This window comes from Myxococcus sp. CA033, from assembly GCF_013336625.1.
Lineage (GTDB): Bacteria > Myxococcota > Myxococcia > Myxococcales > Myxococcaceae > Myxococcus > Myxococcus llanfairpwllgwyngyllgogerychwyrndrobwllllantysiliogogogochensis.
Genome location: NZ_JABUMU010000010.1, coordinates 170628 through 227841, shown reverse-complemented (window position 1 = coordinate 227841; position 57214 = coordinate 170628). Strand labels below are relative to the sequence as shown.

The following is a 57214-nucleotide window of genomic DNA, read 5'->3' as shown; positions in this document are numbered from 1 at the left end:
GTGGGCGAGGACAACGTGGAGATGGGGCTGGTGCACCGGGACGTCTCTCCGGACAACGTCCTCATCTCGTACGAAGGTGAAATCAAGGTCATCGACTTCGGCATCGCCAAGGCCACCAGCGCGGTGGAGGCGAAGACGTCGCCGGGCACGCTCAAGGGCAAGTACCCGTACTTCTCCCCAGAGCAGGCGCAGGGCCGGCAGGATTTGGACGCCCGCACGGACGTGTACGCGGCGGGCGTGGTCCTCTACGAGATGGTGTGCGGCAAGCGTCCCTATGAGGGCGAGTTCGTCACCGTCCTGCCACGCATCCTCACGGGCGACTGTCTGCCTCCGTCGGCGAACAACCCGTCGGTGAGCCCGGACCTCGAGACGGTCATCTCTCACGCGATGGCCATGGAGCGCGAGTCGCGCTACCAGACGGCGAAGGAGCTGAGCGAGGCGCTGGTGGAGCTGCTCTACCGCGACAACCCGCGTTTCACGCCCGCGCTGCTGTCGCAGCTCATGGCCTACCTCTTCGCCGAGGAGCTGATCGCGGAGGGCCGCAAGGCGGAGGTGTCCACCGCCTTCAAGGAGCAGATTTCGCAGTGGCAGTTGGGCACGGTGGAGCCCTCCGCGGGCCGCGCCCGGCCGCTGTCCTCCGGCAGTGGCCAGGTCGGCAGCAGTCCGCGCGCCTCCAGTCCGGGCCTGCGCTCCAAGCCGGGCAGTGACAGCGGTGCGAAGCCCCCGAGCGACGGCGCTCGTCGGCCCGCCGGCAGCAGTCCGGGGATGCGCAAGGTGACGAGCGCGGGAAGCATCCGCCGCGCGACGAACACCGGAATGCCCCGAGTGGAGAGCACGGGCGCTGGCCGCAGGCCCGTGACGAGCGAGCGCCCCGGACCTCCCGTGCCGGAGTTGCCGGAGGAGCCGGACACGGACTCGAGTGACATCATCAAGACGATGATGCCCACCGTCGTGCCCGCCGCGCTGGCCACGTTGGCCGCTCCGTTGGACACGCCCGTGGAGACGCCCGCCGTCACCGGCCAGTCCATGACGACGCAGCCCGCGGGAGTCTCCAGCGTGGCCCGGACGTACACGGGCACGGGCTACCGCACCTCGGTGGACGAAGCGCGCGAGGCGCTGGCGCGGGAAGAAGCCGAGCGCGTCGCGAAGCAGCAGAAGGCCGTGAAGCAGATGACGCTCTACGTCTTCGGCTCGGCCATCGTCATGCTGTTCATCGCGCTCTTCTACCACTTCGTCATCAAGTCGGACGCGCCCGACACCTCGGCGTCGAACAGCGCCACGCTGTGGGTCACCTCCAAGCCCGCGGGCGCCAAGGTGAAGCTCAACGGCCGCGACGTCGTCGGCAAGACACCTCTCATGGTGGAGGGTGTCCTCGTGGGCGAGGCCAACACCCTGGTGCTCACGCTGCCGGGACATCTCGCCTGGACGCGGCGCTTCACGCCGACGTCGATGATGATGGAGCCGATGAACGCGGAGCTTCAGCTCCTCGCTACGCCTCCGCCCACGGATGCGCCGCCTGTCGTGGCCGCGCCCGTGGAGGCAAAGCCCGTGGACCCGAAGCCCGTGGGCGAGGCCCAGCCCGTCGTGGCGACGGCCCCGGACGACGGCGGCATTCCGGTGAAGGTCGACCCGGTGGTGGTGGCGGCGACGGCGACGGGCACGACGACCGACGACGATGAGGATCCACAGCCGCTGGTGGACCCCAAGGAGCCAAGCGCGGCGCTGCGAGAGTTGCATGAGGTGGACTACCCCACGCGGCTGCTGGTGCTGCGGCCCATGTACAACGCGGCGCCCATCCCCGAGTACGCGACGGCCACCATCGACCTGAATCCGGGCACCTCGTATTCAGTGTGGACGCAGGGCACCGCTTCACTGGCCGAGGGCCGGGGGACCGCTTCCGGGACGCTGGTCTACTTCGCCGAGGGCGACGGTCCCGTGGATGGCAGCTTCGGTCTGCTGAGCGCTTCCACGCGCACCATCAAGAACGCTCGGAAGCTGCATGTGTTCGCGGTGGACGACAACGGGCCGGAGGACAACACCGGCAGCATCCGCGTCGTCATCCGCCAGTCCGCCTACGTGCCGCCGCGCTCGCTCGCCTTCGAGGCGAAGGAGCACGCGGTGCAGCTCAAGCCCGAGCACCAGGTCGTGCTGCGCGGACTCAACCCGCGCTCTACCTACCTGTTCACCGTGCGGGACGACTTCGCGGAGCTGCGCTCGGGCGCCAACGGTCGCGTGCGACAGGTGCTGTGCATCGAGCGCGGCACTTCGCCGTCCTCCGTCCGCACCTCGCACCGGATGCTCGAGACGGGCAAGCGCTACCAGGTCACCGACACCGAGGACCTGCGCTGCTTCTTCCCTGACTCGAAGCGGAGTGACAACCAGGGCGCGCTCGAAGTGGACATCGTGGATGCGACCACGCTGTCGCGGAAGGAACGGGCCGCGGTGCTTCGCGGTTCGCGACGTTCGGAGCGCTGACGCACGGTACGGCGCGGCGCGGGCGACGCTCATCCCCCCGCGCATGAACCTCTTCGCCACGTAGAGTTGGCCTGCTACGGCGCGCACGAGTGCGTTGCAGCACATCGCGCCCCGTCCAGTGCACGCGAGATGCAGTCACTCACATGCCGCACCTCGGCTGTCCCGTACAGGTGCGCGAGCCCCAATCACCCGCATGCCGCGCCTCGACCGCTCCGCTCGGGTGCGCAAGTCCCAGTCACTCACATGCCGCGCATCCGCTGCCTAACGCAGGTGCGCAAGCGCCAGTCATTCGCATGCGGCGCATCCACCGCCCCGCACAGGTGCGCACGCGGCCACCTCTCGCAGTGCCACGCACGGCGCCCCGCTCCGGGACGAAAGTCCCAGTGTCTCGCATGGCGCACTGTGCGTCTTTGCTCTCTAAGAGTAGACGGACAACCAGGCCTTCTGCAGTCCGCTCGTCCTCCGAGCCTACGCGGGAGCCATGCCTGGAGGGCACGACCTCGCGCGCTTCGGGGTGCCTAATTTCGAGGTGTCGACCTCTTCATCGGAGGCTTCGCGATGGCGTCAGCACAAGTCGCCAACAAGCCAGGCCCCGAGAAGCAGGGAGCCGTGCGGGAAGTCGCCGCCCGGCGAACGAGGGGGCAACGGGATGACAGCTTCCCGCCGTAAGGGCTAGCGGGGGCCGCGACGTACGCCGGCCCGGCTCGACAAGACGGGAAAGGCACGTGGGCGCGGAGCCGAGGAGGGCACCGGGCCCACGAGTCTATCCAGCGTCCTCACGCGCACGCATCAGCACCGCGAGCTCGGCATCCCCCGCGAAGGGACTGCGCTCCAGCGCCGCGATGACCGCCTTGCGGTCCGCCTCACCCTTGTTCTGGCTGAGCTTGAACTTGCCCTCCAGCCGCGTCACGCGCAGCTCGAACGCCACGATTCCACCCACCAGCCGGTTCACGTACTCCTCCGACTGCTCCAGAGTCCATGGCCGCTCGTTGCCAGACTCGTAGCGCGCCGCCGTCTCGCGGAGGATGCGCAGCACCTCGTCACCCGCGTCGATGACCTTGGGCCGTCCATACGCATGCACCGTGGCGTAGTTCCACGTCGGCACCTGGGGCGTCGTCGCATACCAGGTGGGCGACACGTAGGCGTGCGGGCCCTGGAAGATGACGAGCGCGTCCCGCTCGGCGGTGAAGGCGCGCCACTGCGGATTGGGCAACGCCATGTGCGCGAGCAGCCGAAGCGCTCCCGCTTCATCCCGTTCCGTGAGGAAGGGCAGGTGCGTGGCGAAAGGCGCTCCGTCCTCTCCCACCGTCACCAACGTGGCGAAGGAGTGTCGCGTCATCAACTCCAGGAGGCGCTGTGCGTCCCGTTCCTCGAAGTGGCGAGGGATGTACATGCCCTCTGCGTCCCTCGGGGAGACGGCGCGCGTCAACGGGTGCTTAAGAACTCCTCAAGGTTTGCCCCCTACCTTGAAGGCTGGGCGCAGGGCCGGCCACGCGCCCCGAAGTGTCTCTCGGGGAGTACACATCCATGAAGCTCAAGGCAGGTTTGCTGGCGACGGCGCTGTTTGGCGTGGGCTGTGGCGCGGAGAAGGACCCAGGCATCACCGAGCAGCAATCCCAGCTCGCCGTGGCATCGGCCGTGGGAGAGGCGCAGTCCGCGGACGTCCCCCTCGGGTCCCGCTTCCTGGAGGGACTCCCGCTGGAGGTCCGCCGCTGGGAGCACGAGGGCTATCAGTGCGACTCGGAGCCGGAGACGGCGAAGGTGGAGGTCTGCGGCCAGAGCTTCCCCTCGGAGCTGCACCTCTCCTGGACGGACTGCCAGGCTCGGACCCGGGGCCGTGGGGGCTGCGGATGGGACCGCCCCCAGCCTCCTCCCGACAGTGAAACTCCGACATCGCAGCCGCCGTCCGGAGAGGGCCCGCGCGGGGAAGGCACTGGCATCGTGTCATCCGGCTCGGTCGACGTGGTGACGGCCATCACCTCCGAGGAAGAGTGTGCGGAGAACGCGCCGCTGCGCTTCGAGCAACAGTCCACGCACGACATCACGCATACGGCGACGGACGGCCAGAGCACGAAGATGACGGGCAGCATCGCCTCCGTCTCCGTGCGAGTGCCCGGCGCGCAGACGCTCAGCCGCACCGTCACCTTCGACACGACTCGCACGAACCTGGATGCCCAGGGCACCGTGGTGGACAGCGTCCACCTCTCGGGCACGCTGGAGGAGACGTTCGACCCGGACGCCGCCGCGCCCACGAGGACCAGCCACGGCACACTCACCGCGACGCTCGCGGACGGCAGCGTTTCCACCGTCACGCAATCCGGCATCGTGCGCGTGCCGCCCTCCGTCTGCGCGTGGCCCATCGCCGGCACGCAGGAGCGCACCCTCGCCGATGGGACCACGCACACGCTGGTCTTCGGCCCTGAGTGTGGACAGGCCACGCTCGACGGCGAGACCCTCGACCTGCCCTCGCGGCCCATGGGCCCTGGCGACGGTGGCTTCGGCGGCAAGCGCCCCGGTGGCCCGCCGCCGCGCGGTGGCCCGGGTGGTGGCGGGCGCTAAGTCCCAGGCCTCGTTCTCGGCCCGCTAGCGAGCGCGCTGCCCCAGCCCCTGAAACGACACGGGGCGCGGTGCCTGAATCGGCGCCGCGCCCCGTCACTTCGTCGTCCATCAGGCCCGCGAGCCCGACGAACTCAAGGACTCAGATGTCCAGGTTCTGCACGTCCAGCGCGTTGCGCTCGATGAACTCGCGGCGCGGCTCCACCGCCTCGCCCATCAGCAGCGAGAAGATTTCGTCGCTCTCCACCGCGTCCTCCACCCGCACCTGCAGCAGCGTGCGCGTGAGCGGATTCATCGTCGTGTCCCAGAGCTGCTCCGGGTTCATCTCGCCCAGACCCTTGTAGCGCTGCATCCCCAGGCCCTTCTGCGCGTCCTTGCGCAGCGCCGCGTGGACCTCCTGCACGGAGAACGCCGTCACGTGGCCGGCGTCCACCTTCACCCGGTAGGGCGCGTCACCCAGCGACTTGAAGGAATCCCGCAGCGACACCAACTCCTGGTACTCCGGAGACGACAGGAAGGTGTGGTCGAACACCGTCGACCGCATCGCGCCATTCACGTCCGTGCGGAACACCAGCCGCTTCGTCTGGTGCTCGGGGTCCGTCTCCACCTCGTACTTCACCCGGCCCAGCACGTCCGGCATGCGCCGCTCGAACTCCGAGTGAGCACCCTTCACCGCCACCGCCAGCGCCTCGTCGTCCGCCAGCATCTCCGCCGTCAGCCGCGCGCCCTGCACCACCGCGTCCACCACCCGCGCGTCGCGCCGCTTCGCCTGCTTCTCCAGCCGCTCCTCGTAGGTAATCACCTTCTCCAGGAGGGCCTTCAGGTCCGCGCCACCCACCTCGCCCGAAGGCGTCAGCACCCGCCCGTGCTCCGTGGCGATGCCCAGCAGGTACTCGTCCAGCGCGCGCTGGTCCTTGACGTACTTGTCCTTCTTGTTGCGCGTGACTTTGTAGAGCGGCGGCTGCGCGATGTAGAGGAAGCCCTTCTGGAGCAGCTCCGGCATCTGCCGGAAGAAGAACGTGAGCAGCAGCGTGCGGATGTGGCTGCCGTCCACGTCGGCGTCCGTCATCAGGATGATGCGGTGGTAGCGCGCCTTCTCCGGGTTGTAGTCCTCCGGACCAATGCCCGTGCCCAACGCGGTGATGAGCGTGACGATTTCGGCGCTCGTCAGCATCTTCTCGAAGCGCGCCTTCTCCACGTTCAGAATCTTGCCGCGCAAGGGGAGGATGGCCTGGTTGCGCCGGTCCCGTCCCTGCTTCGCGGAGCCACCTGCGGAGTCACCCTCGACGATGTACAGCTCGCTCTCGTGCGGATCCCTGCTCTGGCAGTCCGCGAGCTTGCCCGGAAGCCCACCACCGTCCAGCACGCCCTTGCGGCGCACCGTCTCGCGCGCCTTGCGAGCCGCGAGGCGCGCCCGACAGGCATCGCCAATCTTCGCGACGATCTTCTTGCCGATGAGCGGCGTCTCTTCCAGGAAGGTGCCGAGCATTTCGTTCACCATCTGCTCGACCAGGCCCTTCACCTCGCTGTTGCCCAGCTTCGTCTTCGTCTGGCCCTCGAACTGGGGGTTGGACACCTTGACGGAGATGACGGCGGACAGGCCCTCGCGGGCGTCCTCACCCGTGGGCGTCTCCTTGAGGTCCTTCCAGATGCCACTCTTCTCCGCGTAGCTGTTGAGCGTGCGCGTCAGGCCCGCCTTGAAGCCGGACAGGTGGCTGCCACCATCCTGGGTGTTGATGTTGTTGGCGAAGGTGTAGACGCGCTCGTCGTAGCCGTCGTTCCACTGCATCGCCAGCTCGAGCGCCACGCCGTCCTTGTCTCCCGAGAAGGAGATGGGCTTGTCGTGGAGCACCTGCTTCGACTTGTTGAGGTACTCCACGAACGAGGAGATGCCGCCTTCGAACTTGAAGTCGTGCTCCTTGTTCGTGCGCTCGTCGCGGATGACGATGTGCAGCCCCGCGTTGAGGAACGCCAGCTCGCGCAGGCGCTGGCTGAGCGTCTCGAAGTTGAAGTCCACCGTCTCCATCACGGTGGTGTCGGGCTTGAACGCCACCATCGTCCCGCGCTTGTCGGTGGTGCCGACCTCCTGCGGGTGCGAGTTGGGAACGCCTCGGGCGTAGGACTGCTCGTACACCTTGCCGGCGCGCTGGACGCGGACCTTGAACCACTCCGACAGGAAGTTCACGCAGGTGACGCCCACGCCGTGCAAGCCGCCGGAGACCTTGTAGGCCCCGTTGCCGAACTTGCTGCCGGCGTGCAGCTCCGTGAGGACCACTTCCAGCGTGTCCTTGCCCTTGAACTTGGGGTCCGGGTGAGGACCCACGGGGATGCCGCGCCCGTTGTCCTGGACGCTCAGCGAGCCGTCCACGTGGATGATGACCTCGATGTCCGTGCAGTGGCCCGCGAGCGCCTCGTCCACGGCGTTGTCGACGACCTCGTAGACGAGCTTGTGGAGCCCGTAGGTCATCGTGTCGCCGATGTACATGCCGGGGCGCTTGCGGACCGCTTCCAGGCCCTCGAGCTTGGTGATGCTATCGGTCCCATACTCCATGGGCAGGGGAGCGACCGAGGCACCGGTAGCGGGGGTCTTTTCCATGTGATGCTGTCCTTGGAAAAAGGAGCCTTGCAACAGGGCTGTGCCTACCATCTCGAGGCACACTGAACAAGAGTAACGAGCCCGCGCAAAGCTGCGTAAATATTCGTGAAAATCGCTTGGCCGCCCCTCAGGGAGGCGGCCTGCGGAAACCGGGGGGTCAGGCGTCGAATCGGGACGGCGGGAGGCGATCCTCCAGCGCCGAGATCAACTCCTCGAAAACAGCCTTGCGGGCGAAGAGATGCCGGGTGACGAGCACCCTTCCCTCCTCCTTCAAGAACAAACCGAGCACGTTCCCCCTCCTGCCGAGCCGGCGCACGGAATCAATCTGCCCCCAGTGCAGCTCCAGCTCGCGGGAGCTGAAGGGGCGGGCCACGCGGACGCCTCGCGTGTCCAATGAGATGCCCCAGCCGGCACGGGGTCGCAGGCGGTGGATGGCCACGAGGAAGGCGAACATCAGGCCCGCCGTGACACCCGCGCGGGCCATCTCCTGGATGCCCCCTCCGTCCCGGGCATTGGCCAGGGCCCAGGCGGTCAGCACCGCCAGGACACAGGCGCCCAGGAAGAGGCCGATTCGAGTGGCGCGAGGGTCGAAGGCGTAGAAGCGCGGGCTGCTCATGAGTGCCAGCGCACCCTAGCCGTCCTGGAGGGCTCGCGCGCGGTTTTGAGCAGGCCGTTGTTCGCCGTCCGGCGTGCGCCACCTACGATGGACCCGCGCCATGACCGATGCCGAACTGAACGACCGACTTCTCACCAACGTCATCGCCTTCAAGCACCTCCAGCGGGAGCGCGGACTGCTGCGCCACGGGAGCGCCCCGGGCATGGATGCCTTCGCCCTGCCCGAGTACCCCGCCGAGGCCCACTTCCAGCAGGCGTACTTCCGGACGCCCCAGGCGCTCGTCGAGGGACTCCCCGCCCTGGAGGCCTTCTACCGGGGCCTGGACATCCCCGCCTGGCGCGTGGCGGTGCTGCCCGGGGACGACGAGGGCGCCCGTGTGCTGGGCGCCGCCGGCTACCAGCCCGACTCGCGAATCCCGGCCATGGGACTGGCCCTGGCGGACACGCCGGACCTCAAGCCCTCGTTCCCCCTGGTGGAGCCCGAGACGCAGGACGAGATGGTGGAGCTCAACATCCGCGTCTGGGGGAAGTGGGACGACATCCTCACGGTGTGGAGACAGCCGCCGCGGCTCCCCGTGCACACGCTGGTGGCGCGCGAGGGGGCCCGGGCCCTGGCGTGCGGCTTCGCGCTGGACGTGGAGGACACCGCCGGGGTGTACATGGTCGTCACGCTGCCAGAGGCGCGGGGACGCGGGCTGGCCGCGGAGGTGATGCGAGGGCTGCTCACGGGCGCTCGGGAACGCGGCCTTTCGGCCTCCGTGCTCCAGGCCACCGAGCAGGGCCGGAGCGTGTACCGCAAGCTGGGCTACCGCGAGCTGGGGGACTGGGTGAACTGGACGCGGCGCGCCGACTGAGGCCCTCGGGTCAGCGCAGCGCTTCCAATTCCTCCAGCACCGCGAGCACCTGTCCGGGCTGCCGGCACTCGTCGAGCCGCTCCGCCAGCCCGCGCGCCGCCAGCCGGGCCACGTGGGCCATGCGCGTCAGCCGCACGCGGCCCCGCTCGCCGTCCACCGCCGCCACCACCAGCCGCAGCGGCCGGCCGTCCGGGGTGTCCACCTTCAACCCCTTCGCCAGCGTCACCAGCGCGGCCACGGGCGCGGCGCCCTGCAGGAAGACGTGGGGCACGGCCACCTCGCCGCCCACCGCGCACGAGGACTCGCTGTCGCGCTGGCGCAGCCCCTCCACCAGCCGCGCCGCGTCCACGCCGGGCAGCGTCGCCGCCAGTCGCCCCGCCACCACGTCCAGCACATCCTCCCAGCCGCCGCAGGAGAGCTGGAGCACCACCCGCTCCGGCGCCAGGAGCGGCGCCAGCGCCGGCACCGGCGCGTCCGAGTGGCCCCCTCTCACGGGGAACTCCACGTCCAGGAAGTCGCGCACCCGGGCCAACTGCGTCCCCGACAGGCGACGCCGCGCCAGCTCCAGGAAGAGCGTCCCGGCGCCCGGCACGTCCTCCAGGTAATCGGAGACGTAGGGGCTCATCCGGTTCGCCACGTCCATCAGCAACGCGGGGGGCACGTCCAGCTCGCGAGCAATCGCCGTCAGTCGCTCCGCCGTGGGCGGCGCGTCCACGCCGTGCTCCACCCGGCTGAGGTACGCGCTCGACACGCCGATGCGGCGGGCCATGTCCCGCAAGGACAGGCCCGCGTCCACCCGCAGCAACCGCAGCGTCGCACCCAGGTGCATGTCGCTCAGCTCCTCGAGGCCACCGCGGAGGCGGCGGCCTGGGGCGTGGCGATGGCCTCCACCACCGGCTCCGACTCGTGCACCACCAGCAGCGAGCCCGGCGCGTCACGGACGATGCGCTCGCGCTGGAGGCCGAACACCCGGTCCTCCAGGCCCCACGGCGCGCCCACGCCCACCACCACCAGGTCATGGCCACCGTGGCGGGCCTCCTCCAGCGCGGCCTCCTCGGGCGACTCGTGCTGGACCACCTTCAGCCGCACGCCCGAGCCCTCCTCCGCCGGGAACAGCTCGTCCACCTGCGCGCGCGCGCCGTTGCTCTCGCGCGACGTCACGTGCAGCACGGTGATTTCCGCGCCGGACTGCCGCATCAACCGCCGCGCCAGCTTCAGCGCCGCGCGGTCATGCCGGCTGCCGATGAAGGGCACCAGCACGCGCTTCACGTCCGACAGGCCGCGGTCCACCAGCACCGCCACGGTGCCGGACGCGGCCTGCATCACCTCGTGCACCGTGCCGCCCAGCACCGTCTGGCTGAACAGCGGCTTGTGCCAGCCCAGCAGCACCAGGTCCGCGCGCTTCGCCTCCGCCGTGCGGCGGATGTCCTGCGCGGGCTCCGTCGACACGAAGGACAGCGGCCTCACCGCCAGCCCCAGGCTCTTCGCCCGGCCCAGCAGCGGAGCGAGCGCGCCATCTCCCTCCACGTCCTGGTCCGAGGCGCGGGGCTCGGACTCCGCGCCACGCAGCGACACGCGCTCTGGATGGACCAGATGCAGCGCGTGCAACTGCGCGCCCTCTCCACCCGCCAGGGCCTTGGCCAGACTGGCCATCCCGGGGCCCGCCTGCTGATGGGAGACACACATCAACACCGTGTAGGGCGTCGAACCGGGAGTCGCGGGCGGGGCCAGCTCCAGCCTGTCCCGGGCCAGCTCCTCCGTCGGGTAGAACAACTGCAGGAGCGGCGTGGTCATGAACGTCGTCACCAGCGCCATCAGCACCATCATCGTGAACAGCGTGGGCGAGATGACGCCCAGGTCCAGGCCCAGGTTGAGGACGATGAGCTCCATCAACCCGCGCGTGTTCATCAGGATGCCGATGGCCCCCGCCTCGCGCCACCGCATGCCCGTCATCCGCGCCGCCACCGCGCTGCCGCCGAACTTGCCCACGCAGGCCAGCAGGATGATGGCGCCACACGTGAGCCACGCCTCGGGCGTGTTGAGCAGACCAATCTGGGTGCGCAGGCCGCTGAAGGCGAAGAAGACGGGCAACAGCAGCACCACCGCCACGTCCTCCAGCTTCTCCGAGAGAGCCTCCGCCAGCCCGCCCTCCTTGGGGATGACGGCGCCGAAGAGGAAGGCCCCGAAGAGGGCGTGGATGCCGATGAGCTCCGTGGCCCACGCGGACGCCAGGAGCAACAGCAGCGTGCCAGCGACCACGTTCTGCGTCAGGCCCTCGCGGCTGGCCACCCGGGCGCCCAGCCGCGCGAGGAAGGGCCGGACCGCCAGCAGCATGAACGCGATGTAGCCCATGGCGAACACGGTGGTGAGCCCCGCCTGCGCCAGGTCCGAGGCGCGGACGATGGACACCACGAAGGCCAACAGGCACCACGCCGTGACGTCGTCCACCGCCGCGCACGCAATCGCGATGGCGCCGATGCGCGACTGCAACAGGCCGCGCTCGGTGAGGATGCGCGCGAGCACCGGGAAGGCGGTGATGCTCATCGCCACGCCCATGAAGAGCACGAACGACGAGAAGGGCACGCTCGGGTCCGAAAAGTCCTTGTACAGCCACAGCGCCGCCGCCACCGCGCCCAGCGCGAAGGGCACGATGATGCTGGTGTGGCTGATGGCCACCGACGCGTGGCCGCGTCCCTTCAACAGCTTGGGGTCCAGTTCCAGGCCAATCAGGAACATGAACAACACCAGGCCCACCTGGCTGAGCATCTTCAGGATGGGCAGCGAGTCGGTGGGGAACAGCGTGTTCATCAAATCCGGCGCCAGCCACCCGAGCAACGAGGGGCCCAGGACGATGCCCGCCACCACCTCCGCGATGACCAGCGGCTGGCCCAACCAGCGCGTTCCACGCCCTATCAATCTCGACACGCCGATGATGACGATGAGCTGCATCATGAGCAGCGTGAGCGCGTTGGTGTGCATCCTACCTCCGTCGAAACTTGCGTGTTAAGTGGGCACTTACCAGTACCCCTCGCGAAGCGTCAAACGGGCATTGCGCTCGGCTGCCCTGAGTGAGGCGGCATGTCGGAGAGCGAGCAGACGTCGCGGACGGCTCACGCGGCCTGGTGCTTGCGTACGGCGTCCAGCAGCGTGTCCACGTCCACGGGTTTGCGCAGGTGGCCGCACGCGCCGATTTCCTCGGCGACCTGACGGGCGTTGGCGGACGCGGAGAAGACGAGCACGGGAATGTCGCGCCACTCGGGCACCTGTCGCATGGCTCGCGCGAAGCCGGCGCCATCCAGCACGGGCATCATCATGTCGAGCAGCACCAGGATGGGGAGTTCACGGGTGGCTCCGAGCACATCGAGTGCGTGCTTGCCGTTGCTGGCGCCCATCACCTCGTAGCCCGCGTCGCGCAGGACCTCTTCCAGCGCCTCGCGCAGGTCCGCGTCGTCATCCACCACCAGCAACGGCCCAGTCACTCACTCGCCTCCTTGTCGCAGCCCCGCCACACCCTGGCTCCGCGCGGTGCACCTCCCGCGCGATATCAAGAGCGGAGCCTAGCGCGCGCACCCGACGTGGGCGTCATTCCTCGCTCGTGAAACAGCCGCTCCGCCCCACGTCCGTGCTCAGGTGGCCATGAGGTGTTGAGCATTGGCCAATATGGGGCTCAGCGCCGGATTGCATCTCTGGATTCCAGGGAGCGCCGGGTGGATTGAGACTCGCGAGTTGTCTCGGGCTCGGAGACTTCGAGCGAAGCGACAGAGGGAGCGAGCGCTTCGTGAGGCGCCTCACGGCGCGCTTTACGAACAGGACTTCAGACCTCGATGAAGTGCGTGCCGGTGGCGCCGAGGCGCTCCAGGGCCTGTTTGATGTCCTCCGAGACAATGAGCGCGATTGACCAGCCCCACGGGCGGAAGACCTTCGCGTCACCGACTTGGGCAGGGTCGATGCGCAGACCACGCACATCCCGATACTGCCCGACCTTTTCGGGACGTCCATCCTCGGCGGTCCAACGCTCGACCCGCTCGCTCGCGACCTCGTCGATGCACGGGAGCAATCGGGTGGCGACCAGGATGCGAAAGCCATCCGCGTGGCCCGGAATCTCGACAGGCATCACCTGCACGTCGGAGCCCGCCAACTCCACGAACACGGCAGCCACCCGGGCATGGACCAAGGGCGTGCTGAACCCGATGAGGGAGAAATCGAGCGCCTTGCCCTCGCGCTCCACGGGGAGCATCAAGTGTCCTGGCGCGGTGACGGCCTGCCCCTTTCGGAACATCCAGGGGTCATCGACCTCCCGTCCCGAGATGTCCGTGGGGACGCCCAGCTCCCAGCGGCCCCGTATCCGAACATCATCTGAGAGGTCGAAGTACCGACTGGTCATGGCGGCATTCTCCCGTGTTCACGGCTCACGGGTCACCAGCTTGTTGAGGTCCGACCCAGGGGTCGCGACTTCTTGCCCCAGTCTCCGAAGCTCCACTGTCAGCACCTCACGACACTGTTGCATCGTGCGACAGTCCACGAGCGCCGCGTCCAGTCGCCGCAAGACGATGCGGTGATAGGCCTCGGGATGCGGTCCCTTGTGTCCCCGGACGCGGACGATGTTCTCCGAGTCGTCCAGCGACATGCCCGCCCGGTCGAAGAGTCGCTGGAACCGGGGAGACCACGGGCCTCCACTGCGCGTGTCCTTCCAGAACTTGTTCGACGCGATGTGATGGTCATGCCCCTCCACGCGCCCAGCTCCCGCGCCCTCGGGACCTCGCGCCAGCATCGACAGGGCCTCAGGAGCCACCACCGCCGTCACCGACGCCCCCGACACCGTCACCGTCTGAAGCTCCCCCACCGCGCCCAGCCGGATGCCCAGCTCTCCCGCCGCCTTCACTGATGCTCCGGCGGACCCCGGCAGCCCTGGCACCTTCCCCGCGAACCCCGCCGCCGTGTTCCCCACCGCCAGCGTCGCGAGCAGCGCGAAGGCCCTCGCCGCACTCCGCCCCATCACCTTCCCGTACGCCTCACCCGCCACCCTCAACTCGTCGAATGAGTGCGCCCGGTCCACCTGCTCCATCAAGCGCCGGAAGCCCACGACGAGCCCCCAGAACGTGTCCACCCCCACGTAGGCCACCAGCGTCGCCGTCATCATCGCCGCCAGCCCCTTCGACAGCGGCTCCGGCACCGTCCACAAGACCAGGTACATCGTCCCCATCCACATCACCGAGGAGAGCATCGCCTCCGGGTCCGCCATGTCCCGGAAGCCCTCCAGCATCTCCTCCAACACCGCCCCCTGGGCCAGCGCCAGGGCCAACGTGAAGCGGGCATCTCCACTCACCACCTGCCTCGCCCCGAACAGCCGCAGGCAATCCCCGGCCCGCATCGTCCGCTCACACCACAGGAGGTACTGACGCGTCAGCTCCACGTCCTCGGCCGAGAACACCTCCTCCGGCGCTCCCGCTTCCAGCGGAGTGAGCCTCCGCGTGCGCACGTCGAAGAGGTAAGTGCCACCGCGCTCCTCCATCGCCAGCAGTCGCTGCGCGGCCTCGCGAGGCACCACATCCGGCCGCTTCGTGCGAGCCAGCGTCGACAGCGCCTCGACGAACGCGTCCTCCTCCAGCACCACGGGCCCCGGGACGTCATCCGCTGGCGTGAAGACCACCGTCTCGCCCCGGCCTGTCTACAGTCGCACCTCGCGCGAGGTGGCGCAGCCCACCATCGATAACAGCACCCACCACGTCATCCAGCTCGGCACTCGCATGGCCCCCCCAGCTCGCGAGTCACCACCCTACCCCACCGCTCCCACATGCCCCGGAGTCATGCCCGCGCACCCGTGACACGACAGTGTCCAGGTGCCACCCCGCCCCACTCCATCATCCTGGAGCTGACTCCAATCTTTTGACACGGTCTACGGACGAACGAAGCGCCGCCCCGGGGACCTAAGGGCCGCGCGCCGGGTGTCACGCAGGCGCCGCCGTCAGCAATTCCCCCGCGCGCCGGAAAATCCCCCGCCACACCTTCGGCGTACCGAGCCCGTGCCGGGCTTCAGGGGGCGCCCGGCACCCACCACTTCCGACCGCCTCCTCGGATGGACCCATGACCGAAGAACTCTCTCGCCGTGCCGCGCTCCGAAGCGCCACGGCCGCCGCGAGCCTTGGCCTCGCGACGGGCCTGCTCACCCGCGGAACACCCGCCCAGGCCCTGACGACCCAGGCCGACCTCACACCCCTCAAGGCGCTGCTCACCGCTGAACGCAACGCCATCAAGACCTACGACGCCGCGGTCAGCGTGCTCGACGCCGCCACCAGCACCGACCCGCTCTTCCCCTTCCAGGGCATCGTCAAGGCCATCGCCCTGCACTTCCGCCAGCAACACACCGAACACGCCGACAAGCTCGCCCGGTACATCGACCGGCAAGGCGGCGTCGACGACGTGGGCGAGGGCACGGCGCAAGTCCCCACCGACTTCATGCCCGGCATCAAGAACGTCATCGACCTGGCCACCAACGCGGAGAAGGCCGCCGCCATCGGCTACACGAACACCCAGAAGTCCCTCGTGCTCGCCGACAACGCGGAGCTCGCCGCCGCCATCGGCGCGGTGGAGTCCCAGCACTTCGTCGTCCTCAACCTGGCCGCGCGCGGCTTCGTCACGCCCCCCGCGTCCACCGTCAACCAGCCCGCCGACGCCCTCACCACCGTCGCGTCCCAGTTCGTTCCCAGGGCCTTCGCCATCACCGTCGACGGCGCTCCAGGGCTCGACGACGAGACGGACCTGCCCTTCTACGACGTGACGCAGTGAGGAAGCCCACCACCATGAAGACCCAGAACCCCTCCGACTCCGTCCTCGCGCGCCGCCGAATCCTCCAGGGCCTCGCCACCGTGACAGCCGCCTCGGCGCTCACCGCCTGCGGCCTCAACGAGCGCACCAACTCCCAGAACCAGGTCAACCCCATCGACCGGGCCCGGGAAGCCGGCGCCCTCAACACCCTGGTCGCCGCCGAATACATAACTGTCGACGCCTACACCCAGGGCGCGGTCATCCTCACCGCCGCGCGCGACGACACCTCGCGCCCCCAGGAGGAACGAGACCTGGCCGCGCTCGCGCTCGCGCTCGCCACCCAGTTCCAGGAGGACCACACGGCGCACGCCGCCCTGCTGTCGGAGACCGTGTCGCGCCTGGGCGCCACCCCCGTCCGCGCGGATGAAGTGTCGTTCACCCCGCCCCCCAACTTCAGGCCCTCCGTCGGCAACGTCCTCAAGCTCGCCGCCAACGAGGAGCGCCGCTCCGCGATTTCCTTCAACCGCGTCCTCAAGGGCATCCAGACACCCGACAGCCGCTTCATCCTCGCCTCCATCGAAGGCGTGGACACGCAGCACTTCATGGTGCTCAAGGCCCTCATCGAAGCCCTGGTCGACGTCACCCCGGCCCTCGATGCCGCGCAGGTGGTGCCCCAGCCCTTCGTCGCCTCCACCGTGAGCCTGGGCGGCGGCAACGGACTCGAGGAGCAGCCCGACCTCGCCGTCAACGACCAGGGCTGACGTCCTCCACACCGGGCGCGGCGGGCCTGTCCCCACCGCCGCGTCAGGCCCCTACCGCCAGGACAGCTCGTACTCGCTCTCCAGCAGTGCCACCTGCCGGCCCATCACCCTCACGTCGCGCGCGCCCACCGCCTCCAACGCTCCGCGCAACACACCCTCGTGATACGCCGCCGGCATGAAGTCGCGCCGCATGATGAAACGCGCGCTGCGCTCTCCCGTCCACTGCGGATACCGCTCTCCGTAGCTCACCGCCATGCGGTACGCGTCACCCAGCGACTCCAGCAACAGCCGCGGACTGCCCGCCGCCTCCGCCAGCAGCTCCCGGCCAAACAGCGACGCCAGGAAGTCCACCGTCGCCTGCGAACCCATCCGGTGCAGCACCCCGTCGAAGCCATTGAGCTGCGGGCCGAGCAGCCGCGCCGCCGTGGACACCATCCGCAGGTAACGCGACACCGAGTACAGGTGGAACGGGTTGATTTCCCACACCCCCGCCACGCCCTTGCACCGCGCCACCGCGCCTTCTCCTCCCAGGTTCGCGATGACGCTCAGCGCCCCCTGGAAGAACATGCCCCGCGCCTGGTCCTCGTCCGTCGCGGCCAGACGCCGCTGCTCCAGCTCCCACGCCGCCCCACCCCCACTGCTCGCTTCGGTGCCCACGTACATGGTCGTCTCCCCGAGGGGGCTCGCACTGCCTCGACTCAGGGGACACGTCCGGCGCTTCCAATGGTTTTTCAGGATTCGCCGGCTTCCCCCCACTTCCTAGTTACCAACCATCCCATATTTTTCTACCCCTGTCGAATGGTTCCGGCACGCCCCAGGGTCCATGGAAGGGTTCACCCACCACACGAACCCCTTGGATTTCGGGCACATTTCATTCTTGAGGCCCAGGAGAACGGGCGGGGCCGGGGTGCGGGTGACCCCGCCCGAGGGCTTCAGCGGGCGGTGAGGGAGGCCTCGGCGGCGGCGAGGCCCGCACCGGGCTCACAGCGGTGGCCGGCGGCCATCAGCGCGCGCTCCACGGCCCCCACGGTGGTCAGCAAATCCGCGGGGCCCACGCGGTTCATGTGGCCCACGCGGAAGTAGCGCGCCTTGAGGTCCGGGTGGAGTCCACCGGCCACCACCACGCCCTCGGCCTTCACGCGGCCCACCAGCGACGCGTCCACGCCCTCCGGGTAGTAGACGGCGCTCAGCGTGTTCGCCGTCACCGCCTCGGACACCGGCAGCATGCGCAGGCCCAACCCACTCCACGCGGCGCGGAAGGCGCGAGCCAGGCGCTGGTGCCGCGCGAAGCGGGCCTCTAGGCCCTCGGCGAGAATCTGTCCCAGGCTCACGTCCAGCGCGCACACCAGGTTGACGGGCGGCGTGGCGAAGTAGGCCGGCTTGCCCGCCTCGTACGCCTCCATGATGGGCAGCCACTCCGCCCAGTCGGAGTACACGCTGGCCACCGGCACGCGGCGCTTCTTCCACGCCTCCAGCGCGCGCGGCCCCACGGTGAGCAGCGCCAGCCCCGGCGGCACGCCCACGGCCTTCTGGCTCGCGGTGAGGTACACGTCCGCGCCCCACGCGTCCTGGTGGAACGACTCGCCCGCCGTGGCGCACACGCCGTCCACCACCGACAGCACGCCCAACTCGCGCGCCACCCGCGACAGGCCCTCCACGGGCGTGAGCACGCCGGTGGACGTGTCCACGTGCGTGACAGTCATGACCTTGAAGCCGCCGCGCTTCAGGTGCGTCTCCACTTCCTCCACCGTCGGCGCGTCACCAGGAGGGGCGCGCACGTGCGTCACCTTCGCGCCGTGCCGCTCCAGGATTTTCGCCATCCGGTCGCTGAAGTAACCCGTGTTCACCACCAGGGCGGCGTCACCGGGCTCGACGAGGTTCGCCACCGCCAGCTCCATGGCCAGCGTGCCGGAGCCGGACACCACGAAGGGCTGCGCACCGGGAGCGAGGCTCACGTCGCGAAGCCGCTTCAGCGCCCGGCCGAAGATGGCGATGAAGGCCGGGTCCGTGTGGCCGTAGGAGGGCGCCCCCAGGGCCTGAAGCACCTCCTGCTCGAACTCCACCGGCCCCGGAATCATCAGCAGGTCTCTCACGGCGTCACCGCTCCTCGGCAGCGCTCCGGCCCGACGCGGGCTGAAGCAGGGTCCATGTCTCACTGTATATACACAGGGGCCCCCGCGAGAGCGCGCGGCCCTGCTCCACTCACAGCCGCTCGAGCAGCTCGCGCAGGATGGCGAAGCCCTGGCGGAAGTCCTGGAGGTGCGCCTGCTCGTTGGGCGCGTGGTAGTACTTCATCTCCCCGAAGCCCGTGATTTGCACGTCGCAGCCCTGACGCTGCAGGTCCCTCACCAGCGGCAGCGAGCCGGTGAGCGAGAAGGGCTCCGCGTCCACACCCCGCACCGTCTTCATCGCGTCCTTCAACGCTTGCAGGCCGGGCGAGTCCAGCCGGCAGGCGATGCCCTCGGTGCCTCCTCCGTCGAAGCGCAGCGACACCGTGCCGCGCCGGCCATCCGCGGTGCGCGTGCGGGGGAAGCCCGGCGGCACGTCGTCGCGCTCCAGCCGCGCGTCCAGCGCCTTCACGAAGTCCTCGGTGGCCCGCCGCACGTCGGCCAGGTCGTGGAACGGCGTGAGGCGGATGTCGCCGCGCACGGTGACGTCGGCGGGAATCTTCGTCTCCTTGGTGTTGGTGGCCTCCACCACCGTGGCCTTCAAGCTGGAGGTGGCCAGGAAGCCCCATCGCTTCTCGTCGTCCGAGGGCGGGTAGCGCGCATGGAACCAGCGGGACAGTTCCAGCGACGCGGCCATGCTCAATTCCAGCGCGTTGACGCAGTTCTGCGGCATGCCCGAGTGGCCGCCCACGCCCGTGGCCTTCAGCGCCCACAGGCTGATGCCCGCGGTGCCCAGCGTGGGGCCGAAGTTCGCGCTGTCCAGCCAGAACACCGGCTGCCCCGCCAGGTCCTTGAGCCGCCCCTGCTCCGCGACGTAGCCCAGGCCCAGGCCCGGCAGGTCCGACGACTCCTCGTTCGCGATGAGCACCACCTTCAACGTGCGGCGCGGACGCACGCCCGACTCCGCCAGCTGCGCGAGCAGGTCCGTCGCCACCGCGACGTGGCCCAGGCAGTCGGTGACGCCTCGCCCGTAGAGCAGCCCGTCCGGCCCCTCGTGAAGCTTGAAGGGACTGTGCTCCCAGCCCTCGGCCTGCTCGTCGGCGGGGACCACGTCGAAGTGCGCGCCCACGAAGCCCACCGCGCCCTCGCCCGTGCCCTTCACGGTGAGCACCAGGCTGGGACGGGACTCGTTGCCCTTGGAGGCCAGCGACTCCGCATGGATGAAGCCACTGGCGATGTGCGGCGCGAGCACGTCCAGCACCACCTGCGCGGCGAGCCGCTCCTCGGGCACCAGCCCCGCGCTCGGATTGTTCTGCAGCTTCGGAGTCAGGGCGATGAGACGCCGGAGCACATCCAGGAAACGGTCCTCACGGAGGGCGAACGCTTGCATGGGCGCGGATTGGAGCCCGAGTCTCCGGAGGAAGTCACTGAAAACGACGACGCCGGAGCGTGATGAGCGCCCCGGCGTCGCCTTCCGCGTCAACGGCTGTCCAACACCCCGCGTCAGCGGTAGGTGAGGGCCTGCGAGTCCATGCGGGCCGACTGACCCGTGGTGAACGTGTTCATGCAGGAGTCGTCGGAGTAGTCCATGAAGTTGGTGATGGGGTCGTTGCCAGCCGTCGAGCAGGTGTTGCGGCCCGTGGGGCAGCCGTAGGCGGGAGAGGCCTCCGCCGGCGTGTCGCTGACCGAGTCACCCGAGCCGGAGCAGCCGCCCTGGAACGTGTGGTACAGGCCCAGCCAGTGGCCGACCTCGTGCGTGCCCGTGTCGCCCAGGTTGTACGGCGACGCGGTGCCGCCCGGGACGCTGGAGAACAGAATCACCACGCCGTCCATCGACGGGTTGCTGGCGTAGCTGGAGGGGAACGTCGCCCAGCCCAGCAGGCCGCCGCTCAGGTTCGCGCTGTAGATGTTGAGCGCGTTCTTGCCGCCCTTGCGCAGCGCCGTCTTCATGGCGCGCTCGGCGGACGAGCCCGAGGACAGGTTGTACCAGGTGGTGTTCGTGGTGCGGTCCGTCGCCGTCAGCGTGAACTTGAACGGCGTGTTCGCGTACGCGGCGTTCAGCACGTTCATCTGGTTGGTAATCATGGCGGCGGTGATGTCGCCGTTCGCCACGCCCGTGCCCTTGTTGATGACATGGAAGTAGGTGGGGATGGTCACCGAGCCGTTCGGCCGCGCGAAGTCAGACACCGCGCGCTCCATCGCGAAGCGGCCTTCCATCTCCGCCATCTCCTCGGCGGACGGATTCACGCCACAGCCACGGGCGTTGAGCACCTGCTGCGTGGGCTGCTCCTCCGCCGGGGGAGGCGTGGGCTCGGCCTGCCCCTCCGGGGGAGGAGTGGAACAACCGGCGAGCGCGGCGAGGGTGCCAACAAGAACCGCGAAACGGCCGCTGCGACGAACGATGATACGGGACATTCCCGACTCCTCGGAAAATGCGGGGGAACCAGAATATTCATGAATGGTTTCCCTTACGTCAAACGGGTCACCCGGGCCCCTCCTCTCCGGGCGGTGCGTGTCTGGGGTTGAAGTGGCGTCCTGCCGCGGGCGGACACACTCTTCGACGCAGGAGGTCGCATGAAGACGAATGAAACATCGCCGCGCGGGCCGAAAGCTTCACGCGGGCTGTTCGTGAAAGGGCTTGTGCCCGAGGAGAAGGCCCAGGCACCGGGGCCCCGACAGGTGACCACGATGATGGTGGGTGAGGAGACGAAGGACGGGGACCCGGGCTCGCGCGCATGACGCGGTGCACGGCGCTGGATGCGCACCCGCGCATCTGTTTCGCTGCCGGACCATGACGCAAGAAGCGACGCGGACAGGCGTGGTGGCGCTGGTGGGTTCTCGCGAGGACGTCCACATCCAGGACGTGGCGCGACGGCTGGGTGCGGAGGGCGTGGACAGCGTCATCGTGGACACGCTGACCTTCCCGGACGAGACGCGGATGTCGCTCACGGAGGGACTGGACGGAATCGTCGTGGACGGGCGCGCGGTGGGCCGCCCCGCCGCCGCGTATCTGCGCGGACTGCACTCGCACCCGCTGGCCTTCATGGTGGACGCCGAGGAGGCCATGGCGGAGGACTGGCGCACCACGCTCACCGCGTTCCGCGAGAAGGGCACGCTGCTGTTGGGGCTCATCGGCCGGTGGGAGCAGCTCGGCGTGCCGCTGTACAACCCGCCCTCGGCGGACTGGCTGTTGCACAAGCCCGTGCAGCTCAGCGCGTTGAAGGCCGCGGGTCTGCCGGTGCCCCGGACGCTGTGGACGAATGACGCGGAGGCGGTGCGCCGCTTCGCCGCGAGCGGGCGCGTGGCCTACAAGCCCGTCATGGGGGGCGCCGCCACGCGGGAGCTGCTGCCGGAGGACCTCACCGACGAGCGGCTCGCCGCGCTGGCCGCCGCGCCCGTCACCTTCCAGGAGCTGCTGCCGGGCGAGGACCTCCGCGTGTACGTGCTGGATGGCGAAATCATCGCCTCCCTGCGCATCGTCACCTCCGCGTTGGACTTCCGGCAGAACGAGGAGCGGATTGAGCAGATGGTGCTGCCGGCCGAGGTGGCTCGGCAGTGCGTGAAGGCGTGCGAGGTGCTCGGCCTGCGCTGGACGGGGCTGGACCTCAAGCGCGGGCTGGACGGGGAGCTGAAGTTCCTGGAGCTGAACGGCTCACCCATGTTCCTCGGCTTCGACGCGGCCGCGGGCACGGACGTGGCGGGGCACTTCGCGCGGGCCCTGGTCCGTCATGCGCGGCGCGGGTAGCAGGGACAGGGCCGGCGCTCGAAGCGTCTGGACGACACGGGCATCATCCGAGCACGGAGGGCGCCGCTCACCTCATCGCCACAGCGAGGCGAGCACCGTGCGGGACGCGAGCCACGCCACCGCGCCGAGCACCACCACGAGCACCGCGGTGAACAGCAGGGCACGGTGGGGGCGCGGATGCATCACCGCGCGCAGCTCCTCCGTCATCGCGGGGTCCGCGTCCACGTCGTCCTCGTCAGGCCGTTGCGCGGGCTTCATCGCTGCTCCATCTGGTTCTCGACGAGGGCGCGATAGCGGCCTTGGGGCAGGGCCACCAGCTCGTCATGGGTGCCTTCCTCGACGACGCGGCCCTTGTCGAGCACGACAATCTTGTCCGCGCGGCGCACCGTGGACAGCCGGTGGGCCACGACGACGAGCGTGCGTCCGGCGGCCTCTCGCTGGAGGGCCTCGGTAATCGCGCGCTCCAGCGCCGCGTCCAGGTGACTGGTGGCCTCGTCGAGGAACAGCACCCTCGGGTCCCGATAGATGGCGCGCGCGAGCTGGAGCCGCTGCTCCTCGCCTCCGGACAGGCGCACGCCCGCCTCGCCAATCCGGGTCTTCAGCCCGTTGGGCAGCGCGAGCAGTTCGTCCAGGCACGCGGTGCGCGCGGCGTGCAGCAGTCGCTCCGGGTCCGGCGCGTCGTCGCCCAGGGCGATGTTGTCCGCCAACGTACCGTCAAAGATGTCCGTCTTTTGGAAGACGAAGGCCACCGAGCGACGCAGCGCGACGGGGTCGAACGTCTCCAGGGGCTGGCCGTCGTAGAGGACGCGTCCCTGCTCGGGGCGATACAGGCCATAGAGCACCTGGGTGAGCGTCGTCTTGCCCGCGCCCGAGCGGCCGACAATCGCCGTCATCTTTCCCGCGGGCAGGGTGAAGCTCACGCCATCCAGCACGGGCGGCTCGTTGGGAGAGCCGTAGCGGAAGGTGACGCCGTCCAGTCGGAGCTCCGGGGCCTGGGTGAGCGCGCCGGTGACGGGCCCGGAGTCATCGCGCAGCTCGGGCTGGGACTCGTAGACGATGTCCACGCGGCGCAGGGAGATGACGACGTCCTGGAGCTGGTGGATGAACATCACCAGGTTCTGCATCGGGGCCAGCGCGAGGCCGAGGATGGCGAGCGTGGCCACCATCTGCCCCAGCGTGAGCTGGCCCTCCAGCACGAGGTGGGCCTCGTAGACGAGGATGCCCACGTACATCGCTTGATTGACGAGCTGCGCGCCGGAGGTGTGGACGGTGTCGTGCAGCCAGATGCGGCGGGCGGCCTCGGCCTCGCGCGCCTGGAGCTTCTCCCAGCGGGTGCGCGCCTGACGCTCGGCACCACACGCCTTGAGCGTCTGGATGCCGCTGAGCATCTGCAATTCCAGGCGACTCGCCTCGGCGGCGACCCGGAAGCGCTGGTGGTCCAGCACGGTGCGCCGGGGCATGAGCACCAGCGTCCACAGTGAGTACAGCGCGGCGCAGGCGGCGAAGATGCCGAAGACGGTGGCGTCGTAGAGGAAGAGCACCACGCCGTAGCCCACGAGCATCACCAGGTCGAGCAGCACGGACACCGAGGCACCCTGGAGGATGCGACGGATGCGCTGGTGGTCCTCGATGCGCTTGAGCAGGTCGCCCCGGTGGCGCCGGGCGAAGAACGTCACGGGCAAGGACAGCAGGCGCTTCCAGAACTGCGCGAGCAGGAGGGCGGAGAAGCCTCGGGACAGGAGGAAGAGCCCTGTGCCGCGAGCAATGGCGACGGCGACCTGCGCGACGAGCAGCACGCCCAGGCCCACGCCGACTGCGGTGAGCAGGGACACGTTCCTGCCGCCCACGGCCTTGTCGACGAGCCCCTGGATGAGCAGGGGCTGCGCGAGCGCCAGGGCCTGGAGGAGCACGGTGGTGACGAACACCTGGAACAGCAGCAGGCGGTAGCGCAGCAGTCCCCGGCCAAAGCGTCGCAGCGCGCCGAGTCGACGCGAGGTGGTGGGGGTGACCGGGAGCACGACAGGACGGAAGAGGGCCTCGGTGGGCTCCAGGGAGAGGAGGATTCCGTCCCAGTGCTCAGCGAGCTTCGCGCGAGGGATGCGCCGGAGGCCCTGCGCGGGGTCTCCGATGACGGCCTCCTTGGAGGTGACGGCGTAGAGGACGACGAAGTGGTTGTCCTCCCAGTGGGCGATGCCGGGGAGGAGCGCCTGGCCTTCTTCGTCCTCCAGTTCGGAGGGGTCCTCGACATGGAAGGCGCGGACCTTGAAGCCCACCTTCTCGGCGGCACTGGCGAGGTCTGGCAGGGAGGTGCCCACGACCTGGACGTGCGCGAGTTCCTTCAGCGCGCCCAGCGAGTGCGCGGCGCCGTGATACGCCGAAACCATCTCCAGACACGCGGGGCCACAGTCAGCCTCCTCGAGCTGGTGGCGCAGGGGATACGGTTCCAGGGCAACGGCGAGCCGGGAGCGTGGCACGGACAAATCGCTATCACGGAGTCGAGGTGGCAACCAGCCACCGCCCGGCACGACGCAGGCAGACCTGCCAGGGACTCGGGGCCCGGCTCAGCGGACCCGACCTCACTCCGCCGCGGGCACGGAGGCAGGAGCCGCATCCGCGGGCGGAGGCGCCGCCACGGGCTGCGCGGGCTCGGCCGGCTTCGGCGCCTCGGCCTTGGGCTCCACGCGCTGCACCTTGCCCATCTGCTCCAGGTCCTTCCTGTTATCCAACGAGAAGCGCACCAGCGCCCGCAGGATGCGATTGCGCTTCACGTTGCCCAGCACCTCGCGCAGGTCCTCGTAGACCGTGGGGTCGCTGATGAGCCCACCCAACGTGCCCTCGCCCTTCGCGACCGTCGCCGTGATTTTCTTCAGGTCCTCCGCCGCGCTGCCCAGGTCCGCGAACATCCCGCTCGCATCGCCATACACCAGCTGATGCACCGCCCCGTTCGGGCTCTTCTTCGCGTCCTCAATCAGCCCCGCCAACTGCCCCGCCGCCTCACCCAGCTCCCGCAGCGCAATCGCGCCCTCGTCCCCGTAGATGAGCGCGTGCGCCGTGCCGTCACCCGTGCGCACCTCGCGCAACAGCGCCTCCACGTGCCCCACCGCTCCATCCACCCGCTGCGCCGCGCTCGACGCGCTCGCCATCAGCCTGCGCACCTCGCGCCCCCCATCCTTGTCGTAGATGAGCGCATGCAGCATCCCGTCCCCGTTCTGCACCTGCTCCAGCACCCCCCGCAGGGACGCCATGCTCCGCTGCACGTCCCTGGCGAGCTGGGGATCTCCATACGCATCCACCGTCTTGAGCAACGACTTGCTGATGGCCACCGAGTTGTCCATCACCTCGCTGGCGCTCTTGAGCAGGTTGGTCAGGTCTCCACTCGTGGACGACGAGAGCACCCCACCCGGCTCCACCGGCGGCGACGTGGGACTGCCCAGCGAGATGTCCACCGCCTTGTCCCCCAGCACGCCCATGCTCGTCAGCTGCGCCAGCGAGTCCTGCTTCACGCGGTCCCCGTACTTCGACGCCACCTGCAGCCGGACCTCCAGCTTGGGGTCGTTCGGGTTTTCGGAGAAGTAGATGCCCGTCACCTTCCCCACCTCCAGGCCCCCCAGCCACACCGGGGACTGGTCACTCAACCCCTGCACGTTGGTGAAGTACGTCCGGTAGGTGTGCTGCCGCTGGAACAGCCGCGACTCCTGGCCGATGAAGAACACCACCACGCCCGCCACCGCCAGGCCGATGGCCACGAACAACCCCGCGCGCAACGCCAGCCGTTTCTCGCCCGCCGCGGACGTGAACAGGCTCATGACACGCCTCCGGGCTCCAGCTCGACACGACGCGCGTCCAGGAACGCCCGCACCTCCGGCACCGTGGAGCGCCGGAACTCGTCTCGCGTCCCCACCTGGACGATGCGCCGGTTGGCCAGCATCGCCATCCGGTCACCCACCGCGAACGCACTCACCAGGTCATGCGTGACGACGATGGACGTGCTGCCGAGCTTGGTCTTCATCGAGTTGATCATCGAGTTGATGGACTGCGTGGTGACGGGGTCCAGCCCCGTCGTGGGCTCGTCCCAGAGGATGACCTCCGGGTCCGTGGCGATGGCTCGCGCCAACCCCACGCGCTTCTTCATGCCGCCCGACAGGTCCGACGGCATCAGCCGCTCCGTCCCCGGCAGGTTCACCAACGCCAGCTTCTCAGCCACCCGCTGCCGCACCTCGTCCAGCGGCATCTCCGGGAAGTGCTCCCGCAGCGGATACGCCACGTTCTCCCCCACGCTCAGCGAGTCGAAGAGGGCCGCGCCCTGGAACACCATCGCGACGTGCCGCCGCACCGGGATGAACTCCTCTTCCGAGAAGCCCGTCACCTCGCGCCCCTGGAAGAGGATGCGCCCCGCGTCCGGCCGCTGCAGCCCGATGAGGCACTTGAGCAGCACGCTCTTGCCCGTCCCCGAGCCCCCCAGCACCACCAGCGTCTCCCCCGCCCGCACGTCCAGCTCCAGGTCGTCGTAGACGCGCTTGGCGCCGAACGACTTCTGGAGGTGCTCGAAGTGGATGAGCTGCTCACCCGGCGTGGGCCGGTGGAACTCGAACGTGGGCGCTTCCTTGCGGTGGGCGAAGGGCATGTCGCGTCACAGGTACAACGTCACCTTGGTGATGAAGAAGTCCGCCAGACACACCGCCACGGAAGTTATCGCCACCGTCTGCGTCGTCGCGCGCCCCACGCCCTCCGTGCCGCCCTCCACCGTCAGGCCCTTGAAGCACCCCACCAGCCCGATGATGAAGCCGAACACCGCGCCTTTGAACACGCCGGACAGGAAGTCCATCATGAACACCGCGTCCAGCGCGCCCTGGAAGAACAGGTCCAACGAGATGGCGTACTGCGCGTTCACCACCAGCGCGCCCGCCACCAGGCCCACCACGTCCGCGAACACCGTGAGCACCGGCATCACCAGCAGGCACGCGAGCACACGCGGCACCACCAGCTTGCGCAGCGGGTCCGCCCCCAGCGCGCGGATGGCGTCCACCTGCTCCGTCACCGTCATCGCCCCCAGCTCCGCCGCCATGCCGCTGCCCAGGCGCGCGCCCACCGTGAGCGCCGTCAACACCGGCGCCAGTTCGCGGAACAACGTGAGGACGACCACGCGCCCCACCGTGTACTGCACCCCGAAGCGCGCCAGGAAGTAACCAAACTGCAACGAGATGACGAGCCCGGCGAACGTCGCCGTGAGCAGCGCGATGGGCAGCGAGCGCACCCCCAGCGTCTCCACCTGGAAGATGAACGAGGCGCCGTCGAAGGGCGGCCGCACCGCGCGGCTGAGCACCTGCCCCGTCATCTGGGTCATCGCGCCCAGCGACTCCAGCCGCTGCTTCGTGCGCTCCACCACCCCGGGGCGCTCCGGCACCGGCGCCACCGGCACCTCCGCTTCCGCCGAGGGGCTCATCCGAAGTGCTCCGACTTGAAGCCCGCCAGGAGCGCGTCGAAGTCCGCCATCCGCTCCGCGGCCAGCCCGGGCGGCGCGACGTAGGAGAAGTCGAAGACGCAGTTGTCCTTCTTCAACACCACCAGCTCCAGCTCCACCGGAACCCCATCCATCTTCGCCAGGAAGCGGCTGCGCAGCGCCTCCCGCCCATCCATGGCGATGAGGTGCTGGGACACCTCCTGGCGCTCGGTGAAGCCCATCAACAAATGCCGCGTGAGGACCGGGAGCGGCGGGTCATCATGCCCCTTGCACGTCGCGTTGACGGAGAGCGCGCGGCCCGTGCCCGTCTCCGCGAAGGCCAGGTCATTGTCCTCCAACCAGACACGGCGCCAGTGCTTGGGCAGCTCGCCCACGCGGTAGCGCACCTCTGGCTTGGACAGCACGGAGTCCTCGAAGCTCACGCGGCGGCAGCCCCCGAGGGATGCGAGCAACACGAGCAGCAGCGTCATCCTCGGCATGGCACCGTTCTTCGCGGTCAGCACTTCCGGCCCTGCGGGCGAGTCATGCGACACCGGGGGCGGCGCCGCAAGAAATTCCGCACGATAAAACGTCCACTACCCAGCCCTACCTCCACCCCTGGACGGTGGATGCTCGACACTGAACCTTCCAGGTCCCATGGTCGATACACCCCGCCTCGCGCGTCCGGCGCCGCATTCCCGGCATCGAAAGGGGCAGGCCGTCCGCCCCGCCCACAATCAATCTCACCCGGCGCGCGCACGCGGGGAGTCCCCGTGCGCCCCCTCGGTTCGCATGTTCCTTCCAGCACCCCACCGGGACACGGAAGCCCCGCGAGGCATCCGCCCGTCCCCCTCCTCCCTCTTCAGGGAGAGGACACGGCGCGAGGAGGAGACACATGGACGGCGGACTCGCGGTGTTCGGCTTCGGTCTCTTCCTGCTGTCGATTGCGAGCCTGTACGCACGCACGGCCTACGGCGTGGCCGTGGCCCTCCTGGTGATGTCGCTCGTGTCCATGGGCATGGCCTTCAGCGAGTCGAAGAAGCTGAGGGAAATCTCCCTGGGCCTGAGCCTTGGACTCCTGGCGGTGGCCACCATCGCCCTGGCCACGGGCACCGTGTGGTGGCTCACCCTGGGGACCTTCCTGTTCGCGGTGGCCTTCGCGGTGCTCTGGGCCGAGTACCGCTTCGCCTTCTTCGAGCACGTCCGCCAGGAGGACCTGCCGCCACGGCATCAACACCACGCCCGGCGGATGAACGTGCACTGGCCCTGGCACCGGCGTCGCCCGGTGCCGTGAGTCAGCTGGCGGCGGGGGGCGTCTCCGCGTCCCGCGTCGTCACCTGTCCCGCGTGCACGGAGAGCCACAGCGTGTCCGCCGCCGCCGCGCCGCGCACCAGTGAGCCGTCCGTGGTGGAGAGGAACACCTGCGCGCCGCTCCTCGCCAGGTAGTCCATCAGGTAGGCGTTGCGCTCCGGGTCCAGCTCGCTCGACACGTCGTCCAGCATGAGCAGCGGCAGGAACCCCATGCTCGTTTCCAGGTTCTCGATTTCGGCGATCTTCCAGCCGAGCACCAGCGCCCGCTGCTGTCCCTGGCTCGCGTAGGCCCGCGCGCTGCGCCCTCCCAGCGTCACCGTCACGTCGTCCGAGTGGGGCCCCACCGACGTGAAGCCCCGGTCCAAATCGCGGCGCAGGCGCTCGCCCAGGGCCTCCCGCAGCGCCAGGGCCAGCGCGGCCTCATCCGCCGTGGCGAAGTCTCCGCCCAGGTGCGCCGGGTGATAGCCATACGAGGCCGGCTCCGCCGTGCGGCCAATCGAGGCGAAGGTCGCCTGCGCGCGGGGCGACAGCTCCGCCATCAGCGCCCGTCGCCGCGCGTAGATGCGGGCCCCCGCCTTCGCCAGCGTCTCGTCGTAGGCGTCCAGGTAGGCCGGGTCCACCGCGCCGCCCTCGCGCAGGAGCCGGTTGCGGTTCTTCAGCGCGCGCGCGTACTCGCGGCTCTCCCGCAGGTAGGCGGGGAAGCGGTTGAACACCGCCCGGTCCAGGAAGCCACGCCGTGAGTCCGGCCCGCCCTTCACCACCTCCAGGTCATCCGGGGTGAAGGCCACGACGGAGACGCCGCCGAAGTACTCCTCCAGGCTGGCCGCCTTCTTTCCGTCCACGAAGGCCTGCCGGGTGCCGCCGCCCACCTCCACGGCGATTTCACGCTCGGCCCCCTTGAGGAGGAAGCGGCCGGACACGCGCGCGGTCTGCGTGCCCCAGCGCACCAGCTCCGACAGTCGCCCGGCGCGCAGCGGCTTGAGCGTGGCGAGGAAGTAGAGCCCCTCCAACAGGTTCGTCTTGCCCTGCCCGTTCTGCCCCACGGCGATGGTGGCATGGGCGCTGGGCGTGAGCGTCACCTGCGCGAGATTGCGGAAGTCTTGGACGTGGAGTGCGAGGAGGCGCACGGCCCCCACCGTATACCCGCGTCCGTGGCGTCGCGGGGAGGTTATCTAGAGCGGGAGTCCGTCAGGACGCCAGGCTCTTGGCGGCGACGGCGACGGCGGGCTCGGAGGGACGCAGCGGCAGCTCCATGGTGAAGGTGGCCCCTTCGCCCGGCTGGCTGTCCACGCGGATGACGCCCTCCATCGCCTCCACGAGCGTGCGCGCGACATACAGGCCCAGCCCCAGGCCACCGTAGTTGCGCTCGGACACGGCGCGCTCGAACTTGTGGAAGATGCGCGCCTGGGCCTCCGCGCTGATGCCGATGCCCTCGTCGCGCACCACCAGCCGGGCCCGCGCCTCGTCCCGCTCCACGAGCACCCGCACGGGCCTGCCCGCGCCGTACTTGAGCGCGTTGGACACCAGGTTGGTGACCACCTGCTCCAACCGCATCCGGTCCCACAGCCCCGGCGCGGACTCCACGCCGGAGACCTCCACCTCGCACTCCGCCCGCTCCGCTTCCGGCTGGAAGCGCGCCACCACCTCCTGCACGAGCGCGAGCAGGTCCACCTGCTCGTACTCCAACCGCAGCCGCCCCGTGCCGATGCGCGACACGTCCAGCAGCCCGTTCACCAGGTCCGCCAGCCGCATCACCTGCCGCAACATGCCCTGCACCTCGCGGCCGTGGCGCAGCGCCCACGCGGAGCCCGGGTCCGCCAGCGCCGCGCGCGCGAAGGCCTGCAGCCTCAGGCCCAGCACCGTCAGCGGCGTCTTCAGCTCATGGCTCGCCACCGACAGGAACTCGTCGCGCACGCGGATGGCGTCCTGGAGCCGCTGCTCCACCGTCTTCAGGCGGGTGATGTCCAGGAAGGGCAGCACCGTCACCGCCGGATGCCCGTGCATCGCGGGCAACATCTCCGAGGAGATGCTGAGCACGAACTCCCCGCCGTGCGTGTGCCAGACGACCTCCAGGCCCTCCAGCTTCTCGCCCCGCGCCGCGCGAGCGGAGGGGAGTTCCTCCGCCCGCAGCCGCTGGCCCGCCAGGTCCGTGATGTGGAACAGCTCGCCGTAGTCGGAGGCCGGCACCCGCGTGGGGATGCTCACACCATGCAGCCGGTCCGCCGCCGCGTTGGAGAAGGTGAGGTCTCCGGTGCCGGGGTCCGCCATCACCACCGGCATGGGCATCAAGTCCAGCACCGCCTCCAGCCACCGGTGCTGGCTCTCCACCGCCTGACGCGCGAGCACCTGCTCCGTCACCTCGAAGGCGAACGTCACCAGCCCATCCACGCGGCCCCGCTCGTCGCGCAGCGGCTCGTAGAGGAGGTTCCAGTACCGCGTCTCCACCTGGCCCCGCCCCGCGTAGTCGAGCACCATCGGATACTCGTGGGCCACCACCCGCTCCCCCGTCTCCAGCACGCCCCGGTACAGGCTCACCAGCTCCGGAGCGATGTCCGGAATCGCCTCCAGCAACGTGCGCCCCACCAGCTCGCGCCCACCCATCAACGTCTGGAGCAGCGGGTTGGCGAACTCGAAGCGCAAATCCGGGCCGCGCAAGAGGTTGATGGCCACCGGCGCCTGCGTGAGCAGTTGATAGAGCCGCCGTCGCTCCAACTGCTCCGCCTCGCGCGCGGCCAGCTCCGCCGTCACGTCCTTGTAGGCCAGGGCGATGTGGCTCACCTCGCCCCCGGAGGACGCGAGCGGGAAGCAGGTGCAGGCGATGGCGATGCGGTGCGCCTCTTTCACGTCGACGTGCCGCAGCTCCTTCACGTCGTACCAGATGACCGGCGTCTGGACCGTCTCGCCCGCGAAGGCCCGGCGCAGCAGCACGTCGAGCCCCAGCTTCGCGACCAGCTCGTCGCGGAAGAGGCTGTACTCGGGCGGCGGCACCGAGCCGAACATCGCCGCATAGGCCGGGTTGTGCAGCCGGCAGTGGCCTTGCGCGTCGAAGATGGCGTACGGCACCGGCGAGTGGAGGAACAACCCCTCCAGCAACACCAACGGGTCCGTCACCGAGGCCAGCTGCTCGCGCAACGCGAGCGCTTCCGGCGACGCGCGCACGCTCCGAGCCGCGCCGGAACCCTGGCTTCCTTTCGCGCTTGGTTTCCCGCCCCGAGGGCCCTGGCCCTTGCGTGTCGCCACAACCCGCACGACTAGCAGAAGACAGGCATTACTGGCAGCGCGGAAAGGTAGGACATGCCTTGTGGGCCCCCTCGCGACAGGCTTTGGTCCGGCCCCATGGCGGAGCCCCTCAAGACCTTCTTCGATGCCCGGCTGGTGGAGCGACTGGGCACCACGCTGCACCGCGCGCACCCGACCTTCCCGCTCGACACCTTCCTGCGCGAGGCCCGCCTGGGTCTGGACGGACACGAGCTCATCGGCCGCGCGCGGCACATCTCCCAGGCCATGCACCGCGCGCTCCCTCGCGACTACACGAAGGCGGTGGAGGTGGTGGTGCGCTCGCTCGGCCCGCTCCGGGAGACGGACCGGGTGGGGGGCATGGAGGTCTTCTTCTACCTCCCCCACACGATGTTCGTGTCCGAGCACGGCCTGGAACACTTCGAGGAGTCCATGCGGGCGCAGCACGCGCTCACCCAGCGCTTCACGGCGGAGTTCTCCATCCGCCCCTTCCTGGAGCGGCATCCGGAGAAGACGCTGAAGCGGCTGCGCGAGTGGACGAAGGACGAGAGCGTCCATGTGCGAAGGCTCGTCTCGGAGGGCACGCGTCCGCGCCTGCCGTGGGCCTCCCGCCTGCGCGCCTTCCAGCAGGACCCGCGTCCGGTGCTGGAGCTGTTGGAGTTGCTCAAGGACGACGTGGACCTGTACGTGCGCCGCTCGGTGGCCAACAACCTCAACGACATCGGCAAGGACCACCCCGACGTGCTGGTGAAGGTGGCGAAGGCGTGGCTGAAGGACGCCTCACCGGAGCGGGAGTGGCTGGTGCGTCACGCGCTGCGCTCCGCCGTCAAACGGGGAGAGCCCGCCGCCCTGGAGGTGCTGGGCGCGGGCAAGCCCACCGGCATCGAGGCCCGCGCCACGGAGCTGCCCCGTCGCGCGAAGCTGGGCGGCGCGGTGGACGTGCGCTTCGTGGTGGCCAATCGCTCCAAGCGCACCCAGTCGCTCGTGGTGGACCTGGCGGTGCACTTCTTCAAGGCGCGCGGCGAGGCGCCCAAGCCCAAGGTCTTCAAGGTGCGCGCGCTGACGCTGTCGCCCGGACAGGAGGAGACGCTGGGCAAGCGCGTGTCCCTGGCGCAGCTCACCACGCGCCGCCACTACCCGGGCCCGCACCGCTTCGAGGCGCGGGTGAATGGCGTGGACCTGCCGCTGGGCGAGGTGGAAGTGGTGGAGTGACTCAAGGGGCGCGTCCTTCCTTCAGCGAGGCCCGAGCAGCTTCACCAGCTTGTTGTAGACGCCCATCACCAGGAGCGGCGACACCCATGAGCCGATGAAGCGGGCGGGCTGGGTGCGGCCCATCAGCTCCAGGCTCAGCGACACGCCCATCGAGCACAGGCTGGCGAAGAGGAACATGTGAGAGGGAATCTTGGCCGCCTGCTGCTCCAGCAAGCGGGTGAACGAGCTGTCCGCGTGTTCCGCCCGTAACACGGGGGGCAGCTCGTACTCGCGCTTCGACTCGGCGCTCGCGGGGTTGACGTCCAGGCTCATCGCGCTTGCTCCCCGAGCGGCCGGACAGGTCGGCCGGACGCCCTCCCGCACTCACGGGAAAGCCCCATGCCTCCCGGCGTCGCGGTCCCCATCATGGTGGGACCGGACCACGCGAAGGGCGAGAGGGTGAACCACCACACGACACCGGACACGGCGGGCGGCGAAGCGGGAGGACTCCAGCTCCCCGAGGCGGGCGCGGGCCCCCTGTTGCAACGCGATTACTGGGCCCTCATCCGGCACTGTCGCCACCGGCCCGCCGACCTCCTGGACTGGGTGGCGCGGAGGTTCTCCGAGTTCGCGCCGGAGGAGCTGTGTGTGTTCGAGCGCGAGTCCCCGTCCCGCGAGGACCAGCCGCTGGAGCCGGGAGAGCTGCTCACGGTGCGCATCCACGGCGCGGGGACGTTCGGCGTGCGCGTCATCCACAAGGACCGTCAGAGCCTGACGCTCGCCACGCTGCCGGGCCACCCGGAGGCGGGGCGCATCACCTTCGGCGCGTACCGCAACGAGTACGGGGACGTGCTCTTCCACATCCGCAGCCGCGCGCGCTCCGGCTCGCACATGCACCACTGGGGCTTCGTCACCGCGGGCGAGGCGATGCAGACCAACACCTGGACGGAGTTCGTCCTGCGCGTGGCCCTCTCCGCGGGCGAGGGCGTGGTGGGTGGCATCCACGCGGACACCCGGGAGTTGGGCGAGGAGCCGGAGGGTGGCGATGTGATGTCGGGGCCCACGTTCCTCGCGCGAGGAGACGACGCCGATGATTGAGTGGCGCTGGTTCTCCGGCTGGACGGACGACGAGTTGGCCCCCCTGCTGGAGCAGGCGCGAGCGCTGACGCGCAACTTCACGGCCGCGTCGGGGGAGATGACGCTGGAGGCGGGCTGGAACCAGGTGCACTCGGTGTCCACGCTGGGCCGCGAGCAGCCGGGCCCGCCGTCTCCCACGGGGCTGTTCGAGCGCGCCCGGAGCGTGCTGGAGACCTTCGACTTCTCCGACCCTCGCATCGTCCGCTGGCACTTCTCCTCCGACACGCCGCCGCATGGGCGCACGGTGCTGCTGGAGCTGAAGTCCCTGGCCGAGCGGCTGCGCTTCCTGTGCGCGGTGCGCGTGGGTGACACGCGGCTGGAGTCTGGCGAGACGTGCAGCGTGTATGGCTTCAGCTTCGAGACGCTGGAGGGCCACCTCGAGGAAGGGCGCGAGTGGTTCCTCTTGCGCAAGCACCACGACACCGGCGAGGTGCGCTTCGAAATCGAGGCGAGCTGGCGGCCCGGGAAGTTCCCCAACGCGTGGAGCCGCCTGGGCTTCGCGCTCGTGGGCGCGCGCTACCAACGCGCCTGGCACCGGCTGACGCATGCGCGCCTGCGCGAGTTGACGTGGCACCACCCGGAGTTCACGGGCCTGCCCGCGCACCACGGCAAGGTGGACCACTCCGGGCACGAGCTGGAAGAGCTGGGCCCGGTGCGCTTCTTCGCGCAGCGCGTGCCGGGGCGACTGAAGTCACACGTGGAAGAGGAGGTGGAAGCCGTGGAACGAGGACATTGGTTGACCCCCGTGGGGCTGGGAGTGCTCGCGGGCATGCGAAGTCTGAGTGCGCCCACGCTGGTGAGTCGCCGGCTGGCCCAGTCTCCAGACGCGAGGACGGACCCGCTGTCCGTCGCCCTGTCGAAGCCCTGGGTGCCCCGGGTGCTGGAGGTGCTCGCGCTGGGCGAGCTGGTGGCGGACAAGCTGCCGAAGACGCCCTCGCGCCTGAAGCTGGTCCCCCTGACGGGGCGCATCTTCATGGGCACGGTGGCCGCGGCCTCGTCGGTGGCGGGCCAGACACGAAGACGCGTCGTCCTCGCGGCGGCGCTGGGGGGGCTGGCCGCCGTGGCGTCCTCCTGGGCCTTCTACTCGCTGAGGAAGCTGGCCACGGGGAAGCTGCACATCCCCGCCCTGGCGGCGGCCTTCGCGGAGGATGCGCTGCTGGCGGCGCTCGCCTCGCGGTTGATGCCCCTCGTGGACGACACGCCCGCGATGGGCTGAAGAGGGACGTCGCTCGCCTCCCGCTCAACCCGGGCGGGAGGCCGCGTTCCTCGCGGCCTGGACCAGCGCGGGCAGGTCCTTGACGTGCGTCATGTCCGGCCCCCCGTCCTCGGAAGCACGCGGCCGCGCGCGCGAGGGTGAGAACAGCCGGGCCGGCGTCTGGGCCTGACCGTGCAGGATGATGAACAGGCGCAGGGCGTCGCGCAGATGCTCCACGTCCGTGCCGCCCTCGTCGCGGGCCCGCTGCGCCGCGCTCCACAACCGGGCCCACGCGGACTCCTCGCTCCAGGCCCCGGTGGGACGCTCGCGCGACAGGGAGGCCAGCTCGGCGGCCAGCTCGAACAGGCCCGCGCGTCCTTCGTCGAAGACCTCGCCCGCGGCGAGCCTCGCCTCACCCCGTCCGCTCGAAGAGGCGCCCTCGCGCGCGGCCAGCCACGGCAGCAGCGCCGGGACCTCCTGCTCGAGCGGGACGACGGGGGCCAGCCGGTCGTCCAGCAGCGCGCGCAGCCGCGCCCGCGCCACGCCGTGCCAGAAGGCCGCGTGCAGCACCAGCTCCGGTCCACTTCGCGGCACGTGCATCGGCACGCGGGAAGCCCGGCGCGCGAGGAAGTCCTTCACCCGCCCGCTGGTGTCGAAGTGCTCCAGGCGCTGCCACAGCGCAGCCAGCGCCGACTCGGCGAGCGGCAGGGCGCGGCGCAGCTCATCGGCCTCCGCCTCGTTGAAGGGCAGCACCCCTTGGAACGTGGGGCGCTTGAAGACGCGCTCACACACCTCGGCGGCGGCGCACGCGGCGCGCAGCTCCGGGAGGTTGCGGGGCAACAGCTCCACGGCGCGTGCCCAGGTGCGCCCGCCCAGAAGCGGCCCCGCCTCCAGCACGACCTCCTCCAGCCGCAGCAGCGCCTCGCCCAGCGTCACCGAGCGCTCCGCCTCCGGCAGTCTGCGCAGGGCCGCGTGCTGGACGGCTGCCCGCAGGCGCTCCACCTCCACCATCAGCTTCATGGGCGCGGCGTCGCGGGGCCACGCCTCGGCGGCGGCGCGACGCTTCAGCGCGGCGAGCGTGGCATCCACCTCCGGCTGCACCTGCGCCACCTCGCGCAGCAGCTCGAAGTGGGCGCGGACGCGGTCCTTCCAGAAGAAGGCCTCCAGCATCCCCCGCAGGGCCCGGTAGCGCAGGCGCGTGGCCTCCAGGAGGTCCGCGCGGTCCTCGAGTCGTGCGCGCAGGTTGTCCGGGTGCGTGGCCACGGCCTCACTATAAAAGCGGACCCGGCTTCCGGCAGGCCCCCGGACCCACGCCCCTTCGCGAGAGTGAACGATGGGTCGCCCATGACTGTTCCACCCGACAGGCGCCCCGCTCCGACGTCACCCCTCCCGTCCACCAGGCGGCATTCCGCTGGCGCCCATGCGGTGGGCAACAAGAAGCCCATGCGACCCGGCCAGGACTCGGCGCGGACTCGCATGGGCGCGGGGCGACTTGGGGAGCGCGGGGCTCCCGGCCGTGAAGCGACTCAGACGCGCATGGGCATGACGACCGCGGTGAACGTGCGGTCACCGGGCGCGTGCAGCACGCCGGGGCTGTGCTCGTCACCCAGCTCGAAGCTCACCTCGTCCGTGTCCGTGACGGCGAGCACGTCCGTGAGGTAGCGCGCGTTGAAGCCCACGGTGATGTCACTGCCCCGGTACGCCAGCTCCACCACGTCGCGCGCTTCACCCAGGTCCGGGTTGCTCGCGGTGATGACCAACTTGTTCTCCTCCAGGCCAATGCGCACCGCGTTGCTCTTGTCCGCGGACAACAGCGCGATGCGCTTGAGCCCCTCGAGGAAGCGCACCTTGGGGACGAGGACGACCTTCTCGCCCTCCTTGGGGATGACGCGCTGGTACTCGGGGAACTGCCCGTCGATGAGCCGCATCACCATGGTGAGGCCGGGCTTCTTGAACAGCGCGGAGTTCTCCGCGAAGCCCAGGTGGCACTCCGCATCCGGAGCCTCGTCCAACAGGCGCTTGAGCTCCATCAGACCCTTGCGCGGGATGATGACGCCGCTCTTGAGCTTGAAGTCACCCGTCAGCTCGCGCTCGATGAGCGACAGCCGGTGGCCGTCCGTGGCCACCATGCGGACCTTGCCGGAGGGCTGCGGCTCGAAGAAGACGCCGTTCAGGATGTAGCGCGTCTCGTCGCTGGAGATGGCGAACTGGGTCTTCTTGATCATCTCCAGCAGGGTGTTGCCACCCACCTGCACCAGCGGAGCGCTCTCCTCCTTGGGCAGCTTCGGGTACTCCTCGGCGGCCATGCCGACAATCTTGAAGTGGGCCGAGCCGCTGGAGATGTCCACGTAGTTGTTGGCCAGCTTCTTCAGCGTCACCTGCGCGTCGGGCAGGTTCTGGACGATGTCGAAGACGTACTTGGCGCTGAGCGTGACGGCGCCCGGCTTGATGACCTCGGCGGGGTGCTCGGAGACGATGCCGATGTCCAGGTCGAAGGCGGTGACGGTGATGCCCCCCTTCGTCGCGTTGACGAGCACGTTCGCGAGGATGGGCATCGTCGTCTTGCGCTCCACGATGCCCTGAGCGCGGTAGAGGGCCTTCTTCAGCTCGTCGGCGGCGATGCGGAATTCCATCGGAGGGCGTCCTTAAAGGTCTCGGCCCCGAGGAGCCGATCAGGGGGCCGATGTAGCCCGTGGCATAGGGAGCGTCAACGACGCGCGAGCCCTCGTCTTCGCTCCCGACAGGACTTCAACTCCCCTCATGAGACTCCCAGTCGCGCTGCACGGGCATTCAGTCACCCCCAGTTCAACTGACTGGCGGTCAGCCGGCCAGACAGGGGACTGGCCCTTGCCGCGTGGGCGATGGACACTCCCTGTCTACTCGCCTTCCGGAGCTTCCCATGAACGTCCGCCCGCTATTGCTCGCCGCACTCGCGCTGGGCTTCGCCGCCGGCTGTAGCAAGCCGTCCGCCTCCTCTTCGACGCCCTCGAATGAGCCCGGCACGCCGAGCGGCGACTCCCGGCAGCCCTCCACGGAGACGGCCGCCGCCCCCAGTGGAGACCAGAGCGGCACCCCCGTCGCGCCTCCGCCCACCCCGGGCAACGGTGGCGAGGCCAAGGCGGGTGAGAGCGCCGTCTACATCGTCAAGGACAGCGGCATCCGCTGCATCGCCCCGCCCTGCCCCACCTACAACGCCGTCCTGGCGGACAAGCCGGACATGGACGCGATTCCCATCCACGAGCTGGACCTGACGGCGGTGACGGGGGGCAACGAGCAGCAGATGGAGTCGCTGATGCAGCGCACGACGGCGGGCGGCCTCAAGCTTCGCGGCTCGCTGGAGACGCGGCCCAAGGCGGGCCCCGCGGGCGACGCCACCGTGCTGCGCGCCAGCAAGCTGGAGTAGGCGCCGCTCAGAAGTGCAGGCCGAGCTGGAGTCCGGGCCAGTGCTGGATGCGCTGGTCCGCCTTCGGCTGGCTCTGGCTCACCGACATGCGCGTCACCGACGCGAAGTCGGGCTGTCCCCACACGAACCACAGGTTGTAGGTGGGGCCGACGAACACGGCCAGGCGAGGCAGCACCTGGACCCCCAGCATCACCCGGGCCTGGCCCAGCACGTTGCCGCCGTCGCCCTCCAGCGGCTTCTGCACCGGCTGCACCGCGCCGCCCGTCACGTCCAGGTCCAGCCAGAAGCGGTGCGACATCACCACGTGGCCGCCCACACCCAGGCCGAAGCTGAAGCGGGCCTCGTTGCGGCTGCCCGGCTCGATGCCAGCGAGCAGTGTCAGGTAGACGGGCCCTCCGCCCACCTTCACCGCGAGGTTGGCGAGCTGGATGTCGCTGGCCCACAGCTCCATGTGGACGTTGCCCCTGCGCAGCCCCCGGCGGCCCGGCGTCAGCCCCGGCTCCGACGCGCTCTGGGCGAACGCACCTTCACCCTCCACCAGCGCGAGGGGGCGTGCCGCGCCGACTTCCGCGGCCGCCGCCCCCGCCCACAGCCACAGTGCGAGAAGGGCGCAGGGTTTCATCACCCCTTACTTTTGAAGCGTGAAGGACACCTGCGTCAAGCCCTCGGGCAATAAGAGGGACGCGGTGTGCGCGTCGGGGGACGCCGCCAGCGTCCGGGCCGCCTCCAGCACCGGCGCCACGTCGAAGGGCTGGCCCGACGTCACCAGGAAGAAGCGCTCGAAGCGCGGTGCGTCATCCAGCTCGTAGGCCCCGGCGAGCCGCTGGGTGCCGGAGGGCACAAGCGTCGCGGCCTGGGCCCCGTGCTCCGGCGCGTGCAGCGTCACCGAGCCGCGTCCGTCCACGGAGAGGATGACGCCGTGGGTCTGTCCCGCCGCCACGTACGCCAGTTGCACCACGTCGCCCGCGAGGGCCGAGGCGCCCTCGGCGAGCAGCTCGTCCGCCTGGGCACGCTGGCGGTGGACCTCCAGCCGGGGCGTCAGTCCCTTGGAGCGCGTGGGCTCCGGCTCCAGGCCCGCGAGCGCCCCCGTCGTCGGCGCCTCCGTCGGTGGGCCGGACTCGGGCTGCACGACGACGAAGAGCGCGAGCGCCGCGAGCACCGGCACCAGGCCCATGGCCGACGTCAGCCACGGGGAACGAGCCGGAGCTTCGCGCGCGGGAGCGCCGCGGCGAAAGCGGGTGTCCACCTCGCGGGCCACGCGCTCGGGCGACAGCCGCTCCAGGGTGACGCGCGAGTCGGCCTCCAGCGCGGCGAGCCGCTCCGGGCCCCCGGGCTCCTGCTCCAGCCGGGCGCGCGCGGCGGCGAGCTCCTCGGGCGGCAGCTCGCCCAGCGCGATTCGCTCCAGCAGCCACTCCGGAATGCGTGAGGGGGAATTCATGCGGCCTCCAGCTCCAGCTCGTGCAGCACCGACGTCAGCGCGCGCAGGCGCTTGCGCACGCCCGACACGGACAGGCCCACCTCGGCGGCCGTCTCCTCCAGCGTCATCCCATCCACCAGGTGCAGCACGGCGATGTCCCTGCTGGACGCCGGCACGCGGCCGAAGAGTTTGTCCAACATGCCTCGGGCACTGGCGCGCGACTCGATGTCGTCCGCGGAGGCGATCTGCAACACCAGCTCATCCTCCCGGTCCTCGGGCCTGCGCTTCGCCCCGCGCAGCCGGTTGAGGCACACGGTGGTGGAGATGCGGTGCAGCAGGCTGGACGGAGCGGCGTCCTTCAACGCTCCCTGGTAGCGCAGCAGCTGCACGAACACATCGTGCATGGCGTCCACGGCCTTCTCCTCGTCACGCAGGAGGAAGCGGCAGCGCCGGAGCACCTGGGGGCCGTAGCGGCGGTAATAGGCCTCCACATCGATTGACACCGGAGTCGCGCCTCCCTCGTTTCGGTGAAGGGAACACCGGTGCCTCGCGAAACTGTCACCGGCCTCCTCGCGAATTCGTCCCTACCCCGATTCACCCAGGAGGCAAAACCCATCCGCCGGCGCCGTCTGCAAAATCTACAGGGCCGCCGGGGCGGCAACCGCACGGCCGCGCCCCCTTCGAGTGTCGGGTTGTCGATGAAAACACCCAGGCTCCGCTGTACTCGACTGTAACGAAACGCGACCCCGTCACTACTTTCCGGTACTCGACCTCCCTCCGAGCTCGTGACATCCGTGATTGAGACCGAAGACACCCTTTCCCACCTTCGGGCGCGGTATTTGACCGCCCAGCTCGCTGGCAACCGGAGGGAAGCCCTGCGCCTGCTCGTGGATGAGGGGCTGCTCGTGGGCGTCCCGCTCCAGGTGCTGCACCTGGACGTCATCCAGCAGGCCCAGTACGAGATTGGCCGGCTGTGGCAGGAGAACGTCATCTCCGTCGCGCAGGAGCACCTGGCCACCGCCATCTCCCAGCTCGCGCTCGCGCACCTCTACCGCCACCTCCCCAGGGACCCGCCCAACGGCAAGCTCGTCATGATGTCCTGCGTGGAGGGCGAGCTGCACGAGATGGGCGCGCGCATGGCCAGCGACTTCCTGGAGATGGCGGGCTTCGAGGTGCGCTTCCTGGGGGCCAACGTGCCGCCCGAGCACCTGGCGCGCATGCTGCGCGAGGTGAGGCCCGACCTGCTCGCGCTCTCCGTGACCATGTCCTACCACCTGCCGGCCCTGCGCCGAGCGGTGGAGCACGCGCGCGAAGCCCTGCCCGACGTGCCCATCGCCGTGGGCGGGCATGCGTTCCGCTGGGCACAGGGGCTGGAGAAGGAACTGGACGTGAGCTTTCACGGCAAGGACGCGCGTGAGCTGGTCTCCGCCGCCTGCCGCACCCTGGGAGTTTGAGGAACCCACATGGAGACACCGAGCCGCCTGGTCGAAGCGCGCGCCGATGCCCTCGCACACGCCTCCGTCGAGGCGATGTATCAGGACCCCTTCTGGGAGGCGCGCTACGGCGCCGAGCGGGCCCGCCGCTTCGGCGACGAGGATGCCCGCTTCCATGTGCGCTACCTTGTGCAATCCCTCGACGAGCACCGTCCCTCCGTCATGGAGGGCTATGCGCGGTGGCTTCGCACCTTGCTGGTGTCGAGAGGAATGGCCACCCTCCACCTCGACCTGAATTTCGCCGGGCTGGCCACCGCGTTGGAGGCCGAGGGTTGGGGCCCCGGCACCGAGCCGTACGAGCATGTACGCGCCGCCCGGGAAGCCCTGCGCTATCCGGAAGGGCCCTCGCGTGCGCTGCAAGATGACGCCTCGGAGCTGTCCCGAGCCGCCACTGCACGCCTGGCCCTCTACCTCACGCCGGAGGACCGGCCTCGTTTGGAGGATGAACTGCGACTCCAGCTGTCATATCTCGCGGACGCACTCGACGCCGGCAAGCCCGCGTTGATGGCGGACCACGTGCGCTGGTACCTGGGCTTCTGGCCTCGGCGTGGCTTCGGCCTGCTGGCGTTTCCCTCCGTGCTCGGGATGCTGAAGCTGGTCCTCGGGGGCCGGCATCCCCAGGCCCGGGCGCTGCTCGCCACCGCCGGTGTCTCCTGGGACGAGACGCGCTCATGAGCGGCGCCACGCCCGAGGACCGCCCCACCTTCGACGACCTGAGCCGCGAGGTCGCCCTGGTGTGTGACGCGCAGGGGACGCTCACCTGGGTGGATGCCCGCGCGCGGGACGTGCTCGACGCGAAGCCCGGCAAGGCGCTGCGGGCGCTCGCCGCCCAGGGCACCGAGGACAAGGTCGACAAGCTGCTGGTGCAGGCCCGCGACGAGCGCGTGGACGGCTGGGAGCTCATCCTCTGTCGCGACGACGTGCCTTGCACGTTCGCCTTCCGCGCGCGCCCACACGACGGCGGGGTGCTGCTGGTGGGCAGCCTGGTGCCGGAGGACTACGGCCACGCGCTGGAGCAGATCAGCTCCTCGATGAGCGAGCTGTCCGCTCTGCACCGCGAGACGGAGGGGCAGCGCCGCGAACTCAAGCGCCGCGCGGACGAACTGGCACGGCTCAACCAGGAGCTGAGCGAATCCAACCGGGGCATGCGCAGCCTGCACGCCGCGCTGGACGAGAAGGCGGAGGGGCTGCACCGCGCGGCCGAAATCAAGAACCGCGTCGTCGCCAACGTCAGCCACGAGTTCCGCACGCCGCTGCACTCCATCCTCGGCCTGTCCAAGGTCCTGCTCAATCCCATCAACGGCCCGCTGTCCTCCGAGCAGGAGAAGCAGGTCACCTTCATCCGCAACTCCGCCGAGTCGCTCTTCGAGCTGGTCAACGACCTGTTGGATTTGTCCAAGGTGGAGGCGGGCAAGGCCACGCTGCGCCACAGCCACTTCGTGGTGCGCGACCTGCTCGGCGCGCTGCGCGGAATGATGCGTCCGCTGGTGCCCGCCGACGCCCCCGTGGAGCTGCGCCTGGTGGAGCCGGCCGAGCCGCTGGAGCTGGAGACGGACGAGACGCGGCTGAGCCAGGTGCTGCGCAACCTGGTGTCCAACGCGGTGAAGTTCACCGAGTCCGGCCACGTCACCGTGTCCGCGGCCCCGGGTCCACGAGACACGGTCATCTTCACCGTGCGCGACACGGGCATCGGCATCGCTCCGGAGAACCACGAGCGCGTCTTCGAGGAGTTCACGCAGATAGACAGCCACATCCAGCGCAAGGTGAAGGGCACGGGCCTGGGCCTGCCGCTGGCGCGCCGGCTGGTGGAGCTGTTGGGCGGAACGCTCACCCTCCAGAGCCAGCCGGGCGCGGGCTCCACGTTCACCGTCACCATTCCCCGCGTCCACATGGAGGTCTCGGAGATGGCGGGGCTGGCCGAGCGCAGCCAGCACCTGGAGCCGGGCCGCGCGCCGGTGCTGGTGCTGGAGGACGACCGGCAGACGCTGTTCCTCTACGAGAAGTACCTGGCGCGCTCGGGCTTCCAGGTGCTGCCGGTGCGCAGCACGGACGAGGCGCGCCGGGTGCTCCAGCGCGTGCGTCCCGCCGCCATGGTGCTGGACGTCATGTTGGAGGGCGAGACGAGCTGGAACTTCCTCGCGGAGATGAAGAACGGCGAGGCCACGCGGGACATCCCCATCCTCGTCGTCACGGTGACGGACCGCGAGCAGAAGGCGCGCGCGCTGGGCGCAGACGAGTTCTGGCTCAAGCCGGTGGACGAGGGCCGCCTGCAGCGAAAGCTCCAGGAGCTGGCGCGCAGCGGGCCGGTGGAGCGCATCCTCATCATCGACGACGACGACGTGCACCGCTACCTGCTCAAGCAGCTGCTCAAGGACATGCCCTACGCGCTGCTGGAGGCCGCGGGCGGCGTCGACGGTGTCCGGCTGGCGCGCGAGCAGGTGCCGCAGCTCATCTTCCTGGACTTCATCCTGCCGGACATCACCGCCTTCGACGTGCTGGACGCGCTGAAGGCGGATCCACGCACGCGCGAGATTCCCATCATCCTCCACACCTCGCACGAGCTGCGCGAGGACGAGCGCGCCCGACTGGCGAACGAGACGTCCGCCATCCTCTCCAAGCACACGCTCAGTCGCGAGGTGGCCATCAGCCGCATCCGCGACGCCCTGGCCAAGGCGGGTCTGGGTTCCCACACGCCACAGGAGGGAAGACGTGGTTGAACCTCGACTGGCCACCGTCCTCAACGTCAACGACGACGACGCCAACCGCTACCTGGTCAACCGCATCCTGGAGATGGCGGGCTACACCGTGCTGGAGGCCGCCACCGGCATGGCCGCGCTGCTCATGGCCGAGCAGCACCGGCCGGACGTCATCGTCCTCGACGTGAAGCTGCCGGACATCAGTGGCTACGAGGTCTGCGCGAGGCTGCGCGCCAACCCGGACACCGCGTCCATCGCGGTGATGCACACGTCCGCCACCTTCGTCACCTCCGACAAGAAGGCGCGGGGCCTGGACGCCGGCGCGGACGCATACCTCACCCAGCCCTTCGACGCCTCGGAGCTGGTCGCCACGGTGCGCTCGCTCCAGCGGCTGCGTCACGCGGAGCAGGCGGCCCGCAGGCGCGCCAACGAGCTGGCGGAGATGGACCGGCGCAAGGACGAGTTCCTCGCCATGCTGGCGCACGAGCTGCGCAATCCCCTGGCCGCCATCATGACGTCCATCGGCATCCTGGAGCGCAACCCGACCGACAACCTCAAGGAAGCGCGGATGCGCGGCATCATCCACCGGCAGACGCACCACCTGGCGCGCCTGGTGGATGACTTGCTGGACGTGAGCCGGATTACGCGCGGCAAGGTGGAGCTGCGCACGGGCCGGTTGGATTTGCGCGCGGTGCTGCTCCAGGTCATCCAGGTCATCCGCCCCGGCACCGAGGCACGCGGCCTGGGGCTGGAGGTGTCGCTGCCGGACAGTCCGCTGTGGCTGACGGGCGACGCCACGCGGCTGGAGCAGATCTTCACCAACCTCCTGGACAACGCCGCCAAGTACACCGACACCGGCCACATCACCCTGCGCGTGGAGCACGAGGGCGTGAATGGGAGCGCGCAGGCGGTGGTGCGCGTGCGCGACACGGGCATCGGCATCCCCCAGGACGTGCTGCCCCGCATCTTCGACCTGTTCGCCCAGGCGGACACGTCCCTGGAGCGCACGCGCGGGGGCCTGGGCATCGGCCTGACGCTGGTGCGCCAGTTGGTGCAGTTGCACGGAGGTCAGGTCACCGCGCGCAGCCACGGCACCGGCAAGGGCTCCGAGTTCGAGGTGAGGCTGCCGCTCCTGCACTTCATGGAGGAGACAGCGCCCGCGCCGCTCCCCCGGCGCACGCGCGCGGGGCGGCACATCCTGCTGGTGGAGGACAACCCGGACGCGCGTCAGGCCATGCGGGAGCTGTTGGAGCTGTGGGGCCACCAGGTGGAAGAGGCACCGGACGGCTTGCGGGGCGTGGAGCTGGCGGTGCAACGGCGGCCGGAGCTGGCGCTGGTGGACATTGGCCTGCCAGGGCTGGACGGCTACCGGGTGGCTCAGGAGCTGCGCTCGCGCGTGGGCCGCGACATCCGCCTCGTCGCGATTACGGGCTACGGCGGGCCAGAGGGACACGACCGGGCGCTCAAGGCGGGCTTCGACCTGCACATCGTCAAGCCCGTGAAGCCGGACGAGTTGGATCGCCTGTTGTCGAGTCTGTGAGTGAGGCGGGAGGTGGGCGCGGGCCGGCGCCCTGAAATGGGCGGCGCGCTAGCGCCGGCCCAGGGCGTTGGCCACCAGCCCCAGCAGCTTCACGTGGGGGGCTTCGAGCTGACGCACGGTGCGAAGCAAGCGACGGACTTCCGGTCGCTCGGGAGGTGCTGACGACGGCTCGCTGGTGCGCGCGGACGCGGTGCCGTGCGAGACGAGCCCCAGCAGCTCGTCCGCGGAGACATGAAGCTCGTGACACAGCTTCAGCAGCGTCTGCACGCTGGGAAGCATGCCGCCGCGCTCCAGACGCCCATAAACCTCGGTGGCCACGTCGATGCGTTCGGCCACGTCAGCTTGTGTGAGCTCCAGCCGGTTCCGCGCGACTCGCGCAGCCGCTCCGATGGTGGTTGCCAGTTTCTTGTCCATGCCTTACCGACCCGAAACGTTTGGCCGCTGGCATAGGACGTATAGAGGCAGACAGACAGAACTTGTCGGGTCAGCCTCAGGTTGTTCACCCAGCGGGTTACCGTCCCAGAGGGAGACTTTCGGGGTTCGGAGTGCCTCCATACCCGCCCCTTTTCCTCGACGGAAGACCGGTCTTCCAGGGGCACCCCGGCCCCCTGAATACAGAGGGAGAGGCCCCCTTTTCGGACGACCTGTGACGTCGGGCGGCAATTTTCCTACGGTGCCGGAGAGTCCTGCCGCGAGGGCCTCCCCCCAAGGTTGTATCCCCAGTCCGGAGCATCGCCACGTCATGAGTCCGCGAGGGTGCGCCCGCCACGTCGAGCGTGGCATATCGGGCTCGCGCGTCGGCGACGTGGGAGTGGCTTCGCGGGCGCATGTCGGGTCCGTTCGATGAGTGCCCGAGGCCATCCGCGAGCGGGCATGGAGGACGACGGACCGCGCGCCTCTTGAGCTCGCCCTGCCGCACGCGGGGTACGCAGCGGGAGGCAGGACCTGCGACAACCGGTGGCATTCGAGCGGAGGACGACCTTGGGAGTCGCGCGCGCCGGGGGCGGGGGGACTAGGCTGCGGCGGCGATGGCGCTCGGACGGCGCAACCTGCTGGTGAAGCTCTGCGTGGCGATGGGCGTGGTGGCCCTGCCGCTGCTCGTCGCCATCCTGGGCTATGTGCTGCCGCAGCTTCGCGCGCAGCTCCACGCGGACCGGGTTCGCGGGCTGCGGCAGGCGGTGGAGACGGCCTACGGAGTCCTGCGGGAGTACGAGGCGCGCGAGCGCTCCGGAGCGCTGACGCGCGAAGCGGCGCAACAGCAGGCCTCCGCCCTGCTCCAGTCCCTGCGCTACTCGAGCGTGGAGTACTTCTGGGTGAACGACCTGGAGACGCGGCTGATCATGCATCCGCACCTGCCGACGATGGTGGGCAAGGACATGAAGGGCTACCGCGACGTGCGCGGGCGGCCGGTGTTCATCGACATCGTCACCCTGGTGCGCGCGCACGGCGAAGGCTCGCTGGGCTACGAGGCGACGCGGCCGGGCTCGCCGGAGCCCATCCCCAAGGAGAGCTACGTGAAGCTCTTCGAGCCGTGGGGCTGGGTGCTCGGCACGGGCGTGTACGTGGAGGACATCGACCGGGAGGTCGCGGCGGTGCGACAGCGCATCCTCGTCGCGGTGGGCGGCGCGCTGGTGCTGGCGGTGCTGGCGGGCGCCTATGTGTCGCGGCGGGTGGTGCGGCCGGTGCGCGCGCTCGCGGCGGCGGCACGCCAGGTGGCAAAGGGCGACTTGTCCGTGCGGGTGGAGGTGCGCACCGCGGACGAGGTGGGCGAACTCACCCTGGCCTTCAACGGCATGGTGACGGGCCTGCGCGAAGTGGTGGATGCGCTGGTGGAGGCGGCGGGCGCCACGGCGGCGGACGCCGAGCGCATCCGCGTCTCCACGGACGGCCTGTCGCGCACGACGCGCGAGCAGTCGGAGTCGCTCCAGCGCGCGGCCGAGTCGGTGCAGGACATGAGCCTGCATGTCTCGCGGGGCGCGGCGGCGGCGCGAGACGCGGCGGAAGCGGCGGCGGGCCACGGGCAGGTGGCGCGCGCGGGCGGCGTGGCGGTGGACCAGGCGTCGCGGAAGATGGTGGAAATCGTCGACGTGGTGGAGCGCTCGTCACGCACGGTGGAGCAGCTCCAGGCGTCTGGCCGGGCCACGGAGCGGATGCTCCAGCTCATCCAGGCGGTGGCGGACGAGACGCGGATGCTGGCGGTGAACACGGCGATAGAAGCCGTGCGCGCGGGGCAGCACGGCAAGGGCTTCTCCGTGGTGGCGGGCGAGGTGCGCAAGCTGGCGGAGCGCACACACGAGGCCGCCAGCCAGGTGCGCGTGCTGCTGACGAAGAACGAAGCGGACACGGCGGCGGCCGCGGAGTTGATGCGCAAGGGCACGTCGAAGGTGAACGAGGGCATGGGCCTGTCCTCGGCCGCGGGCGAGGCGCTGGCGCGGCTGTTGTCCGGGGTGAAGGAGCTGGGCGAGCGCGTGGAGACGATGGCGGAGCAGAACGCGCGCCAGTCCGCGTCGGGTGAGTCCATCGCGGGGCGCATCCAGGCGCTCTCGGTGCGCTCGGCGGAGTCCGTGTCGGGCGTGGAGCAGATCGCCCGCTCGGTGGAGGACCTGCGGGCCAGGGCCTCGCGGCTGCAGGAGCTCGCCGCGCGTTTCACCACGCCCGGGCCTCGTTAACCTTTCTTCACACCCGCGCAACGCCCAGGACAGCGGCGGGGGGCAGTCTCCACCTCCTCACGGGGACGCGGCTTCTCGCCGTCCCCTCATTCGGAGGTAGGACACATGGCGCTGGCATTGACGCGGGCCCCCGGGCGCGAGCCCGTGGTGTTCGGATACGCGCTGGAGACGCTGCTGTCGACGGCGGCGCCCCTGACACCGCTCACCTTGAAGGCGCTGGAGCGACAGGGCCTCTTCGCGCACCGCCCCCTGCACACCGCCTACCCGTGCGCGGTATGGCCCAAGGCCATCCAACTGCTGGCGGCGGCGAGCAGCCCGCCCCACACGGACCGAGAGACGGCGGAGTACGCGCTGGGCCTGCGCTTCGCTGAGCGGTTCATCCAGGCGCGCATGGGCACGGCGCTCGTGGACTTCGCCCAGGTGGTGGGCCCGGAGAAGATGTTGCTGCGCATGGCGCGCAACCTGCGCTCCATCAACAACTTCCTCGACGTCTCGGTGACGCCTCGGGGCGATGACGGCGGCTGGGAGCTGAGCCTGTATCCGGTGCGGGAGTTCCTGGATCATCCCCGCCGGCAGGCGGACCCGCCGCACTTCATGCGCGGGCTGCTCACCTTCGCGTTCCAGCACAGCGGCGCGCCCACGGCCCGGGTGACCCTCTTGAAGCACGACGAGACCCAGGCAGTGACGACGTTTCACGTCGGCCTCTAGTCATGGCCGCCGCGCGGGAGGAGGCGCGCTACCCCTCGATGCGCGACTCGGCATACGGGACGGGTAGCAGGATGCGGGCCGTGGTGCCCACGCCCGGCTGGCTCTCCAGCGTCAACGTCCCGCCATGCGCATCGACGATGCGGCGGGCCAGCGCCAGGCCCATGCCCACGCCTCCCGTACGGCGCGCGCGGCTGCGGTCCGTGCGGAAGAACGGCGTGCCTACGCGGGACAGGTCCTCCGGCTCGATGCCGATGCCCTCGTCGCAGACCTCCAACGACAGCGCCCCCAACGTGTCCGCCTGGGCGCGCAGGCGCACCGGCGTCGGAGACTCGGAGTACTTGCCCGCGTTGTCGAGCAGGTTGTCCAGCGCGCGCCGCAGCAACACGGGGTCCGCCTCCAGCGTGGGCATCGTGCCATCGACGCTCACCTCCAACACGCGCTCCGGACGCGCGGAGCGGAAGCGAGAGGCCGCCTTCTCCACCAGTCCTTGAATCTCCACCTGCTCGGGCCGCAGATGCGGAGTCCCCGTGCTCGCGCCCTCCGAGGCCAGGTCCAGCTTCGCGGTGGTGAGCACGTCGTCCACCAACCGCTCCAGCTCCGACAGGTCTCCGGTGATGTCCGTCAGCATCTCCCGCGCGGTGGCCGCGTCACCCTCTTCCGCCAGGTCCAACGCCACGCGGATGCGCGCCAGCGGCGTGCGCAGCTCGTGCGACACGTTGGCCAGCAGCTCCTTCTGCGAGCGCAAGAGATTCGTGATTCGCCCCGCCATCTCGTCGAAGGCCTCCGCCACCTGTCCCAATTCGTCACGCCGGCGGATGCCCGTGCGCGTGTCCAGCTTCCCCTCGCCCAGCGCGCGCGCCACCTCCGCCAGTCGCTGGAGCGGACCGGCCAGGGTGCGAGCGAAGGCCAGCGAGGTGATGGCCGTACACAGCAGCACCGCGCCGAGCACGAGCGCGGTGTTGCCCGGAGGAGGCTCGGGGGGACGGGTGATGATGGTGGCGTAGGCCTCCACCGGCCCTTCCTCGGGAATGGGCAACGTGAGCGAGTGCGGAGGAGGCCCTCCCGAGAACCGCTGACCGCGCGCGGCCAGCTGCTCCAGCTCCGCGGGCCCCAGGGCGGGGGACGGTGCCGCGGAGTTCGTGGCGATGAGCCGCCCGGACACATCTCTCAGCGTCACCCGGGCCTCGAGCAGCCGCGCGGCGCGGTCCAGCGACGCCTGGAGGGCCACAGGGTCTCCCAGCAGCTCCTCCCACTCCCGGATGTTGTACGCGGCATTGCGCGCGAAGCCGTGCCGCAGCGGCTTGTCGAGGATGAAGAAGCGGGCGACATAGAGGGTGGCGACGACCAGCACCAGCTGGGCGATTCCCACCAGATAGATGCGAAGCAGCAGCCGGCCAGGCGTCCGCAGACGACTCACGTTTCCTCTCCGGTGGCGAGCATGTAGCCGGCGCCGCGCACCGTCTTCAGCAACAGGGGATTGCGCGGGTCCACCTCCAGCTTCTGACGGAGCCGGAAGATGTGCACGTCCACGGAGCGGTCGAACACCTCGTCCGCGCTGCCCTTCACCAGGTCGAGCAGCTGCTCACGACTGAGGACGCGGCCCGCGCGCTCGGCCAGTACGCGCAGCAGGCTGAACTCGTACGTCGTGAGCTGCAACGGCCGTCCATCCAGCGTCGCGCGGAGGCTGCGAGGGTCCAGCAGCAGTCGCCCCGCCTGCACGGGCTGCGTGGAGGGACCCGCCTTGCCCCGGGCCCGACGCACCTGGGCGCGAATGCGGGCGAGCAGCTCACGCGACGAGTAGGGCTTGGGCAGATAGTCATCCGCGCCCGTCTCCAGGCCGAGCACGCGGTCCGCCTCCTCTCCGCGCGCGGTGACCATGATGATGGGCACGTCGGTGCGGCCCCTCAAATCCCGGCAGACCTCCAGCCCGTCCCGTCCGGGCAGCATCAGGTCCAACAAGACGACGTCGAACACATGGCGACTGGACTCCACCAGCGCGTCGTTGCCCGTGTGGGCCAGGGTGACGACGACACCATGCTCCTGGAGGTAGCGGGCGGTGAGCCGGGCCAGTCGCTCGTCATCTTCGACGAGCAGGACCTGGATGGTGGCTTCCTCCAGGTGGGGACGATTGAGCTGCTCCATGCGCGTGCTCCTCCTGCCTTCCGCGGACCTTCCAGACGGAAAGTAACAGCGGAGCCGTGGCCCAGGAGCAAGCAGGGAGGAGTCTGGCGCCCCATGGGACTCCGGCCGGGTCCACCGAGGGCAATCATGCTCCCGGGCCACACCGTGAAGGTGGCACCGGGATGTGTCCGGGATGCGTCCCTCGCATGACGGTTTGTTACAGCGAGCAACAGGGCCCGCCCGGCCACCGGACAGCCGGGCGGAGCCCCGTCGGGTCCCCTCACCCCGCGAGGCAGGCGCCTGACCTCAGCGCAGGGTCCACTTCTGGTTCGCGGTGCCGGCGCACTCCCAGATTTGCAGCCGCGCGCCGTTGTTGGGGTTCCAGTCCTTCACGTCGATGCACTTGTTGGCCTGCGGGTTGACCAGGTCCCCCGCGCCGCTGAGCACGAACTGTTGGGCCGCGTTGCCGTTGCAGTCGTGGAGCTGGATGAGCGCGCCGTTCGCCGTGGAGCCCCAGGTGACGTCCATGCACTTGCCGAAGGCGCGCAGCGTGCCGTCGCCGTGGAACGTCCAGCTCTGCGCGGCGCTGCCGTTGCAATCCCAGAGCTGGATGGGCGTGCCATTGGCGGTGTTGGAGTGGTCCACGTCGATGCACCGGCCGTTGAGCCCGACGATGGCGCGCCCCCCGCCGCCACCGCCGTTGGTCGTGAGCGACAGGCCGTAGACGGAGAGAATCTCGTTCACCGGCTGGTAGTACATGGTGCCGCCGGTGGAGCAGTTGCCCACGCCGCCGGACGTCACGCCCTGCGCCTGGTTGCCCGACATCCACGAGCCGCCCGAGTCGCCACCCTCCGCGCACGCGTTGCTCCGCGTGAGGCCATACACGGGGCCGACGCTGTAGTTGACGGTGACGTTCTTCGCCTCGATGACGCCACAGCGCCAGCCGGTGGTGGAGCCGGAGCGACACACGGACGCGTTGATGCCCGCCTCGGCGGAGCCCGAGACGATGACGTTTCCGCCCGCGTAGTTGTAGACCCACGGTTGCGAGGCCCACGAGCCGTTGACCTGGACCCAGCCATAGTCGTTGTTCGGGAAGGACGAGCCGCGCACGGTGCCCTGCGCCACGCCGTTGAAGCCGGCCGTGCTGGAGTTCACCCCGCCACAGTGGCCCGCGGTGACGAAGCCTCCGGCGACGGAGAAGCCGACGGAGCAGCGCACGTTGCCGTTGATGTAATAGGCGTCACCCCCGCGCAGGTCATACATGGGCCTGGGCTGCTCGGAGGAGACCTCCACGCGCACCGCGCGGTCCGCCGCGCCACTCTCCGCGATGAAGCGCTCGGCGTTCACCACCGCCGCGTCCTTGGCGAGCACCACCACGCTGTTGGTGATGACGTCCACGTACCAGCCATGGATGTCCTTGCTGGCCACGTCCGCGCCCCTGTCCAACGCGGCCTTCAGCGCGTCCAGCTCGCGCTCCGTGCGCGTCACCCAGCGCGGCTCCGCGCCCGCCCTGCGCGCGGCCTCGGCACCCTCGGCGCTGGTGACACCGACGATGAGCCGGTCCCCCTCCTCGCTCAGCCACGCGCCACCGAAAGACGCGCCCAGTTCCCCGCGCAGCGACGCTTCCGTGCGCACCGCGAGCGCCTCCGTGGCCAGCCGCTGACGCGCCTGCACGGCCGTCAGCCCCAGGTCTCGCTGCATCGCCTGGAGCACCTCGGGAGACACCTCCTGCGCGAGCGAAGCCTCCTCGGTGGGGGCCGCCAGCGCGGACATGGGGATGACGGCGGCACCAGCGAACAGCGCCGTCGCGGTGGAGAGCGCCTGGAGTCTTCGGTTCATGGGGGCTTCCTTTCGACTCGACACGGGGAAAGCGCACCGGCGAACGGGCCGGTCCGCGCATCCACGGAAGCGGGATTCAGGAGCCAAGTCAAACAATTCAAGTATTCCTAGAAAATCACGTCACTTTTGTCGGACGAAGAATAAAGTCGTCGACACATTGGACGCGCGGAGTCATTTCCGCTGCGCGGACATTTCTCCAATACATGGACGAAGATGAATCCCTCTCAGGCCAGGCCGTGTGCGGAGGCCAGCGCGCGGCGGTCCACCTTGCCGGCGGAGGTCCGAGGCAGGGCCTCCACGAAGCGCACGGAGCGCGGCATCTTGTAGCGGGCCAGCCGGCCATCGCAGAAGGCCAGCAGGGACTCGGCGGTGAGCGAGGCGCCCGCGCGGAGCACCACGAGCGCGCGCGGCGTCTCGCCCCACTTCGCGTCGGGCACGCCGATGACGGCGGCCTCGGCCACGTCGGGATGGCCGGACAGGACGCTCTCGACCTCGGAGGGATAGATGTTCTCTCCGCCAGAGATGATGAGGTCCTTGCTGCGGCCCACGATGCGGAAGCAGCCGTCCCCGTCACGCAGGGCCAGGTCTCCGGTGCGCAGCCAGCCTCCGACGAAGGTGCGCGCCGTCTCCTCGGGACGGCGCCAGTAGCCGGCGCACACGTGGGGGCCGCGCAGCAGCAACTCCCCCACGTCCCCCGGCTGTCGCTCGTCCTCGATGCGCGCCTCCACATGGAAGAGCGGCACCCCGACGAAGCCCGGCTTGCGGCGCACGTCCGACGGAGGGAGCCAGAAGTTGTTGGGGCCCGCTTCCGTGAGGCCATAGCCCGTCTTGAAGGCCACGCCCTTGGTGAAGAAGCGCTCGAACACGGACAGCGGACACGGCGCGCCCCCGCTGACGAGCAGCTTGAGGCGGGAGAAGTCCGCCGATTCGAAGCGCGCGTGGCGCTGCATCTCGATGAACATGGTGGGCACGCCGAAGACGAGGCTCACCTCTCGCTGATGGATGAGCTCGAACACCTGCTCCACGTCGAAGCCCTTGCACACCACGGAGGCGCCGCCCACGTACACCAGCGGCAGCGTGAAGACGTTGAGGCCCCCGGTGTGGAACAGCGGCGCGTTGAGCACGGCCACGTCGTCCGACGTCAAGCCCCAGCTCACCACGGTGTTGACGGCATTGGCCGTCACGGAGCCATGGGTGAGCACCGCGGCCTTGGGTACGCCGGTGCTTCCGCCCGTGTAGCAGAGCACCCACGGCGACTCGGCCTCCAGCTCCAGCACGGGGAGCGAGGAGGCAGGTGCCGCGTCCCGCTCCGTGATGAAGGAGCGCTCAGCCGGGTCGGGCTCGGCGAGGCCCAGCCAGTGGCGCACGAAGGGCGCGCGGGCGCGCACGGTGTCCACCTGGGCGCGCAACTCCGGGCCATACACGAGGACAGCGGGCTCCGCGTCCGCGAGGATGCCGACGAGCTCCGTGGTGCTGAGGCGCCAGTTGAGCGGCTGGAGGATGGCGCCCAGCTTCGCGCAGGCGAAGAGGAGGTCCAGCGTCTCCACACAGTTGTGCGCGAGCACGGCGACGCGGTCTCCGCGCTGGACGCCGAGCACGTGGTGCAGGTACGCGGCGGTGCGCGAGGCGGCGCCGTCCCACTCGCGATAGGTGATGCGGCGGCTGCCCCGGGTGGAGTCGACGAGGGCGGCGTGGTCGGGGTCCAGTGCGGCGCGGCGGGCCAGCCAGTCATGGACGATGGGCATGGTCCCGCACGCTAGCCGAGCGCCGGGAGATGTGCCCGGCTCCCGGCAGGCCTCAGAGCTCCGGGAGGATGAGCAGGCCGCGCACCCCGTCGACGGTGTAGACGTAGCCGTCGCCCGGCACGCGGATGCCGATGGCTCCGTCCCACGAGGACGTGCCTCGGAGGGGGTCCGTCGCGCGCCAGGTGTTGAAGTAGGCGATCTCCCGGGGACTCTTGGGGATGGACACGTCGAGGACGCGCACGCCGTGCTGGTAGTGGGCGATGTAGAGACGGTTGCCCTTGAGCTCCAGGTTGTGGATGGAGGCCCAGCCCGGCAGACGGTACTCGCCGATGAGCGTGGGATTCGCGCCGAGGTCCCGGACGGCACGGCTCAGGGCTGGACGTAGGTCTGCAGCAGGGAGCTCGTCCGCTCTCTGGAGCGTCGGAAGGCCACGCGTCGCTCCGTGGGGTCCTCGGGCACGGCCATCAGTCCGACGAGGGCGCGGGTGCCTCCGTCCGCGCCGATCACGTTCTGCACCACCACGGACGTCTTGTGGCCGAACGCCTCGGCCCAGGGGGCGCATTCGGCCATGTTGATGCGCTCCTGTTGGGAGTCCGTCCAGGCGATGCAGGGGTATTCGGAGCAGTCCATGGCCTCCAGCTTCATCTTCAGGCCGCACTCCTGGATGGAGCGCTCCACGAGGGCCTGGAAGCCCTTGGGCGTGAAGGCAGGGGGCGCGTTGGCGGGGAAGGGCAATGGGAGACTGTCCTCGGAGGGCGGCACGGGCGCGGGAGCCGGTGGCGCGGGTGAGGGCGAAGGCGCGACAGCCTGAAGGCGCGTCTCGGCCGAGCGCCGTGCGTCCTGGGCCTCCTTCAACTGACGCTCGAGCGTGGCGACACGCCCGTCGAGTGCCTGCTCTCGCGGGCAACGGTCGTCCACGACCGCCTGGGCGACCGAAGCGCGTTCGGGCGGAGGTGGCGCCTGGTTGTGACGGCTGGACATCACCACCGCGCTTCCCCAAGCACCCAGGACAAGCCCCAGGACTCCCGTCATCAAAGGCAACGATTTCTTCATCGTGATGAAAGCCTTCCATTGGCCCGTGGGACTGTCCAATTCACGGCACCCACATCGGGGCTGTCCGTCGGAACACGTGACCGGCCGATTTCGTCGGGAGGAACAGACAGGCCAGAGAGGTCCAACAGATAGAGACACACGTCGCGAAAAGCCCTGCCCTCTCCTTCGTCATTGGGTGACCACACCTGATATGCCCGATAGCGCCCTTGCCGGACACCTTCGAGCAACCAGATGGAGGCATCCAGATCAATCACCTCCCCACGCGTCTTTCGCGTCCTGTACTTCCAGAAACCAAAGTCGTCCAACCTGCGCAGAACCTCGGACCACTCGCTGGGCAGTAGAAAGCGGGTGCGATGGAGCGTGGGCCCAGAGGCATGGATATCAGCCTCTCTGCGCTCCCAGCTCACCTGGAGTCGATGGATATCTCCGAAGCGCTCGACCCGGACGCTCACGGGCTTGGGAAAGGAGTGCACCCAGGTGAACCGGTAGACCTCCGTCCCTGATGCCGCGGGCCAAAGAGGTCTCTCGCCTAGTTGATGAAGGA

The 57214-nt window shown here is 69.8% G+C and carries 51 protein-coding genes (1 of these 51 running past the window's edge); 18 read left to right on the top strand and 33 right to left on the bottom strand.

Features of this window, described 5'->3' with window-relative positions:
- On the top strand, positions 1-2475 hold the 3' portion of the coding sequence (locus HUA78_RS24220) for a serine/threonine-protein kinase (RefSeq protein ID WP_174477258.1). 411 nt of this gene lie to the left of the window's left edge; 2475 of the gene's 2886 nt are visible here — the last part of the coding sequence; the start codon falls outside the window, past its left edge; it ends in the stop codon at positions 2473-2475.
- A 763-nt stretch (positions 2476-3238) separates the two neighbouring features.
- Here HUA78_RS24220 and HUA78_RS24215 read toward each other — a convergent pair.
- Entirely contained in the window at positions 3239-3868 is a 630-nt protein-coding gene (locus HUA78_RS24215) for an FMN-binding negative transcriptional regulator (protein WP_174477257.1), read from the bottom strand.
- A 134-nt stretch (positions 3869-4002) separates the two neighbouring features.
- On the opposite strand from HUA78_RS24215, the gene HUA78_RS24210 reads away from it, so the two are divergent.
- Positions 4003-5034 (top strand): hypothetical protein, encoded by a 1032-nt coding sequence (locus HUA78_RS24210; RefSeq protein ID WP_174477256.1) that lies wholly within the window; start codon positions 4003-4005, stop codon positions 5032-5034.
- Positions 5035-5173: 139 nt separating this feature from the next.
- On the opposite strand, the gene gyrB is transcribed toward HUA78_RS24210, so the two are convergent.
- Together gyrB and HUA78_RS24200 are read right to left on the bottom strand one after the other, a co-directional pair.
- Entirely contained in the window at positions 5174-7627 is a 2454-nt protein-coding gene (gyrB, locus tag HUA78_RS24205) for a DNA topoisomerase (ATP-hydrolyzing) subunit B (RefSeq protein ID WP_174459035.1), read from the bottom strand.
- A 157-nt stretch (positions 7628-7784) separates the two neighbouring features.
- Complete coding sequence (locus tag HUA78_RS24200; protein WP_141642060.1) at positions 7785-8243, bottom strand: hypothetical protein; 459 nt, start codon at positions 8241-8243, stop codon at positions 7785-7787.
- A gap of 100 nt (positions 8244-8343) precedes the next feature.
- Between HUA78_RS24200 and HUA78_RS24195 the strand changes: the two genes are divergently transcribed.
- A complete protein-coding gene (locus tag HUA78_RS24195) occupies positions 8344-9096 on the top strand; it encodes a GNAT family N-acetyltransferase (protein WP_174459034.1) in 753 nt (250 codons plus the stop codon).
- Positions 9097-9106: 10 nt separating this feature from the next.
- On the opposite strand, the gene HUA78_RS24190 is transcribed toward HUA78_RS24195, so the two are convergent.
- From HUA78_RS24190 to HUA78_RS47745, 5 genes are all read right to left on the bottom strand, one after another.
- Positions 9107-9925, bottom strand: coding sequence for a helix-turn-helix domain-containing protein (locus tag HUA78_RS24190; RefSeq protein WP_174459033.1), 819 nt, complete (start codon positions 9923-9925; stop codon positions 9107-9109).
- Positions 9926-9930: 5 nt separating this feature from the next.
- Entirely contained in the window at positions 9931-12075 is a 2145-nt protein-coding gene (locus HUA78_RS24185; RefSeq protein WP_174477255.1) for a cation:proton antiporter, read from the bottom strand.
- 131 nt (positions 12076-12206) lie between these two features.
- A complete protein-coding gene (locus tag HUA78_RS24180) occupies positions 12207-12575 on the bottom strand; it encodes a response regulator (RefSeq protein ID WP_141642057.1) in 369 nt (122 codons plus the stop codon).
- Between the two features lie 335 nt (positions 12576-12910).
- Positions 12911-13480, bottom strand: a complete 570-nt coding sequence (locus tag HUA78_RS24175) for an imm11 family protein (protein ID WP_174477254.1) — start codon at positions 13478-13480, stop codon at positions 12911-12913.
- Between the two features lie 18 nt (positions 13481-13498).
- Complete coding sequence (locus HUA78_RS47745) at positions 13499-14746, bottom strand: AHH domain-containing protein (RefSeq protein WP_174477253.1); 1248 nt, start codon at positions 14744-14746, stop codon at positions 13499-13501.
- 434 nt (positions 14747-15180) lie between these two features.
- Between HUA78_RS47745 and HUA78_RS24165 the strand changes: the two genes are divergently transcribed.
- Positions 15181-15882 carry a ferritin-like domain-containing protein gene (locus HUA78_RS24165; RefSeq protein WP_174460187.1) on the top strand — a complete coding sequence of 234 codons (702 nt, stop codon included), beginning with the start codon at positions 15181-15183 and terminating at the stop codon, positions 15880-15882.
- 14 nt (positions 15883-15896) lie between these two features.
- The gene (locus HUA78_RS24160; RefSeq protein ID WP_174466074.1) at positions 15897-16622 is read left to right on the top strand and encodes a ferritin-like domain-containing protein; all 726 of its coding nucleotides are present in this window, start codon (positions 15897-15899) and stop codon (positions 16620-16622) included.
- Positions 16623-16673: 51 nt separating this feature from the next.
- Here the strand turns inward: HUA78_RS24160 and HUA78_RS24155 are convergent, their stop codons facing one another.
- The 4 genes from HUA78_RS24155 to HUA78_RS24140 all read right to left on the bottom strand — a co-directional run bounded on the left by HUA78_RS24155 (position 16674) and on the right by HUA78_RS24140 (position 21145).
- Entirely contained in the window at positions 16674-17285 is a 612-nt protein-coding gene (locus tag HUA78_RS24155; protein WP_141642054.1) for a TIGR02265 family protein, read from the bottom strand.
- Positions 17286-17554: 269 nt separating this feature from the next.
- Positions 17555-18715 carry an alanine--glyoxylate aminotransferase family protein gene (locus tag HUA78_RS24150; RefSeq protein WP_174460189.1) on the bottom strand — a complete coding sequence of 387 codons (1161 nt, stop codon included), beginning with the start codon at positions 18713-18715 and terminating at the stop codon, positions 17555-17557.
- A 109-nt stretch (positions 18716-18824) separates the two neighbouring features.
- Positions 18825-20120 (bottom strand): M20/M25/M40 family metallo-hydrolase, encoded by a 1296-nt coding sequence (locus HUA78_RS24145; protein WP_174459027.1) that lies wholly within the window; start codon positions 20118-20120, stop codon positions 18825-18827.
- A gap of 113 nt (positions 20121-20233) precedes the next feature.
- Positions 20234-21145: a zinc metalloprotease gene (locus HUA78_RS24140; RefSeq protein WP_174459026.1), complete on the bottom strand. Its 912-nt coding sequence runs from the start codon at positions 21143-21145 to the stop codon at positions 20234-20236.
- A 159-nt stretch (positions 21146-21304) separates the two neighbouring features.
- Here HUA78_RS24140 and HUA78_RS24135 point away from each other — a divergent pair, with 159 nt between their 5' ends.
- A complete protein-coding gene (locus HUA78_RS24135) occupies positions 21305-21469 on the top strand; it encodes a hypothetical protein (RefSeq protein WP_174459025.1) in 165 nt (54 codons plus the stop codon).
- Positions 21470-21521: 52 nt separating this feature from the next.
- Positions 21522-22475 (top strand): RimK family alpha-L-glutamate ligase, encoded by a 954-nt coding sequence (locus HUA78_RS24130; protein WP_174477252.1) that lies wholly within the window; start codon positions 21522-21524, stop codon positions 22473-22475.
- Positions 22476-22547: 72 nt separating this feature from the next.
- On the opposite strand, the gene HUA78_RS24125 is transcribed toward HUA78_RS24130, so the two are convergent.
- The 6 genes from HUA78_RS24125 to HUA78_RS24100 all read right to left on the bottom strand — a co-directional run bounded on the left by HUA78_RS24125 (position 22548) and on the right by HUA78_RS24100 (position 28415).
- Entirely contained in the window at positions 22548-22733 is a 186-nt protein-coding gene (locus HUA78_RS24125) for a hypothetical protein (protein ID WP_141642049.1), read from the bottom strand.
- Positions 22730-24949: a peptidase domain-containing ABC transporter gene (locus tag HUA78_RS24120; protein WP_174466075.1), complete on the bottom strand. Its 2220-nt coding sequence runs from the start codon at positions 24947-24949 to the stop codon at positions 22730-22732. Before HUA78_RS24120 ends, HUA78_RS24125 begins: the two co-directional genes overlap by 4 nt.
- Before the next feature lie 102 nt (positions 24950-25051).
- Positions 25052-26281, bottom strand: a complete 1230-nt coding sequence (locus tag HUA78_RS24115; protein WP_174459022.1) for an MlaD family protein — start codon at positions 26279-26281, stop codon at positions 25052-25054.
- Complete coding sequence (locus HUA78_RS24110) at positions 26278-27099, bottom strand: ABC transporter ATP-binding protein (RefSeq protein ID WP_141642046.1); 822 nt, start codon at positions 27097-27099, stop codon at positions 26278-26280. Before HUA78_RS24110 ends, HUA78_RS24115 begins: the two co-directional genes overlap by 4 nt.
- A 6-nt stretch (positions 27100-27105) precedes the next feature.
- Positions 27106-27918 carry an ABC transporter permease gene (locus HUA78_RS24105; protein WP_174477251.1) on the bottom strand — a complete coding sequence of 271 codons (813 nt, stop codon included), beginning with the start codon at positions 27916-27918 and terminating at the stop codon, positions 27106-27108.
- Entirely contained in the window at positions 27915-28415 is a 501-nt protein-coding gene (locus tag HUA78_RS24100; RefSeq protein WP_141642044.1) for a hypothetical protein, read from the bottom strand. The genes HUA78_RS24105 and HUA78_RS24100 overlap by 4 nt, the downstream gene beginning before the upstream one ends.
- 395 nt (positions 28416-28810) lie before the next feature.
- On the opposite strand from HUA78_RS24100, the gene HUA78_RS24095 reads away from it, so the two are divergent.
- Complete coding sequence (locus HUA78_RS24095) at positions 28811-29209, top strand: hypothetical protein (protein WP_174459021.1); 399 nt, start codon at positions 28811-28813, stop codon at positions 29207-29209.
- 1 nt (position 29210) lies between these two features.
- On the opposite strand, the gene HUA78_RS24090 is transcribed toward HUA78_RS24095, so the two are convergent.
- Both HUA78_RS24090 and HUA78_RS24085 read right to left on the bottom strand, forming a co-directional pair.
- On the bottom strand, positions 29211-30353 hold the full coding sequence (locus HUA78_RS24090; protein WP_174459020.1) for a DNA replication/repair protein RecF: 1143 nt from the start codon (positions 30351-30353) through the stop codon (positions 29211-29213).
- A gap of 61 nt (positions 30354-30414) precedes the next feature.
- The gene (locus HUA78_RS24085; protein WP_371745650.1) at positions 30415-32385 is read right to left on the bottom strand and encodes an ATP-binding protein; all 1971 of its coding nucleotides are present in this window, start codon (positions 32383-32385) and stop codon (positions 30415-30417) included.
- Between the two features lie 177 nt (positions 32386-32562).
- On the opposite strand from HUA78_RS24085, the gene HUA78_RS24080 reads away from it, so the two are divergent.
- The gene (locus HUA78_RS24080; protein ID WP_174477250.1) at positions 32563-33675 is read left to right on the top strand and encodes a DNA alkylation repair protein; all 1113 of its coding nucleotides are present in this window, start codon (positions 32563-32565) and stop codon (positions 33673-33675) included.
- Between the two features lie 21 nt (positions 33676-33696).
- Here the strand turns inward: HUA78_RS24080 and HUA78_RS24075 are convergent, their stop codons facing one another.
- Complete coding sequence (locus HUA78_RS24075; RefSeq protein ID WP_141642040.1) at positions 33697-33987, bottom strand: hypothetical protein; 291 nt, start codon at positions 33985-33987, stop codon at positions 33697-33699.
- A 66-nt stretch (positions 33988-34053) separates the two neighbouring features.
- Between HUA78_RS24075 and HUA78_RS24070 the strand changes: the two genes are divergently transcribed.
- Entirely contained in the window at positions 34054-34752 is a 699-nt protein-coding gene (locus HUA78_RS24070; protein WP_254613987.1) for a DUF1990 family protein, read from the top strand.
- Complete coding sequence (locus HUA78_RS24065; protein WP_174477249.1) at positions 34745-36007, top strand: DUF1990 family protein; 1263 nt, start codon at positions 34745-34747, stop codon at positions 36005-36007. The genes HUA78_RS24070 and HUA78_RS24065 overlap by 8 nt, the downstream gene beginning before the upstream one ends.
- A gap of 24 nt (positions 36008-36031) precedes the next feature.
- Here HUA78_RS24065 and HUA78_RS24060 read toward each other — a convergent pair whose 3' ends face one another.
- On the bottom strand, positions 36032-37249 hold the full coding sequence (locus tag HUA78_RS24060; protein WP_174477248.1) for a hypothetical protein: 1218 nt from the start codon (positions 37247-37249) through the stop codon (positions 36032-36034).
- Positions 37250-37512: 263 nt separating this feature from the next.
- Positions 37513-38619, bottom strand: coding sequence for a DNA polymerase III subunit beta (dnaN, locus tag HUA78_RS24055; protein WP_174477247.1), 1107 nt, complete (start codon positions 38617-38619; stop codon positions 37513-37515).
- A gap of 266 nt (positions 38620-38885) precedes the next feature.
- On the opposite strand from dnaN, the gene HUA78_RS24050 reads away from it, so the two are divergent.
- A complete protein-coding gene (locus HUA78_RS24050) occupies positions 38886-39389 on the top strand; it encodes a DUF6748 domain-containing protein (RefSeq protein ID WP_174477246.1) in 504 nt (167 codons plus the stop codon).
- 7 nt (positions 39390-39396) lie between these two features.
- Here the strand turns inward: HUA78_RS24050 and HUA78_RS24045 are convergent, their stop codons facing one another.
- The 3 genes from HUA78_RS24045 to HUA78_RS24035 are packed head-to-tail and all read right to left on the bottom strand — an operon-like array spanning position 39397 to position 41309.
- A complete protein-coding gene (locus HUA78_RS24045) occupies positions 39397-40011 on the bottom strand; it encodes a peptidase (protein WP_174477245.1) in 615 nt (204 codons plus the stop codon).
- Between the two features lie 6 nt (positions 40012-40017).
- On the bottom strand, positions 40018-40827 hold the full coding sequence (locus tag HUA78_RS24040) for an ActD-like protein (RefSeq protein ID WP_174477244.1): 810 nt from the start codon (positions 40825-40827) through the stop codon (positions 40018-40020).
- Positions 40824-41309, bottom strand: a complete 486-nt coding sequence (locus HUA78_RS24035; RefSeq protein WP_174477243.1) for an RNA polymerase sigma factor — start codon at positions 41307-41309, stop codon at positions 40824-40826. Before HUA78_RS24035 ends, HUA78_RS24040 begins: the two co-directional genes overlap by 4 nt.
- A gap of 291 nt (positions 41310-41600) precedes the next feature.
- Between HUA78_RS24035 and HUA78_RS24030 the strand changes: the two genes are divergently transcribed.
- Genes HUA78_RS24030 through HUA78_RS24015 form a run of 4 tightly spaced genes read left to right on the top strand, consistent with a single transcriptional unit; the run spans position 41601 to position 46535 of the window.
- Positions 41601-42260, top strand: coding sequence for a B12-binding domain-containing protein (locus HUA78_RS24030; protein ID WP_371745649.1), 660 nt, complete (start codon positions 41601-41603; stop codon positions 42258-42260).
- 9 nt (positions 42261-42269) lie between these two features.
- The gene (locus HUA78_RS24025; protein ID WP_174460199.1) at positions 42270-42974 is read left to right on the top strand and encodes a hypothetical protein; all 705 of its coding nucleotides are present in this window, start codon (positions 42270-42272) and stop codon (positions 42972-42974) included.
- Positions 42971-45016 (top strand): hybrid sensor histidine kinase/response regulator, encoded by a 2046-nt coding sequence (locus HUA78_RS24020; RefSeq protein WP_174466220.1) that lies wholly within the window; start codon positions 42971-42973, stop codon positions 45014-45016. Before HUA78_RS24025 ends, HUA78_RS24020 begins: the two co-directional genes overlap by 4 nt.
- Entirely contained in the window at positions 45009-46535 is a 1527-nt protein-coding gene (locus tag HUA78_RS24015) for a response regulator (RefSeq protein WP_174466219.1), read from the top strand. Before HUA78_RS24020 ends, HUA78_RS24015 begins: the two co-directional genes overlap by 8 nt.
- Positions 46536-46583: 48 nt before the next feature.
- Here the strand turns inward: HUA78_RS24015 and HUA78_RS24010 are convergent, their stop codons facing one another.
- Positions 46584-46949: a helix-turn-helix transcriptional regulator gene (locus tag HUA78_RS24010; RefSeq protein WP_141642028.1), complete on the bottom strand. Its 366-nt coding sequence runs from the start codon at positions 46947-46949 to the stop codon at positions 46584-46586.
- A 614-nt stretch (positions 46950-47563) separates the two neighbouring features.
- On the opposite strand from HUA78_RS24010, the gene HUA78_RS24005 reads away from it, so the two are divergent.
- Both HUA78_RS24005 and HUA78_RS24000 read left to right on the top strand, forming a co-directional pair.
- Positions 47564-49204 (top strand): methyl-accepting chemotaxis protein, encoded by a 1641-nt coding sequence (locus HUA78_RS24005; RefSeq protein ID WP_174466218.1) that lies wholly within the window; start codon positions 47564-47566, stop codon positions 49202-49204.
- Positions 49205-49309: 105 nt separating this feature from the next.
- Positions 49310-49912, top strand: a complete 603-nt coding sequence (locus HUA78_RS24000; protein ID WP_174466217.1) for a DUF2378 family protein — start codon at positions 49310-49312, stop codon at positions 49910-49912.
- Positions 49913-49940: 28 nt separating this feature from the next.
- Here HUA78_RS24000 and HUA78_RS23995 read toward each other — a convergent pair whose 3' ends face one another.
- From HUA78_RS23995 to HUA78_RS23970, 6 genes are all read right to left on the bottom strand, one after another.
- Positions 49941-51329: a HAMP domain-containing sensor histidine kinase gene (locus HUA78_RS23995; RefSeq protein ID WP_174477241.1), complete on the bottom strand. Its 1389-nt coding sequence runs from the start codon at positions 51327-51329 to the stop codon at positions 49941-49943.
- Positions 51326-52054, bottom strand: coding sequence for a response regulator transcription factor (locus tag HUA78_RS23990; protein WP_174459413.1), 729 nt, complete (start codon positions 52052-52054; stop codon positions 51326-51328). Before HUA78_RS23990 ends, HUA78_RS23995 begins: the two co-directional genes overlap by 4 nt.
- Positions 52055-52339: 285 nt before the next feature.
- On the bottom strand, positions 52340-53872 hold the full coding sequence (locus HUA78_RS23985; protein WP_174477240.1) for a S1 family peptidase: 1533 nt from the start codon (positions 53870-53872) through the stop codon (positions 52340-52342).
- Positions 53873-54096: 224 nt separating this feature from the next.
- Positions 54097-55617 carry a long-chain fatty acid--CoA ligase gene (locus HUA78_RS23980; protein ID WP_174477239.1) on the bottom strand — a complete coding sequence of 507 codons (1521 nt, stop codon included), beginning with the start codon at positions 55615-55617 and terminating at the stop codon, positions 54097-54099.
- Positions 55618-55669: 52 nt separating this feature from the next.
- A complete protein-coding gene (locus HUA78_RS47740; RefSeq protein ID WP_371745648.1) occupies positions 55670-55858 on the bottom strand; it encodes a hypothetical protein in 189 nt (62 codons plus the stop codon).
- 128 nt (positions 55859-55986) lie between these two features.
- Positions 55987-56670 (bottom strand): hypothetical protein, encoded by a 684-nt coding sequence (locus HUA78_RS23970; protein ID WP_174477182.1) that lies wholly within the window; start codon positions 56668-56670, stop codon positions 55987-55989.
- Between the last annotated feature and the right edge of the window lie 544 nt (positions 56671-57214).

Coding starts and splice junctions, on each gene's coding strand:
- HUA78_RS24215 (WP_174477257.1), bottom strand. CDS start 3,868: ATGTACATCCCTCGCCACTTCGAGGAACGGGACGCACAGCGCCTCCTG.
- HUA78_RS24210 (WP_174477256.1), top strand. CDS start 4,003: ATGAAGCTCAAGGCAGGTTTGCTGGCGACGGCGCTGTTTGGCGTGGGC.
- gyrB (WP_174459035.1), bottom strand. CDS start 7,627: ATGGAAAAGACCCCCGCTACCGGTGCCTCGGTCGCTCCCCTGCCCATG.
- HUA78_RS24200 (WP_141642060.1), bottom strand. CDS start 8,243: ATGAGCAGCCCGCGCTTCTACGCCTTCGACCCTCGCGCCACTCGAATC.
- HUA78_RS24195 (WP_174459034.1), top strand. CDS start 8,344: ATGACCGATGCCGAACTGAACGACCGACTTCTCACCAACGTCATCGCC.
- HUA78_RS24190 (WP_174459033.1), bottom strand. CDS start 9,925: ATGCACCTGGGTGCGACGCTGCGGTTGCTGCGGGTGGACGCGGGCCTG.
- HUA78_RS24185 (WP_174477255.1), bottom strand. CDS start 12,075: ATGCACACCAACGCGCTCACGCTGCTCATGATGCAGCTCATCGTCATC.
- HUA78_RS24175 (WP_174477254.1), bottom strand. CDS start 13,480: ATGACCAGTCGGTACTTCGACCTCTCAGATGATGTTCGGATACGGGGC.
- HUA78_RS24165 (WP_174460187.1), top strand. CDS start 15,181: ATGACCGAAGAACTCTCTCGCCGTGCCGCGCTCCGAAGCGCCACGGCC.
- HUA78_RS24160 (WP_174466074.1), top strand. CDS start 15,897: ATGAAGACCCAGAACCCCTCCGACTCCGTCCTCGCGCGCCGCCGAATC.
- HUA78_RS24155 (WP_141642054.1), bottom strand. CDS start 17,285: ATGTACGTGGGCACCGAAGCGAGCAGTGGGGGTGGGGCGGCGTGGGAG.
- HUA78_RS24145 (WP_174459027.1), bottom strand. CDS start 20,120: ATGCAAGCGTTCGCCCTCCGTGAGGACCGTTTCCTGGATGTGCTCCGG.
- HUA78_RS24140 (WP_174459026.1), bottom strand. CDS start 21,145: ATGTCCCGTATCATCGTTCGTCGCAGCGGCCGTTTCGCGGTTCTTGTT.
- HUA78_RS24135 (WP_174459025.1), top strand. CDS start 21,305: ATGAAGACGAATGAAACATCGCCGCGCGGGCCGAAAGCTTCACGCGGG.
- HUA78_RS24130 (WP_174477252.1), top strand. CDS start 21,522: ATGACGCAAGAAGCGACGCGGACAGGCGTGGTGGCGCTGGTGGGTTCT.
- HUA78_RS24125 (WP_141642049.1), bottom strand. CDS start 22,733: ATGAAGCCCGCGCAACGGCCTGACGAGGACGACGTGGACGCGGACCCC.
- HUA78_RS24115 (WP_174459022.1), bottom strand. CDS start 26,281: ATGAGCCTGTTCACGTCCGCGGCGGGCGAGAAACGGCTGGCGTTGCGC.
- HUA78_RS24110 (WP_141642046.1), bottom strand. CDS start 27,099: ATGCCCTTCGCCCACCGCAAGGAAGCGCCCACGTTCGAGTTCCACCGG.
- HUA78_RS24105 (WP_174477251.1), bottom strand. CDS start 27,918: ATGAGCCCCTCGGCGGAAGCGGAGGTGCCGGTGGCGCCGGTGCCGGAG.
- HUA78_RS24100 (WP_141642044.1), bottom strand. CDS start 28,415: ATGCCGAGGATGACGCTGCTGCTCGTGTTGCTCGCATCCCTCGGGGGC.
- HUA78_RS24095 (WP_174459021.1), top strand. CDS start 28,811: ATGGACGGCGGACTCGCGGTGTTCGGCTTCGGTCTCTTCCTGCTGTCG.
- HUA78_RS24080 (WP_174477250.1), top strand. CDS start 32,563: ATGGCGGAGCCCCTCAAGACCTTCTTCGATGCCCGGCTGGTGGAGCGA.
- HUA78_RS24075 (WP_141642040.1), bottom strand. CDS start 33,987: ATGAGCCTGGACGTCAACCCCGCGAGCGCCGAGTCGAAGCGCGAGTAC.
- HUA78_RS24070 (WP_254613987.1), top strand. CDS start 34,054: ATGCCTCCCGGCGTCGCGGTCCCCATCATGGTGGGACCGGACCACGCG.
- HUA78_RS24065 (WP_174477249.1), top strand. CDS start 34,745: ATGATTGAGTGGCGCTGGTTCTCCGGCTGGACGGACGACGAGTTGGCC.
- dnaN (WP_174477247.1), bottom strand. CDS start 38,619: ATGGAATTCCGCATCGCCGCCGACGAGCTGAAGAAGGCCCTCTACCGC.
- HUA78_RS24050 (WP_174477246.1), top strand. CDS start 38,886: ATGAACGTCCGCCCGCTATTGCTCGCCGCACTCGCGCTGGGCTTCGCC.
- HUA78_RS24045 (WP_174477245.1), bottom strand. CDS start 40,011: ATGAAACCCTGCGCCCTTCTCGCACTGTGGCTGTGGGCGGGGGCGGCG.
- HUA78_RS24040 (WP_174477244.1), bottom strand. CDS start 40,827: ATGAATTCCCCCTCACGCATTCCGGAGTGGCTGCTGGAGCGAATCGCG.
- HUA78_RS24025 (WP_174460199.1), top strand. CDS start 42,270: ATGGAGACACCGAGCCGCCTGGTCGAAGCGCGCGCCGATGCCCTCGCA.
- HUA78_RS24020 (WP_174466220.1), top strand. CDS start 42,971: ATGAGCGGCGCCACGCCCGAGGACCGCCCCACCTTCGACGACCTGAGC.
- HUA78_RS24010 (WP_141642028.1), bottom strand. CDS start 46,949: ATGGACAAGAAACTGGCAACCACCATCGGAGCGGCTGCGCGAGTCGCG.
- HUA78_RS24005 (WP_174466218.1), top strand. CDS start 47,564: ATGGCGCTCGGACGGCGCAACCTGCTGGTGAAGCTCTGCGTGGCGATG.
- HUA78_RS24000 (WP_174466217.1), top strand. CDS start 49,310: ATGGCGCTGGCATTGACGCGGGCCCCCGGGCGCGAGCCCGTGGTGTTC.
- HUA78_RS23990 (WP_174459413.1), bottom strand. CDS start 52,054: ATGGAGCAGCTCAATCGTCCCCACCTGGAGGAAGCCACCATCCAGGTC.
- HUA78_RS23985 (WP_174477240.1), bottom strand. CDS start 53,872: ATGAACCGAAGACTCCAGGCGCTCTCCACCGCGACGGCGCTGTTCGCT.
- HUA78_RS23980 (WP_174477239.1), bottom strand. CDS start 55,617: ATGCCCATCGTCCATGACTGGCTGGCCCGCCGCGCCGCACTGGACCCC.
- HUA78_RS23970 (WP_174477182.1), bottom strand. CDS start 56,670: ATGAAGAAATCGTTGCCTTTGATGACGGGAGTCCTGGGGCTTGTCCTG.